Source organism: Candidatus Enterococcus ikei, assembly GCF_017316105.1.
GTDB classification, from domain to species: Bacteria; Bacillota; Bacilli; order Lactobacillales; family Enterococcaceae; genus Enterococcus_L; species Enterococcus_L ikei.
The window spans coordinates 57,672-109,807 of the sequence record NZ_JAFLWD010000032.1 but is presented as its reverse complement, the minus strand read 5'-3'; the positions used below and the strand labels follow the sequence as shown (position 1 = coordinate 109,807).

At 35.9% G+C, this 52,136-nt stretch carries 49 protein-coding genes and 2 other annotated features (1 of these 51 only partly in view); of the genes, 38 read left to right on the top strand and 11 right to left on the bottom strand.

Annotated features, from left to right (window positions below):
• From JZO69_RS12490 to JZO69_RS12480, 3 genes are all read right to left on the bottom strand, one after another.
• A partial coding sequence (locus tag JZO69_RS12490; protein WP_207113198.1) for a M6 family metalloprotease domain-containing protein occupies positions 1-2,192 on the bottom strand: 2,192 nt, incomplete at its 3' end.
• 330 nt (positions 2,193-2,522) lie between these two features.
• Entirely contained in the window at positions 2,523-3,407 is an 885-nt protein-coding gene (locus JZO69_RS12485) for a YitT family protein (RefSeq protein ID WP_207113197.1), read from the bottom strand.
• Positions 3,408-3,600: 193 nt separating this feature from the next.
• Positions 3,601-4,095, bottom strand: coding sequence for a cysteine hydrolase family protein (locus JZO69_RS12480; protein WP_207113196.1), 495 nt, complete (start codon positions 4,093-4,095; stop codon positions 3,601-3,603).
• Positions 4,096-4,308: 213 nt separating this feature from the next.
• Here JZO69_RS12480 and gshAB point away from each other — a divergent pair, with 213 nt between their 5' ends.
• The 11 genes from gshAB to lepB (JZO69_RS12425) all read left to right on the top strand — a co-directional run bounded on the left by gshAB (position 4,309) and on the right by lepB (JZO69_RS12425) (position 18,236).
• The gene (gene gshAB / locus JZO69_RS12475; protein WP_207113195.1) at positions 4,309-6,579 is read left to right on the top strand and encodes a bifunctional glutamate--cysteine ligase GshA/glutathione synthetase GshB; all 2,271 of its coding nucleotides are present in this window, start codon (positions 4,309-4,311) and stop codon (positions 6,577-6,579) included.
• Positions 6,580-7,172: 593 nt separating this feature from the next.
• Positions 7,173-8,285 (top strand): tyrosine-type recombinase/integrase, encoded by a 1,113-nt coding sequence (locus JZO69_RS12470; RefSeq protein WP_207113194.1) that lies wholly within the window; start codon positions 7,173-7,175, stop codon positions 8,283-8,285.
• 305 nt (positions 8,286-8,590) lie between these two features.
• Positions 8,591-9,301: a winged helix-turn-helix domain-containing protein gene (locus JZO69_RS12465; RefSeq protein ID WP_207113193.1), complete on the top strand. Its 711-nt coding sequence runs from the start codon at positions 8,591-8,593 to the stop codon at positions 9,299-9,301.
• An 84-nt stretch (positions 9,302-9,385) separates the two neighbouring features.
• Entirely contained in the window at positions 9,386-10,663 is a 1,278-nt protein-coding gene (locus JZO69_RS12460; protein WP_207113192.1) for a pectate lyase-like adhesive domain-containing protein, read from the top strand.
• Positions 10,664-10,853: 190 nt separating this feature from the next.
• Positions 10,854-13,613 carry a WxL domain-containing protein gene (locus JZO69_RS12455; protein ID WP_207113191.1) on the top strand — a complete coding sequence of 920 codons (2,760 nt, stop codon included), beginning with the start codon at positions 10,854-10,856 and terminating at the stop codon, positions 13,611-13,613.
• Positions 13,614-13,627: 14 nt separating this feature from the next.
• Positions 13,628-13,954 (top strand): EF2685/EF0750 family sortase-dependent surface protein, encoded by a 327-nt coding sequence (locus tag JZO69_RS12450; protein ID WP_207113190.1) that lies wholly within the window; start codon positions 13,628-13,630, stop codon positions 13,952-13,954.
• Positions 13,951-14,739 carry a WxL domain-containing protein gene (locus JZO69_RS12445; protein WP_207113189.1) on the top strand — a complete coding sequence of 263 codons (789 nt, stop codon included), beginning with the start codon at positions 13,951-13,953 and terminating at the stop codon, positions 14,737-14,739. The genes JZO69_RS12450 and JZO69_RS12445 overlap by 4 nt, the downstream gene beginning before the upstream one ends.
• Positions 14,740-14,772: 33 nt before the next feature.
• Positions 14,773-15,591, top strand: coding sequence for a WxL domain-containing protein (locus JZO69_RS12440; protein ID WP_207113188.1), 819 nt, complete (start codon positions 14,773-14,775; stop codon positions 15,589-15,591).
• A gap of 119 nt (positions 15,592-15,710) precedes the next feature.
• Positions 15,711-16,778 carry a WxLIP family cell surface protein gene (locus JZO69_RS12435; protein WP_207113187.1) on the top strand — a complete coding sequence of 356 codons (1,068 nt, stop codon included), beginning with the start codon at positions 15,711-15,713 and terminating at the stop codon, positions 16,776-16,778.
• A gap of 12 nt (positions 16,779-16,790) precedes the next feature.
• Positions 16,791-17,453, top strand: coding sequence for a hypothetical protein (locus JZO69_RS12430; protein ID WP_207113186.1), 663 nt, complete (start codon positions 16,791-16,793; stop codon positions 17,451-17,453).
• 18 nt (positions 17,454-17,471) lie between these two features.
• The gene (lepB, locus tag JZO69_RS12425; protein ID WP_347401594.1) at positions 17,472-18,236 is read left to right on the top strand and encodes a signal peptidase I; all 765 of its coding nucleotides are present in this window, start codon (positions 17,472-17,474) and stop codon (positions 18,234-18,236) included.
• Positions 18,237-18,347: 111 nt separating this feature from the next.
• On the opposite strand, the gene JZO69_RS12420 is transcribed toward lepB (JZO69_RS12425), so the two are convergent.
• Entirely contained in the window at positions 18,348-18,797 is a 450-nt protein-coding gene (locus JZO69_RS12420; RefSeq protein WP_207113185.1) for a YueI family protein, read from the bottom strand.
• Between the two features lie 311 nt (positions 18,798-19,108).
• Here JZO69_RS12420 and fitA point away from each other — a divergent pair, with 311 nt between their 5' ends.
• The 4 genes from fitA to fitD all read left to right on the top strand — a co-directional run bounded on the left by fitA (position 19,109) and on the right by fitD (position 22,845).
• Positions 19,109-20,056 (top strand): iron chelate ABC transporter permease FitA, encoded by a 948-nt coding sequence (fitA, locus tag JZO69_RS12415; protein ID WP_207113184.1) that lies wholly within the window; start codon positions 19,109-19,111, stop codon positions 20,054-20,056.
• On the top strand, positions 20,053-21,021 hold the full coding sequence (fitB, locus tag JZO69_RS12410; RefSeq protein ID WP_207113183.1) for an iron chelate uptake ABC transporter family permease subunit FitB: 969 nt from the start codon (positions 20,053-20,055) through the stop codon (positions 21,019-21,021). The genes fitA and fitB overlap by 4 nt, the downstream gene beginning before the upstream one ends.
• A complete protein-coding gene (gene fitC, locus JZO69_RS12405; protein WP_207113182.1) occupies positions 21,018-21,776 on the top strand; it encodes an iron chelate ABC transporter ATP-binding protein FitD in 759 nt (252 codons plus the stop codon). Before fitB ends, fitC begins: the two co-directional genes overlap by 4 nt.
• A gap of 103 nt (positions 21,777-21,879) precedes the next feature.
• The gene (gene fitD / locus JZO69_RS12400; RefSeq protein ID WP_207113181.1) at positions 21,880-22,845 is read left to right on the top strand and encodes an iron chelate ABC transporter substrate-binding protein FitD; all 966 of its coding nucleotides are present in this window, start codon (positions 21,880-21,882) and stop codon (positions 22,843-22,845) included.
• An 83-nt stretch (positions 22,846-22,928) separates the two neighbouring features.
• Here the strand turns inward: fitD and JZO69_RS12395 are convergent, their stop codons facing one another.
• The gene (locus JZO69_RS12395; RefSeq protein ID WP_207113180.1) at positions 22,929-24,179 is read right to left on the bottom strand and encodes a MucBP domain-containing protein; all 1,251 of its coding nucleotides are present in this window, start codon (positions 24,177-24,179) and stop codon (positions 22,929-22,931) included.
• A gap of 297 nt (positions 24,180-24,476) precedes the next feature.
• Positions 24,477-24,713 (top strand) — a binding site (T-box leader).
• A gap of 175 nt (positions 24,714-24,888) precedes the next feature.
• On the opposite strand from JZO69_RS12395, the gene JZO69_RS12390 reads away from it, so the two are divergent.
• The 12 genes from JZO69_RS12390 (at position 24,889) to JZO69_RS12335 (ending at position 36,726) form a co-directional block, all read left to right on the top strand.
• Complete coding sequence (locus JZO69_RS12390; protein ID WP_207113179.1) at positions 24,889-26,535, top strand: peptide ABC transporter substrate-binding protein; 1,647 nt, start codon at positions 24,889-24,891, stop codon at positions 26,533-26,535.
• A 43-nt stretch (positions 26,536-26,578) separates the two neighbouring features.
• Positions 26,579-27,814 carry a peptidase T gene (gene pepT, locus JZO69_RS12385; RefSeq protein ID WP_207113178.1) on the top strand — a complete coding sequence of 412 codons (1,236 nt, stop codon included), beginning with the start codon at positions 26,579-26,581 and terminating at the stop codon, positions 27,812-27,814.
• Between the two features lie 70 nt (positions 27,815-27,884).
• Positions 27,885-28,111, top strand: a binding site (T-box leader).
• A 298-nt stretch (positions 28,112-28,409) separates the two neighbouring features.
• Positions 28,410-28,796 carry a hypothetical protein gene (locus JZO69_RS12380; RefSeq protein WP_207113177.1) on the top strand — a complete coding sequence of 129 codons (387 nt, stop codon included), beginning with the start codon at positions 28,410-28,412 and terminating at the stop codon, positions 28,794-28,796.
• Between the two features lie 15 nt (positions 28,797-28,811).
• Positions 28,812-30,176, top strand: coding sequence for an anthranilate synthase component I (trpE, locus tag JZO69_RS12375; protein ID WP_207113176.1), 1,365 nt, complete (start codon positions 28,812-28,814; stop codon positions 30,174-30,176).
• Entirely contained in the window at positions 30,173-30,748 is a 576-nt protein-coding gene (locus tag JZO69_RS12370; RefSeq protein WP_207113175.1) for an anthranilate synthase component II, read from the top strand. The genes trpE and JZO69_RS12370 overlap by 4 nt, the downstream gene beginning before the upstream one ends.
• Position 30,749: 1 nt before the next feature.
• A complete protein-coding gene (trpD, locus tag JZO69_RS12365) occupies positions 30,750-31,763 on the top strand; it encodes an anthranilate phosphoribosyltransferase (RefSeq protein WP_207113174.1) in 1,014 nt (337 codons plus the stop codon).
• Positions 31,764-32,522: an indole-3-glycerol phosphate synthase TrpC gene (trpC, locus tag JZO69_RS12360; protein ID WP_207113173.1), complete on the top strand. Its 759-nt coding sequence runs from the start codon at positions 31,764-31,766 to the stop codon at positions 32,520-32,522.
• Positions 32,519-33,109, top strand: a complete 591-nt coding sequence (locus JZO69_RS12355; protein ID WP_207113172.1) for a phosphoribosylanthranilate isomerase — start codon at positions 32,519-32,521, stop codon at positions 33,107-33,109. The genes trpC and JZO69_RS12355 overlap by 4 nt, the downstream gene beginning before the upstream one ends.
• A 366-nt stretch (positions 33,110-33,475) precedes the next feature.
• On the top strand, positions 33,476-34,669 hold the full coding sequence (trpB, locus tag JZO69_RS12350) for a tryptophan synthase subunit beta (RefSeq protein WP_242586805.1): 1,194 nt from the start codon (positions 33,476-33,478) through the stop codon (positions 34,667-34,669).
• A complete protein-coding gene (gene trpA / locus JZO69_RS12345) occupies positions 34,666-35,433 on the top strand; it encodes a tryptophan synthase subunit alpha (protein ID WP_207113171.1) in 768 nt (255 codons plus the stop codon). Before trpB ends, trpA begins: the two co-directional genes overlap by 4 nt.
• A 67-nt stretch (positions 35,434-35,500) precedes the next feature.
• The gene (locus tag JZO69_RS12340) at positions 35,501-36,082 is read left to right on the top strand and encodes a GNAT family N-acetyltransferase (RefSeq protein ID WP_207113170.1); all 582 of its coding nucleotides are present in this window, start codon (positions 35,501-35,503) and stop codon (positions 36,080-36,082) included.
• Between the two features lie 20 nt (positions 36,083-36,102).
• Positions 36,103-36,726, top strand: a complete 624-nt coding sequence (locus JZO69_RS12335) for a DUF1054 domain-containing protein (RefSeq protein WP_207113169.1) — start codon at positions 36,103-36,105, stop codon at positions 36,724-36,726.
• A gap of 150 nt (positions 36,727-36,876) precedes the next feature.
• On the opposite strand, the gene JZO69_RS12330 is transcribed toward JZO69_RS12335, so the two are convergent.
• From JZO69_RS12330 to lepB (JZO69_RS12315), 4 genes are all read right to left on the bottom strand, one after another.
• A complete protein-coding gene (locus JZO69_RS12330) occupies positions 36,877-37,479 on the bottom strand; it encodes a hypothetical protein (protein ID WP_207113168.1) in 603 nt (200 codons plus the stop codon).
• 89 nt (positions 37,480-37,568) lie between these two features.
• Positions 37,569-38,162 (bottom strand): hypothetical protein, encoded by a 594-nt coding sequence (locus JZO69_RS12325; protein WP_207113167.1) that lies wholly within the window; start codon positions 38,160-38,162, stop codon positions 37,569-37,571.
• A gap of 92 nt (positions 38,163-38,254) precedes the next feature.
• The gene (locus tag JZO69_RS12320) at positions 38,255-39,205 is read right to left on the bottom strand and encodes an ETX/MTX2 family pore-forming toxin (RefSeq protein WP_207113166.1); all 951 of its coding nucleotides are present in this window, start codon (positions 39,203-39,205) and stop codon (positions 38,255-38,257) included.
• Between the two features lie 622 nt (positions 39,206-39,827).
• Positions 39,828-40,373, bottom strand: coding sequence for a signal peptidase I (lepB, locus tag JZO69_RS12315; RefSeq protein WP_207113165.1), 546 nt, complete (start codon positions 40,371-40,373; stop codon positions 39,828-39,830).
• A gap of 192 nt (positions 40,374-40,565) precedes the next feature.
• Here lepB (JZO69_RS12315) and JZO69_RS12310 point away from each other — a divergent pair, with 192 nt between their 5' ends.
• Both JZO69_RS12310 and JZO69_RS12305 read left to right on the top strand, forming a co-directional pair.
• Positions 40,566-41,651 carry an ABC transporter permease gene (locus JZO69_RS12310; RefSeq protein WP_207113164.1) on the top strand — a complete coding sequence of 362 codons (1,086 nt, stop codon included), beginning with the start codon at positions 40,566-40,568 and terminating at the stop codon, positions 41,649-41,651.
• Positions 41,652-41,667: 16 nt separating this feature from the next.
• Positions 41,668-42,342, top strand: coding sequence for an ABC transporter ATP-binding protein (locus tag JZO69_RS12305; RefSeq protein WP_207113163.1), 675 nt, complete (start codon positions 41,668-41,670; stop codon positions 42,340-42,342).
• A gap of 74 nt (positions 42,343-42,416) precedes the next feature.
• On the opposite strand, the gene rpsD is transcribed toward JZO69_RS12305, so the two are convergent.
• Positions 42,417-43,028 carry a 30S ribosomal protein S4 gene (rpsD, locus tag JZO69_RS12300; RefSeq protein ID WP_025870165.1) on the bottom strand — a complete coding sequence of 204 codons (612 nt, stop codon included), beginning with the start codon at positions 43,026-43,028 and terminating at the stop codon, positions 42,417-42,419.
• A gap of 384 nt (positions 43,029-43,412) precedes the next feature.
• Between rpsD and JZO69_RS12295 the strand changes: the two genes are divergently transcribed.
• The 4 genes from JZO69_RS12295 to JZO69_RS12280 all read left to right on the top strand — a co-directional run bounded on the left by JZO69_RS12295 (position 43,413) and on the right by JZO69_RS12280 (position 46,207).
• On the top strand, positions 43,413-44,210 hold the full coding sequence (locus JZO69_RS12295) for a formate/nitrite transporter family protein (RefSeq protein WP_207113162.1): 798 nt from the start codon (positions 43,413-43,415) through the stop codon (positions 44,208-44,210).
• 97 nt (positions 44,211-44,307) lie between these two features.
• Positions 44,308-44,955 carry a DNA alkylation repair protein gene (locus JZO69_RS12290; protein WP_207113161.1) on the top strand — a complete coding sequence of 216 codons (648 nt, stop codon included), beginning with the start codon at positions 44,308-44,310 and terminating at the stop codon, positions 44,953-44,955.
• Between the two features lie 22 nt (positions 44,956-44,977).
• Positions 44,978-45,754 (top strand): Cof-type HAD-IIB family hydrolase, encoded by a 777-nt coding sequence (locus tag JZO69_RS12285; RefSeq protein WP_207113160.1) that lies wholly within the window; start codon positions 44,978-44,980, stop codon positions 45,752-45,754.
• 204 nt (positions 45,755-45,958) lie between these two features.
• Positions 45,959-46,207 carry a helix-turn-helix transcriptional regulator gene (locus tag JZO69_RS12280; protein WP_207113159.1) on the top strand — a complete coding sequence of 83 codons (249 nt, stop codon included), beginning with the start codon at positions 45,959-45,961 and terminating at the stop codon, positions 46,205-46,207.
• Positions 46,208-46,333: 126 nt separating this feature from the next.
• Here the strand turns inward: JZO69_RS12280 and def are convergent, their stop codons facing one another.
• A complete protein-coding gene (gene def / locus JZO69_RS12275) occupies positions 46,334-46,897 on the bottom strand; it encodes a peptide deformylase (RefSeq protein WP_207113158.1) in 564 nt (187 codons plus the stop codon).
• 283 nt (positions 46,898-47,180) lie between these two features.
• Between def and rpsO the strand changes: the two genes are divergently transcribed.
• The 5 genes from rpsO to JZO69_RS12250 form a co-directional block, all read left to right on the top strand.
• Positions 47,181-47,450, top strand: a complete 270-nt coding sequence (gene rpsO, locus JZO69_RS12270) for a 30S ribosomal protein S15 (RefSeq protein WP_010770485.1) — start codon at positions 47,181-47,183, stop codon at positions 47,448-47,450.
• Positions 47,451-47,637: 187 nt separating this feature from the next.
• Positions 47,638-49,752: a polyribonucleotide nucleotidyltransferase gene (gene pnp / locus JZO69_RS12265; protein WP_207113157.1), complete on the top strand. Its 2,115-nt coding sequence runs from the start codon at positions 47,638-47,640 to the stop codon at positions 49,750-49,752.
• A gap of 186 nt (positions 49,753-49,938) precedes the next feature.
• Positions 49,939-50,799 carry a rod shape-determining protein MreC gene (gene mreC / locus JZO69_RS12260; protein ID WP_207113156.1) on the top strand — a complete coding sequence of 287 codons (861 nt, stop codon included), beginning with the start codon at positions 49,939-49,941 and terminating at the stop codon, positions 50,797-50,799.
• A 7-nt stretch (positions 50,800-50,806) separates the two neighbouring features.
• A complete protein-coding gene (gene mreD / locus JZO69_RS12255) occupies positions 50,807-51,316 on the top strand; it encodes a rod shape-determining protein MreD (RefSeq protein ID WP_207113155.1) in 510 nt (169 codons plus the stop codon).
• Positions 51,317-51,559: 243 nt separating this feature from the next.
• Positions 51,560-52,136, top strand: partial view of a coiled-coil domain-containing protein gene (locus JZO69_RS12250; protein WP_347401593.1) — the 5' portion only. 758 nt of this gene lie beyond the right edge of the window; 577 of the gene's 1,335 nt are visible here — the first part of the coding sequence; it begins with the start codon at positions 51,560-51,562; its stop codon lies beyond the right edge, outside the window.

The following is a 52,136-nucleotide window of genomic DNA, read 5'->3' as shown; positions in this document are numbered from 1 at the left end:
TTACTAGTGTCCCAAGTATTCAAATCTAAAGAAGCAATCTTGGTAGCAGAAAACATGTACGACATGTTCGTTACCGCACTGGTGTTTAGTTTTTCAATCCCTTCGATTTCCTCTAGTTGACGTAAGTTGGCAAATAAATACCCACTGTCCTTATTCAGAGAAACAGTATCTTCAAATTTGATTTTTTTGATTTTCTTTTCTTTTAATCGATCTCTTTGAATTAATTTTTCGATATTGTGTGTTGAATGAGTTGCAGGGAAATCCCCTTTTTTGAAAGTAAGTGTCTGAGTTGGTTCATCCCAAGTCCAAGGCGTTGTTCCATAAGTTCCTCTAGCGCTAGTTACTTCAACGGTACTACTTGCTGTTTGCTTGCCGTCTTCAGTTTCAGCAGTAATTGTTGCAGTTCCGCTTGCTTGGGCTGTGACTAGTCCTTTTTGATCTACAGTGGCAATCTTTTCATCTGAACTGCGCCAAGTAACTGTTTTGTTGGTAGCGTTATCTGGGGTAATGGTTGCTGTAAGTTGTTCAATTTTCCCTACATCTAGCGAAAGCTTTGCTGGGTTCAGTGTAATATCAATAACAGAGATTTTAGGATTACTAAAGGTTACAGACATGCTATCTTTAGATTCATCATTCACTATAATATCAAATTTAGGATTTTTTCCATCTGGTAATGTACTTGCTGGAACTGTTTTTCTCCCTAATTCAATTGTTTGTTCTTTATTGTGCATGCCGATTCCTTTGTAATAGAAACCATCTAAGCCTCTAAGCATATTACTATCTAATTTAGAGTAGCCAACAACGCCTTGATCTGCTTCTCGGAGCGTAACAATTTGTTTGCCAGCGCCTTCGTTTTTAGGGATATGTTCATTGACATAATAAATTCCGACACCGCCAGAATGGATATAGGGTGCTAATGCTGCATCAAAGCCTTTCATTTGGCGATTTTCAATTAAATAATATTGCTTAGGGTCTTCTGTTTCAACTTTAGCAACATTAAAATTACTTTGTTGAATCTCGTTAATGGTCAGTGTTTGTTCGTTTGTTATAATAGTAGGTTCTATTAGTCCCAATTTTACTTTTGAGTAAGCATCAAAGTGGACTGGATAGGAACCTGGTGTTTTGCCATTCATGGTAGTATGACTATTGGCCATTATGCTATAACTGCCTAAGCCATTTCCTTGGGTGTTGGAAGGATTATATAAATCAGGTAAACCTAAATCATGTCCGAGTTCATGAACGACAGTTCCGATAGTTGATTGAGCATCTGGGTCAGTTAAATACCATTTTCTCTTATCAGTCACTGCTGTATAAGTCCCTACTTTGACGCCATCGACTGAAATCCCTCCGCCCCATCTATGAGGATGTATAGTTGGAGATACACCAGTACTTGCATTTGTTGCACTAGCAGAATAACCGCTAAAGACTGCAAGGACATGTAGTTCATCTGGTGAAAGATACCCATCTTTATTCGTATCATATTGTTTCAGATTTAGTGTTTGATTTTCTTGATTGAGCGCTTCATTAATCATTTGACGAGGCAAAGTAAATTTATCACTTGCGAAGCCTGTATTTGGATGATTTTTGTCTAGTTTAACTTTCACAACGCCATCTACAGTATTTTCTTGCGTATTTTTTACAGGAGTAAATTGAATTAATCCCTTAGTAGCTTCTTGATAAAAATCATTAGCGGAATCTTTACCTGAAGCAAAAATTGTGTTATGCCAATCATTTTTAGTGAATGCCATGGGTGTATCGTTAAATTCTATCATTACAACTAATAAGTTTCTTTTTTGTTGCACATTACGAGATTTCGTTTTTGGTTCTACTACATTTACTTCAGGAATATCTACTTTTATTTTTGATATATCTTTTTCATAAGCGGCATTATCAGGTTTTGCATCAATGCTAAATTTACTGTCTGTAGCAACCAAATGGTTCGTGTTGGCTTCTATAGTAGCGTAATACCAGTAGTTATTTTCACCAAATACTACTAGCTCTTTCGTATTCTCAACAATGGCATATGAAAGCCATTCGTCCCCTTGAACCTCGGCTTTGAATAGCTGTTGTGTTGGTTGCCTTAAATCTACAATACCTCTAGGTTCTACTGGATCTGCCCAAACATTTCCCTGGGAAATAGATAGCATTGTACCAATCAAAGCCATAGAAAACAACCCTTTTACTTTTTTCATAAAAACTCCTCCTTTTATAGGTGATACATTTAAAATATAACATGTATTTATATATATAAATATATCTAAAATTAAGAAATATATAGTGTTTTTTGAGATATGGTTGATTTAATCGCAAAGGTTACTATAAATCATAAGGAGTACAGTAGGGAAAAAGATAATTGGGATATAAGCTAACGCTAAAAAAAAATCCTATTCGAGTAAAAAACACGAATAGAATTTTTTTCAGAACTAGATACTTCGTTCCGTATGGTTTTAAAATATAATATATAAAATAAATTGATGTTAAAAATATAAGGAGCTTATCGGTAACGTTATTTCAATTATTAACTACAAATTATTCGCTTCAATCCCATAATCTTCAGCAATTTTTTTCAAGCTAAAGCCTTTACCAAAAACTTCACTTGCATTCATTGAAACGATAAATGCTTCTTCATCAATTGCTAAGACATTCTCTTTGATCTTAGCAAAATCTTTTTCGCTGATGACGGTCATCATCAACATGCTTGGATTTTTTTGATAACCGCCTTCGATTGGGATCATCGTTAATCCTTTATCCATGTCAACTAAGATTTTTTCTTTGATTTCTGCAAATTTCGGTGAAATAATCAACACATTTTTCGAACGAACAAAGCCGACTTGAACCAAATCCACCACACGTCCAATAAGATATAAACAAATCAATGAGAACAGTACGGTGTCAGTGTTGAACACGAACAGAGCTGATAAAATTACTAATCCATCTACAAATAAAATTGAGACACCTAACGAAACTTTAAAGTACTTATTCACAACTTGTGAAATAATCGCTGTACCGCCAGTTGAGGCATTTCCTCTAAATTCTAGACCTAAACCAATACCTGTTAGGATACCGCCGAAGATCGTCGCTAGAAAAATATTATGAGTTAGTACAGGCAAATGAGTAGTGATCCCGACAAAAAATGGATAAATCAAGCTTCCATAAATTGTTTTGATCCCAACTTCTTTCCCTAAGAGTAAAAAACAAAGGACTAATAAAGGCAAATTGATTGCATATAAAACTAAGGCTGGATTGGTCCCAAATAAATAATTGATCACCACGCTGATTCCATTAGCGCCGCCGGCCACAATTTTGTTTGGCAGTAAAATCGAATTGATCGAAACTGCTAAAATAAAAGAACCAATCGTTACATATAACGTGTCTTGAATTTGTTTTTTCGTAAATTTAATTTTCATAGCTTCCTCCATTTAAAAAGATATCTGGATTTATATGATTGAGTGTTAAATAAGTGCATATGATAAAATCCTCAATATATATCCTTTAGTTATACTATCATGAATGATGGAAAAATATCATGAGATAATTTTAATTTTTTAGTCGATGATTATGGTAAAATTAGAAAGAGTAAAAAAACTGCATCTATTTTAATCAGATAAAAGTCAGGAAACGTTGATCCCATAAAGTTTCATGGTGTTGAATAATGGTTTGTGCATCTAATAGATCATTGTTCAGTGTGGTAGTCAATCCTCTTTTCATCGAACAGGTATAACCTAATCCATGAGCCATACGGATCGTTGTATCAACACAATATTCCGTTTGAGCGCCGCAAAACTCAAGCTCTGTGATTGCATGTTCATCTAATACTTCTTTTAGCTGTGTTTGATAAAAGGAGTTAGCATGGGTTTTACTAACGTAAAAGTCTTCTGGTCGGGCATCAAGTTGGTCAAATAACTGCCAGTTATAATTATTGACGACTAAATCAGAGTCTTCATGCTGAATAAATAGGATAGGTAAATGATTTTTTCGATAATCTGCAATGCGTTGGTTTACTCCAGCTAAAATATCTGTTAAATGAAATAATCCTGTCCCACCATTTTCTAGACCATTTTGGAGGTCAATTACTATCAAGGCTTTACTGTTCATTTTTTACTCCTTATTTTTAACTATTTTTCATTAGTATACAACGAAGTTCGATGAGTTAAAAGCAGATGCTGTAGTAGATAAAACGTGTTTTTTTGAACAATTAAGAGAATATCGTTCATTTTTGACGAAATTTAAGCGAAAATATTCTTTTTACTTCTTTTTTTCTATATAATGGTTAGTAATGGAATAATAACGGTGAAGAAAGGCGACAGTATGAAATTTAGAGAGTTGTTACAGAAAAAAAGTGTACACCCATATGTCATGGCTGCACGTTTTGGATTAGAAAAAGAAAGTCAACGTACGACATTTGATGGTCAACTAGCATTGACCGATCATCCAGAAGCTTTTGGGAATCGTTCGTATCATCCATATATTCAAACAGATTTCAGCGAAACACAAATGGAATTGATCACACCTGTGGCGAATTCAATCAATGAAATGTTGCGCTATCTTGCAGCAATCCACGATGTAGCGATACGTACAATGAATAAAAATGAGATGCTTTGGCCGCTAAGTATGCCTCCAAAACTACCTCTAAAGGATGAAGACATCAAAATAGCCAAACTGGATCAGTTTGAAGGAATACTTTATCGTCGTTATTTGGCGAGAGAATATGGCAAACGTAAGCAGATGGTCAGTGGGATCCATTTTAATTTTGAATATGCAATCGAATTGGTTCAAGAGCTATTTTCAGAACAAACAGAATACGAAACAATTGAAGAATTCAAAAACATTCTATATATGAAAGTATCACGGAATTATTTACGTTACCGTTGGCTGATCACATATCTATTCGGTGCATCTCCAGTCGCTGAGTCTGGTTACTTTACTGAGCGAGAAGAACATCCGAATGTACCAGTCAGAAGTTTGCGTAACAGTTCATTCGGTTATAAAAATAATGAAGATGTTAAAGTGTCCTATGAATCTTTACAGCATTACATCAACGATATTCATCGAATGGTTGAAAATGGCATCTTATCAGAAGAAAAAGAGTTTTATTCAGCTGTTAGACTTCGTGGTGGGCAGCAAATGGCTGATTTACCTAAAACGGGCGTTCGTTATATTGAACTGAGAAATTTAGATTTAAATCCTTTTGCTCCTTTAGGTGTAGATGAAGAATCACTTGAGTTCATTCATTTATTTATGTTGTATTTATTGTGGACAGATGAAAAAGAAGCACCGAATGACTGGGTTGCTACTGGAGACTTTTTAAATGAACAAGTTGCTTTAGGACACCCTTTTGCTCAAGTAAAACTTTTAGCAGAAGGTGATCGGATATTTGCTGAAATGGATGAAATGATTGAATCTTTAGGTCTGTTTAGATTTAAAAAATCAGTAGAAATCCATCGAGCACAGCTAAGAACACCAGATTTAACGATTGCTGGAAAAATGTGGACAATCATTGAAAGCAATTCTAATCAAGAATTAGGAATTGTTTTTGGTAAAGAATATCAAGGAATGGCGTTTGAACATCCCTATCAACTAGCAGGTTTTAGAAATATGGAGTTATCCACGCAACTATTCTTATTTGATATCATACAAAAAGGTGTAGAAGTTGAAATACTGGATGAGCAAGAACAATTTTTAAAACTCAAACATAACGACCATGTTGAATATGTCAAAAATGCTAATATGACTAGCAAAGATAGCTATGTTGTTCCTTTAATCATGGAAAATAAGACAGTCACTAAAAAAGTCTTGGCAGAAGCTGGATTTACGGTGCCTGCGGGCGATGAATTTGATACAATTGAGCGGGCGGAGCAAGCCTATGTTAAATATGCAGAAAAAGCCTTTGTGATTAAGCCAAAGACAACAAATTACGGCTTGGGGATTACGATTTTCAAAGAAGGAGCTTCGCTGACTGATTATACAGAAGCGTTGAACTTGGCATTTAAAGAAGATTCAGCTGTTTTAATAGAAGAGTTCTTGCCAGGAACAGAGTACCGTTTCTTTGTTTTAGATGACCAAGTGCGGGCGATCATGTTACGTGTGCCAGCTAATGTTGTTGGTGATGGGATTCGCTCTGTGGAAGCATTGGTAGCAGAAAAAAATCTAGATCCATTGAGAGGAACGCATCATCGCTCACCATTAGAGTTGATCCAGTTAGGCGATGTGGAACGTTTGATGTTGAAAGAACAAAATTTATTAATAACATCAGTTCCAGACAAAGATCAAATCGTTTATTTACGAGAAAATTCAAATGTCAGCACGGGTGGAGATTCCATTGATGTTACAGACAATTTTGATGAAAGCTATAAGCAAATTGCAGTTGAAGCAGTTCAAGCATTAGGCGCAAAAATCTGTGGAATCGACTTGATTGTTCCAGATAAATCGATAAAAGGAACTAAGAATAGTAAGACTTACGGAATTATAGAAGCAAACTTTAATCCTGCGATGCATATGCATGCTTATCCACATTCTGGTAAGGGACGCCACTTGACGATGGATGTGTTAAAAATGCTTTATCCAGAAGTTTTTGAATAATAAAATATATAAGAGTTTGAGCACATTTTATCTCAAACTCTAGAGTAAAGGATCATCCGATTGTTATACAATCGGATGATCCTTTTTAGTTAGAATAATAGGAAATAAGTAGCATAAAGATATAAAAAAGAGTTATATTTTTTATTTATTTGCAGAAAATATCTTTTTTAGTAACTAAAATCATTCTTTTTGGTATATAATAGATGAGGAATGTACAAATAGAGTATAAGATAGATGGGATTGTTGATAAAAAAGGACAGAGAATCGAACTATTTTAACATAGAAGCATGGTCTTTATTAGTTATTTAATTTAAAACGAAGGTATCTTGAAACTACTTCTTTTGAGATGAAATACTTTACTTATATCAGTCTAAAGCATTTATTTTGATTCGTCTAGCCGTTTTTGTTTCATTTTTTTCTTGTATTACAACAAAAATTGAGAAAAATGTGAAAAAAATATCATTATCTCTTTTATTCTAATTAATCTGTAACGAAAAAACATAGGAATTATATGATATTAGCAAAAAAAAGGATATTATTAGCCGTCAAGGTAGCCGTCATTATTTTATATAAAACTGGAGGGGATTTAGTCAATGAGAAAAGGGGAAAATATTTACAAAAGAAAGGACGGTCGCTGGGAAGGACGTTATATCAAGGGTCGAACAATCGACCAGCGAATTATTTATGGATATATATACGGAAAACAATATTCAGAAGTTAAAGAAAAGTTGTCGGTAAAAAAAGCGCAGTATATTGCATCAGATAAAAGAATCGCTTCTTTTTCAGGAACACTAGAGCAATGGTTTGATTATTGGCTGGATATTCTAATGAAAAGCAAAATCAAAGCATCCTCGTATTCCAACTATAAAGGGAAGATAGATAAATATATTTTACCTTATCTAGGAAATAAAAAGTTAAGCGAGTTGAAATCAGAAGATATTGAATCATTTATTCACTATTTGAATACAATGAATTTGGCTGGAAGTACGATTCGTAGTATTATTGCTATTTTAAAAAGTTCACTAAAAAAAGCAGAATTTGATGAAAAAATAGCTAGTGATCCTTGTACTAAAATTGTATTGCCCACTACAGAAAAACCAGAGATTTCCGCTTTAACATCACAAGCTCAAAAACGTTTAGAATACGTTGCTCTACAGCAAAAAGAGTGTTCGGGAGAAATTATCGCATTGTATACGGGAATGAGAATAGGTGAAATCAGCGGTCTAAAATGGTCTGACATCGATATGGAAAAAGATATTATTCACGTTCGACGTACAATCTCTAGAATTCCATCTCCTACTATCAACGGGAAAACGGAAATAATGATTGATACACCTAAAACTAAAAGTTCCTTAAGAATAATCCCTCTTGCTGTAAATTTAAAAGAGTATTTAATGAGGTGGAAGAAAGATACAACGAGTCAGTATGTCGTAAATTGCAGAGGCAGTTTTACGGAACCAAGAATCATCAACTACAGATTCAAAAAAAATGTTGCACAAGCACAAATAGATGATATTCACTTCCATACATTAAGACATACGTTTGCTACCCGATGTGTTGAAGAAGGCATTGATATTGCTACTTTGAGTAAGATATTGGGTCACTCATCAATAAAAATGACCTTGGATACATATACAGATTCACTATGGGAAAATAGAAAAGCTGCAATAAATATTATTGATAAAAGATTGAGCATCCACTCTTAAACGAGTGGATTTTTTTTTATTCAAGTTCATTATTTAAAGTAAATTCTTGATAAATTACTATATTTTTATTTGTTTTAAACCGTCAGCAAATGGTCAACTTCTTTAAAATTTACTGATAGATAAAGAAAAAAATAGACTTATCTTGAAAGAAGTAGTTTTAAGATAATTTTATTCTGTACATAGAAGAATGAATTAAGACACTGTCGAGTGTGTATTCATATACCCTATTATTATACCTGTCTTCTATAAAAAATAAAAAGAATGTGAATCATGAATTTCAGTTGGTGGAAAGGAGAAAATAGGTTATGTATAAAATAGGTTATGTTTCGTTATCTGTTGCAACAGATAAAGATTACATGAGCATACTGAAAGATACATATGAAAATGTTCATAACATTGAGCAAGAACATGTAATGGGAAAAATCAAAAATGACTTAGATGTTGTCATCATTCAAGATGACGATAATCAATATATAGGTAATGTCTGTGAAATGATCATCCACTTGAAAAAAAGTTTTAGCACATTAGTTTGGATTGTTTCTGAACATTTAACGAAAGCCAATCGTTGCGTCTATCCTAGGCTAGGTGCCGACGGAATAGCTGGAAGTGAATGTGAACCAGCAGAATTAGTTCAATTGATTTCCAATGCGCTGAAACGTCATAGAAATATGTCAGATTTTTCTAGCGTACAATCAACACAGATTTCAAAGAAACATCATCTAAAGGAAGAGGCAAACTTAAAGCTCGTTCCAAGTAATTTTAGTGTGACAATAGATAACAAAGAGATTGACCTGACGAAATTGGAGTATCTAACTATGGAATATCTATATCAAAATATCGGACGAGCGGTCAGCTATGAAAAAATTTATCAAAACGTTTGGAAAGATAACGTAGGGGAACGAAAATACCGAGTATCAAACTTGATTTTTCATTTGCGTAAAAAGATTGAGAAGGATGAAAAATCTCCTAAATATATCAAAACGGTGCGTTCTAAGGGGTATATGCTAGTTGTTTAGTGGTATAAATCAATAATCAAAAATAGTTATTGAACAGTTTATATAGCTGTTTAATATAGAAAACTTTTTAGGAGGACGATAGAGATGAAAAACATTTCATTAAAATCAACAGTAACAAAAGCAGTAGTTTTAGGAGCGTTGATCGCACCATCAGTTTTACCATTAGCAGCACATGCTAATGAAGATTCATCAGTTGTTGCTACAAGTAATGAGAAACAGGTAAGTACATTTGAGGAATTAAAAGCAGCCTTAGCAGACGCTTCAGTATCCGCAATTGAAGTGACAGGAGATATTACTTTCCCGAAAGCTATCATTGGTGTTCCGATTAGAGATGTGAAAGTGTACTCAACAACGGAAGCGAAAATCAATCTTGGTAAATTTTATGTACATGGTAAAGTTTCAAGTAAAGAAAGAGCAACTTTCACTTTAGAAGGTGTTGCAGTTGAGGGGAATCGCAAATTAGGTACTTTCTTTAAAGGAAGTAACGGTTGGGACTTTGTATCAAAAAACAATACATTTAATGGGGAAACATTAGTTCAATTGGACAACGGAACGTTAACTTTTGAAGGAACAAACACAATTGATGCAGAAGATGAAATCGGTTGGGTAGCTCATGTTGTCTTTAAAGAAGAATCTAAATTAGATGGTATTGCTGCTAATAGTATACATGACCGCAGTGCATTTAAATTCAAAGGAACCTATGCAAACGGCTGGCAAGGAACTGCAATAGTTGAAACTGGGGCAGTTGTTAGTTTAAATGTGAAAAACAAAGCACGCTCTGCTTTTAACGGTAAAATTAATCAAATCGACTTACAATCAGGATCAATAGTATCGATTAGTACAGAAGGTACAGGGTTAGCTTTTGACAAATCATTACAACATAAACAAGCACCCGTCTTAAACATAGGTGAAAATGCAATGTTTGAAGTTCACTCTAAAGGCTCAGCAAAAGGAATCAAACCAGCGTTAGATTTTGCACAGCCTGGGACTCAAATGAATGTTGCTAAAGGTGCGAATGTTGCAATCACTGGCGAAGCTTCTCGTGGAGCAATCTCAGCAAATGCAGCGTCATTTAACGTAGATTGTGCAGCGTACTTTGAATTAGGAAATACTACAATCGGTGCACCTATTTTCAGTACAAAGAAAAATGAAGGAACTGCAACATTTGCCTTCCAAAACCAATTATATGCTGAAGGATACAGCGACTATAATACATTGTTCAATGATTGGGGAGTTAAATCTGCAACAGTCAATATAAATAATGGCGCAACTACTTCTGTAGAATCTGAAAATGATGATTTTAATGCGAATTTTAATGTACAAAATTTTGGCAAAATTATTTTGACTAGTAGCTCTAATTAGTCTATTTTATACAACGAGGTTGGGATAGAAGTGTTTAACTCCGAGAAATAATAAGGAGTAGCTTCTGCTCTCACTAGTTATTCGGATTTCAAGTGAGTGGGATGTGATTCAAAGAGTGATGTCCCACTCAACGTTGTAAAATGTAGAGCAATGATTTTGTAAAACAATAATCAAAGAAAGGAGGAGACAAATGTTAAAGAACAGGAAGTGGCTAATGGTTTTCACAACTATTCTGACACTCGTATTGATTTTTTTCCAAAGTACGTATATTCGAGCTTTTTTTGATGATAGTTACAAAATTAAAGCAGAGGAAACAAAAGAAAAAAAAATAGATACAGCACAAAAGACTAGCGATTTTAGTTTACCGTATTTGGTTGATGATCCTAGTGATCGAGGAAATCCATTAATGAGTTATTCCAAAACAATTACTTTGGGGCAAGAATCAATTCCACCTTTAGAAGGGAAATATAGTTTTATTCCTCGTTGGACAGACTCGATTCCTGGCAGACCTGATACCGGAACGAAAATGGTTAATGTTAATAATAGCTTTACTGAATTAGCTTCTCATAATGCCTTTCAAGGTCCTGTATATCGTTACACGCCAGAAGATGCCAAAGCAGGTAAAGTAGCGCAATTAATTTATACTAACGTAGGTATTTTCAAAGGTAAATGGATTGATATGCGGGTCACTGTTAATAAAGTCGATGAAGGAGCAGGTTTTAATACTCGTTTTGAAAGAGCACCAGGTTTATTGATTGGTGCGAACAAGCACAATTTTAACCAAGTACGTCTAACTTTAGGGTTAGGTACAAAAGAAGCTGACTATCCAAGTGCGGATCTGCAATATGACTATTTAGATCATGAGACTCAAGCTAAAGTTGAGGTTACTGGTTATAATGTTTTTTCGGATGTTGATTTCTATGAAAGTATTCTATTGAATGAAAAGCAAATGAACTTACAAAAATTGATAGTTCAACAGACTAATATTTTAAATTATAAAATCACTAATCAGTTACTTCATATTTTTCCGGCAAGACCTGGGGTAGGAGAGCCAGATGCAACTGATCCTAATTATGATCGAGAAACGTCAAAACGATCATGGGCTGCTTATACTTTTGGTCCAACAAGCAGTTATAATTTGATTTTTCGAATGTCTAACAGTGCTTCTTTAGTGGACAATGAGGCGTTAATTCCATTTAAGACAGATAATCCTAATAAATTAGGTTATGACAGCACGGATAAAGTAGATTTTTCAATATATCAATATACACCGAATAATGGTAAAAACTATCGTTATAAATCATTTATTTGGCTTGATCCTATTCATAATGCAGTGAAAATTGCCGATAAATCGGATATCACACTAAAGCTAGGTCAAACTCAGCAAGAATTACCTCAAAGTTATTATAACGTAACAATTGATCGTGATAAAACTGTACCAAGCGTATCGGCTGATCCAGAAATTGGTATTGAAGCCGAACCAGCAGGTGTTAGAGATGTGATTCGAGTTGAATTTACTGAACAATTTATGCAAGATCAAGCAATGTATGGTGAAATGTTGCAAATGGATATTAAGGGAACCTTGAATAAAGATAACTTAACAGCAGTTCGGGAAGTATATTCAGAAGCTGAACAAGCTTTTATTATACCGAATAGATCAGAATTACATTATACAGATACGATACTGACAGATAACGAAAATAAAAAAAATGTTGTTTCCAGCAACACAGCAAAATCTAGGGTGAAATCAACCGAAGCAGTACAGCCTTTTGTTTCTAAGAAAGTTACTAATAAAACAGCTGTCAATAGTAATCGGCCTACTGGTACACAAGCAAAAATCGGTGATATTTTGGAGTACGAAATGGAGATTGAAAACCGTTCATTCGTACCAACAAATGTTTGGAAAAATGTTGATATTTCAGACACAGTTGTTTCGTCGTTAGATGTTGATGCAAGTACGATTTCAGTTATCCAAGATAATAAAACCGTAGCGCATGTATATGATGCTGACAGTCAGAAAATAAGTTTACCCAAGAAAAATATTCTAGCAGATGATAAAGCTAATTTCAAAATTAAATTTTCAGCTAAAATCAATCTTTCTGGTGCAGCAACCCAAATTGATAACTGGGTTTTCGCCAAAGGATTTGATTCTGCTAATAAAGCAGTAAACGGTGAAGCGAATGCTCTATTAAAAGAATTTGTTGAAAATCTTGTTCCGCCAACAATCACTTTGAATGAAAAAACGGGTGTATCTACTGGTGAAGCAAAAAAATTAACTGGTACATTCAAAGATAGCGATTCAGACACAGTTTCAATCTATTACAAAATAGATGACAAAGACCCTGTTCAAATAATAGCTGACTATCCTAATGCACCTAAAAATACTTCTATTCCCTACGAGTTTATGATACCAGCAGCTGAACTACCTCAAGGAGCGCATAAAATTGAAGTTTATGCAGTGGATAAAGAGGGACTTATCTCAAATAAGGAAACGCTGGAATTGACAGATGGAATATTACAATTACTTTCAGCTCCTAAAATAATTGTATTTGGAACTAATATTGCTGTGAAAGCTTCTGATCAGCGAATCGATGAACCGGAATCTATGGATAAAGATTTAATCATTAGTGATCAGCGTGGCTCAAAAAAAGACTGGGTATTAAAAGCTAAGTTAACGGAAGAGCTACATAATGCAGCCGACACGTCTATTGTTATTGAGGATGCAATTCGTTATGTCTATAAAAATAAGGAATTTTCTTTAAATAGCAATGCTCAAAATATCTACCAACCAGATAAACAAGTTAGTTTATATAATGTCAATGCTACTTGGACTAAAAAAGGTGACGGCTTAAAATTAGAAACGAAATCAGGTGCAATTAAAAAAACTGGTGATTATGAAGCGAAAATCTTGTGGCAATTAGTTGAGGCTCCATCTAGTAGCAAACCTTAGAAAGGAAAAGGAATATGAAAAAATTTAATAATAGTTGTCTCGCATTATTCTTACTTCTTTCTATAACTTTTACTTTAGGTTCAACAGTAGCTTTGGCTGAAGGTGGAGAAGCAGGTACTATTGCAGAAATTGAGTTTTATACAGATGATTCAAAGGAAATGCCAGTAGATGAAAGTAAAGCACCAGAGCCTGAAAAAACAAAAAAACCTATTGGAAGGTTTCCTAATACAGGGGAAATTATTCGAAAATCATTAATGATGAGTGGTTTGATGTTGGCATTTATAGGTTTATGGATTCTTTGGATGAAGAAAACAAAACGGAAGGATGATTTGGAGTTATGAAAATCAAATTGTTTTTGACTTTGAGTATTCTGATGTTTAGCATAATTGTTCCTCAAAAATCTCAGGCTGAAAACCAGACAGCCAATCAAAAGGGTTCAGTTCAATTTGAAGCATCACTGATTCCACCTCAAGTGATTGATCCAGAGTTTCCAGAAAAGCCAGTTGATCCAGGTGAATTTACACCACAAGGTGAATATTTACGTTTAGATTTTGCGCCACAATTGAATTTTGGTAGAAATAAGCTTTCATCCCAAGATCAATTTTATTCAGTCAATGCACAGCTTTTTCATGGTGAACAAGAGGCTCGTGGTAATTTTGTACAAGTTTCGGATAGTCGAACAACAAGTGCTGGTTGGAAGTTACAAGTAAGACAGGAAACGGCATTTACTGAATCAAAAGAAACAGGGTTGATTGGTGCGTATCTGTCACTGGATAAAGCTTGGGCTAATTCATCTATGGATCAAAAATATGCACCAATATTAGGTAGCGAAGTAGTCAGAATTGACAAGGTTGGAACAACATATAATTTAGCTAATGCTGAAAAAGGAACTGGGCAAGGGACTTGGACTATAGCGTTTGGAGCATCCGAAGAAAATGAAAATGCGATTGATCCCACGCTGAAACCTGCAGTAGATGAACACGGCTCACCTATACTTGATCCGAATTTTGAAAATAAACAAGTGTATAAAAATAAAGCAGTCACACTTTTTGTGCCTGGGTCTGTCGAAAAAAAACAGACAAAATACCAAACGGTGATAACTTGGATTTTATCTGAGTTGCCATAAATAGAAACACACACAAATAGGAGGAAATTCAATATGAAAAAAAGAACATTGTGCACAGCTGCGTTATTAGCAGTACTAGGGACATCAGCATTGTTACCAGCAGGAGCTTATGCAGATGATGCAACAAATGTAACAAGTAAGGGCAAAATCGAGTATGTGGAAGATAAGGGGAAAAATGATGATAAACATCCGGAAAAACCAGATGTTATTGTTAAACCGCCATATGTGCCTAATGAGGCAGAAGGTGCCTTAAAAATTGATGGTGTTTCAGATTTAGACTTCAAACAACAAAATGCGGTTTTAACTGATGCAGACTATTTTGCAGAACAAACACAAGTTTCATATACTAAAGATGATAAAACAGTGATTGAAAAAGTTGGTAATTACTTGCAATTAACTAATAAACGCATTGATAATCCTACAAAATGGACATTATCTGCAAAAATGGCTCAACAATTTAAAGGTGTTACGTCTGAAAATGTATTAGAAAATTCTACGATCACTTTCACTAATCCATTCATTGAATCTGAAACGAATAAAACAGTTAGCCCATGGCCAGAACTTACAGCTGTAGCTAACGGATTTGTTTTAGGAGAAGATGGTGCATCAGTTGATATTTTAGAATCTAAAGATGTAAAAGGCGGTTTTGGTACTTATACAGTTGCCTTTGGTAATACAAAAGATTATTTTGACAGAACACAAAATGGAACAAGTGAAGATTCAACAGGTGTAGCAAATCAAGACGGTAAAATTGAAAACGGATCTGTTTCTTTGATGGTTCCCGGTAGAACTGTGAAAACAAAAGAAGCATATGAAGCAAAAATTCTTTGGACATTGACCGAAAAACCATAATTTTACTTTTAACGAATTTAAAATTCAATTAAATGAAACAGGGGATGCACCGATTATTATCACCATGCAATAATTGGTGCATTCTTTACTTTTTAGAACAATCAAGGAAGGACGCACGAATGAATAAAAATAAAATAGGTGTAATTTTACTTTTCATGTTCTTATTAGTAGTAAGAGCTGAGCAAGTATTTGCAGATATAGATAAATCAGAAGCGGGCGCAGTAGGCTTTCTTTATAAAACAAATCACCCTGAGAATCAGCAAGGAGAAAGCGGTTATTTTGACTTGCGGATGCAACCAGGGCAAAAACAAACAGTCTCAATTACATTGATTAATCCAGGGGAAAAGGAAGTTAAAGTTAGTGTTGTATTAAGCGGGGTACGAACCAATTCTAATGGAGTTCTTGAGTACGGTCCTACAAAATTGGAAAAAGATTCTTCAATGAAATTTGATTTCGTGGATGTTGTAAAAGCACCTAAAGAAGTGGTAATTCCAGCGAAATCAGAACAAGCACTGAATTTAGATATAGAAATGCCGGATACTACATTTGATGGATACATAGCTGGAGGGATTCAACTTCAGAAAATTAATGATGAAGAAAGTGAAAAGAAAAAAGATAAAGGGACCAAGGTCATAAATGAATATGCGTACAATATTGCCATGTTATTAAGTGAAACAAATCAGAAATTAGAACCTGCATTGCATTTTGTAAAAGCATATGCCAGTCAGCTAAATGGTCGTAACATTGTTACTGTTGATATTGGCAATGAAAAATCGGATTATCTTGATGGACTAACTATTGAAGCACAAATCATGACAGATAAATCAGATGAAGTACTTTATGAGTCAAAAAAACCAGGAATGGAAATTGGCCCAAATAATGTATTGAATTATCAAGTAAGCATGAGCGGTGAAGCAATGAAACCTGGTAACTATAGAGCTCATGTGCTTGCCACCGCTAAAGGCAAGAAATGGGAATGGACAGAAAATTTTAAAATCACAAAAGAAGAAGCTGAGAAATTTAACCGAGAAGATATTGGATTGGACCAAAACCGTGGTTTAGATTGGAAGTTAGTTGCTGGGATCGTAGGTGGCGTATTACTATTAATTATCACTATTTTTGGTTTGATACATTTTACTACTAGAAAGAAACAAAAGAAGAGAAAAAAAAGACCGCAGAAAAAATAAAGGGGGATTAAAATGACTATTTTAGATTGGCTGGCAATTATTAGTCTGTCAGTAGCGATTCTCTCCTTACTCTTTTTTCTGTTCAATCTTATTAGAAATATCTATTTTGGAAAAAAACTAAAGAAATACAACCACTACCGAGTAAAAAATAAGAAAAAAAAGAAGCAACTGATTAGAATAAAAAAAGAGTTAGCTAGAAAACGTAAAAGCACACTACTTTTTTCTATATTCTTTTTTCTGATTATATTGCTCGGAGGCGGTTTGTCTGCGTACACTGTTTATTATCAATCAAGTAATTTAGGAATGGATGATAAAAAAGCTTTAGTAAATGGCTATTTCCATCTACGAGATGTTGAAGGACAATTAAGTAAATTACAAGCTGAAAATGATGAGGCAGCAATCAATAATTTGAGAAACTTAGCACCACGTCTTTCAGCATTTGCTTTAAACAAGGCTGACTATCGTATCAGTGAAAATGGGCAAAACTTGCTGAATCGTTATTATACGTCTATGAAGGAATATGGAATAAATGTTTCTTCGCGGTTGTCCACAATTGAGAATGATCCACAAGTCATGGACGAGTTAATATCAGATATGGAAAAAGTGAAAAAGAATGAGAAAAAAGTATTTGATACCTTTAAAGTCAACGAAAACGCCTTAGCAGAGAAGCGCTAGGTAGACCGTTTAAAGGAAGTGAGAATACTGGAACAAAAGGGTAAGAGAGAGAGAATAGCTAAAGATAGACTGGATAAGAAAAAAAGAGCACAAACATCTTCTACTAAAAAAACAACTTCCAAAGTAATAGCTAAAAAGGGAAAATACCGGAATTACAACAAGGCGGTTGTGAAAAGTAAAGTAAAAAAATATAGAAAGAAACAAAAAATACAAAGTAGTAAAAAAAGGCGAAAACAACAATTCAAAAAAATCGGGTTAGAAATTGTAGGTGCAGCATTAATTGCTAGCCTAGTGATTTGGCTATTTTCTTTTTTTATTTTTGCCATCGTAAAAGTTGAGGGATATGCGATGTTACCCAATTTAGATGAAAATGAGCAAGTTTTTGTTAATAAATTAAAAAAACCAAAACGTTTTCAACTAATTTATATTCGAACACCAGACGGTAAGAGCAACACAATTCGACGTATTATTGGCTTACCTAATGAAACACTTCGATATAAAGAAGATCAGCTATGGATCAATAATGAAATGAAACCGGAATCGTTTATAGAAAAAGAAAAAGCTACGTTGAATACAGAAAAACCAACATACACAGAAGATTTTGACTTGCGAGAGCTAATTGGAGTAGATCGTATACCAAAAGAAAAGTACGTAGTTTTAGGGGATAATCGACCTTACGCTACCGATAGTCGAACGTATGGGGTGGTCGACGAAAAAGAAATAGTGGGTGTTGTGACAACCAGATTATGGCCGGTGCATAGAATTGGAGATTTGGGTATTTAGATAACTAAGCCCGTGCTAATAGAAACTAAACTTAGAGGATAAAAATAAAGCCATCGCTCAAGATGACTTTATTTTTATCCTCTAAATGTTCTATTTGTTCAAGGTTTTAATTCAATGAAACAATTTATGCCAAAAACTTTTTTTAGGTTGATCTGTTTGAACAGTTGAAGCTGTTTGGTTCGGATACTTCTCTTCAACATCAATAACTTCTTCATTTACCGCCTCTTTAGCAGCTAAAACTAACCCTAAAGCGTCTGGTTTGTTCTCAACAAAATCATTGACCACTGTGAATTTTACTTTTCGTTCGTTGATCAATTTAATATAAGCCGACTGTAAAGTAATTTCCATCGCTCCGTTTAACAAGACTGTAGCATCAGGATGCAGTGTCATCTCTTTCAAGAAATTTGCTTTATCCCCAGCATTTTTCATCTGCGTAATCGTCATCGTTAAATAGCATCGTTCACGAAATGTTCCCATGTATTTACGTTGTTCTTCTGGTTTGAGCTGTGGGGTGCCATACATTGCATTATCTAAATGTTTTTGTAAGTCATCTTGAGCCATTAATTATCTAACCTACTTCCGTTTTATAGTCTTATCTTGAATTATAGCATATAACGAAATACAAAACTCTTGGAAAAGCTGATTTTTAAGGGATTAGGAGTGAATAAATGACAAAAAAGTATTGCTTTTCTTTCAAGTTTCGCATAGACTAATAAGTAAGAATGAAAATCATTCTCAATTAGAAGTTGAATAAGTTTACTTAACTTTTGAGTGAGTCAGTCGTTTAATTGTTGAAAAAGTTAGCTTGTAAACTAGCTGAATCATAGCATTGAATGACTTCATTCCAGCAAGTAGAAAAATGGAGCGAGTATATGAAAAAAATAGGCCTATTTGTTCTCTTACTCCTTTTGATTGTATCATCGATTTTTGTCGGGGTGAAAGATATATCCCTGGCACAATTATTTCAATGGGATTCACAGCAACAATTAGTATTGTTAACAACGAGGATTCCTCGAACAATTAGTTTAGTGATTGCTGGAAGTACGATTAGTATTTCTGGATTGATCATGCAGCATTTAACGCAAAATAAATTCGTTTCGCCAAGTACGGCAGGTACGATGGACAGCGCTCGGTTAGGGATTTTAGTTGTGATGATCCTATTTCCTAGTGCACCGTTACTATTTCGGTCATTTGTCGCATTTTTATTTGCTTTTGGTGGAACATTGATTTTTATTTATCTCACACGGTTTTTACCAGCTAAAAATCAAGTGATGATTCCGCTGATCGGTGTGATGTTTGGTAATATTATTGGTTCAGTAGCAACCTTTTTTGCCTATCAATTCCAATTAGTTCAAAATATGTCTTCTTGGCTGCAGGGGAATTTTTCTACAGTGATGAAAGGCAATTATGAACTGCTTTATCTAACGATTCCGTTACTGATCATAACGTATCTGTTTGCCTACCAATTTACAGTAGTTGGTATGGGGGAAGATATGGCGACAAATCTGGGCTTGAATTATCAGCGTATCCAGTTGTTTGGTTTAGGGATCGTAGCGTTATCAAGTGCGGTGGTGTTGATCATGGTTGGAAATATTCCGTTCTTGGGCGTGATTGTTCCTAATATCGTATCAATGCGTTATGGGGATCATATGAAAAATACACTAGCAATCACAGCAGTTGGAGGAAGTATCTTTTTACTGGCGTGTGATGTTTTAGCGCGAGTTGTGATTGCACCTTATGAAGTCCCCGTCAGTGTTGTCGTCGGCGTATTGGGTAGTTTCATCTTTATCACATTATTGATGAGGAGGAAAACAGCATGAAAAAATTCTTCCAATCCTCAGCAGTAAAAATTATTTTATTATTGATTGCAGTGATTAGTGTTTGTGCCTTGTATTTATCTTATAAAACCTACGGGAACTGGGATTTCGCTTTAGAGCTTAGAGGGAAAAAACTACTGGCATTTGTATTTGTCGGGATCGCTGCAACATTTTCAACGATTAGTTTTCAAACAATGACTCAAAATCATTTTCTTACCCCAAATATTTTAGGGCTAGATTCATTGTATGTCTTTATTCAAACGTTGCTGTTCTTTTTTTTAGGCGGTCAGCAACTTTTAGGAAATGAGACCATTCCGACATTTCTTTTTAATGTATTATTGATGGTTGCGGCTAGTATTGTTTTGTCGCGGTTCTTATTGAAAAAAGGCAGTAATGATCTGTTTTTATTGTTAATGGTCGGTATTATTTTAGGAACGTTTTTCAATAGTATCAGTACTTTTTTACAAGTAGTGATGGACCCGAATGAGTATGATCTGCTTCAAGGGAAATTATTTGCAAGCTTTGGTAATGTGAATAGTCAGCATCTATTGATTGCGGGTATTTTGATTACCTTTTTAGCAGGTTTCTTGTGGGTGAAAAGTCATGCTTTAGATGTGCTACATTTAGGCAATGAGCAAGCGACTAGTTTAGGGATCAACGTGCCTAGATTTCAGTTTGTGTTATTAACTGTTATCAGCGCCTTGATTGGATTATCGACAGCTTTAGTAGGACCTGTGACGTTTCTTGGATTTATTGTAGCGAATATGAGTTATCAGTTGATGGGCACTTATAGGCATCGTGAGTTATTTTTAGGTGGAAGCTTGTTGTCGATTGTCTTGTTGGTTTTAGGACAGTTCCTTGTGGAGCAGGTTTTTCAGCTGAATACGACGTTAAGTATTGTGATCGAATTTAGCGGCGGATTATATTTCGTTGGTAAAATTATTAGTGAAAGGAAGCAGCGCGGATGATCGAAATCAAAAATGTATCAAAAAGATATGGTGAAAAGATTGTTGTTTCAGAAGTTCAATTGCCAATTACAGAGCAAAAGTTGACCGCTTTTATCGGTCCAAATGGGGCAGGGAAAAGTACGCTGCTTTCAATGATGAGTCGCTTGATTCCTAAAGATACTGGTGAGATTTATTTAGATCATAACGAAGTAAAAACATGGAAACAAAGTGAATTATCAAAAAAACTATCGATTCTAAAGCAAACAAATGGCATCAATTTAAAAATCACAGTCAGAGAGTTAGTGAATTTTGGTCGTTTCCCTTATAGTAAAGGGCGTTTGAAAAAAGAAGATCATGAAAAAGTCGAAGAAGCAATGAAGAATCTTGGTTTGTTGGATTTGGCAGATGAATTGATCGATACTTTGTCAGGCGGACAATTGCAGCGAGTATATATTGCTATGGTTTTAGCTCAGGATACAGATTATATTTTGCTGGATGAGCCATTGAATAACTTAGATATGAATTTTGCAGTTCAAATGATGCAGACATTGCGACGCTTAGTAGATGAATTTGGTAAAACAGTAGTGATCGTATTACATGATATCAATTTTGCTGCTAGCTATGCTGATGAAATCGTAGCAATGAAAGATGGCCGATTATTTACTCATGGAAGTACAGACGACATTATCCAATCAGAAGTGTTGAATAAGCTTTATGATATGAACATCCGAATTTGTGAAATAGAAGGAAAAAGATTTTGTATGTATTTTAACTAGAAAAGCTGAGAGCGTTGTTCAGCTCTTGAGCAAATTAGCAAAATAAACATTTAAACCCATGGTAGAAAAATTTAAAAACCTTAATTAAACTGGAGGAAACAAAATGAAAAAGAAATTTTTAGCAGTTGCAACCGTATCAATGATCGCATTACTAACTTTAGGTGCGTGTGGAAACAACGGAAAAAAAGCTACAGATGGTTCTGCATCTAAAGAGTCAACTTCAGATGCAGCAACAACAATTACAGTAAAAGATTCAAACGGTTCAATTGAAGTACCGAAAAACCCTAAAAAAGTCGTTGTGTTTGATAATGGCTCATTAGATACAATCGATGCATTAGGTGTTGGTGATACAGTAGTTGGTGCGCCAACAAAGAATTTACCAAAATACTTGTCTGACTACAAAAAAGTAGAATCTGCTGGCGGAATCAAAGAGCCTGATTTAGAAAAAATCAACCAACTAAAACCAGATATGATCATTATTTCAGGACGTCAAAAAGATTTCCAAGACAAATTAAGCAAAATCGCTCCAACAATTTATTTATCAGTAGATGCCAAAGATACATGGAATTCTACGAAGAAAAATATCGAAACTTTAGCAGAAATTTTTGATAAAAAAGATGAAGCTAAGACTAAAATTGCTGATTTAGAAAAAGAAATTTCAGATGTAAAAGAAAAAGCTGAAGCAAGTGATGAAAAAGCCTTAGTTGTTTTAGTGAATGAAGGACAACTTTCAGCTTACGGCAAAGGTTCTCGTTTTGGTATCGTTCATGATACATTCGGTTTCAAACAAGCAGATGATGCCATTGAAGCCTCAACTCATGGTCAAAGCGTTTCATATGAATATGTCTTAGAAAAAAATCCAGATATCTTGTTTGTTGTTGACCGTACGAAAGCAATCGGTGGCGATGATACAAATGATAATGTAGAAAATAACGAATTAGTAAAACAAACGAATGCTGGTAAAAACGGTAAAGTAATCTCATTACAACCAGACGTTTGGTACTTAAGTGGTGGTGGATTAGAGTCAACGCACTTGATGATTGAAGATGTACAAAAAGCATTGAAATAATCTTCGAACATACATCGAAGAAAAAAGCGGTACATAGGGCAAAAATTGCCCTATGCACCGCTTTTTAATGTAATATGAGTAGATTATAAGCTAAATTCATTTTCTCTTTTTTTCTTAGTGAAATAAACAGCTGCAACTATTACTAAACCAATAGAAGTCATTGTAGCGTTAATTTCTGTTTCACCTGTTTCAGGTAGATTTTTATTTACTTTTTTAGAAAGATCTGTTTTCACAGGAGTTTGTAAAAGATTTGGAATCGTTGCTTTTTGAATGTTTGCTGTTGGAGCTTCTGGAGTACCAGGGACAGTAATTATTTTTCTATAGGTAGCAACAAAATGTTGATCTTCTAAGCCAAATGTCCCATCAAGAGTTGAAGACGCATTTGAATAAGTTGCTTGAGAAAGACCTAAATATTCATAGCCTGCTAATTCAGGAGCCGTAATAGTAAATGTATCCTTAAATTTACCAGCTTGGGAAACGACGTCGCCTAATGGTACGCCATTTTCATCAGCACAAACGACGCTAACCGTTGTTTGAATACGATCATAGCTATAAATAACACGTTGATCAGTTTCTATGAATGAACCAGTATGGTTCTCCGGTGTGTTTACTAACGTGTAACCTGGGATATTTTTTGGTGTAGTTGTATAGATATCACCAATAAATCCACCTAAAATAGTTACAGCATCAGTTAATTCGTTTCCTAAATCGTCAAGATGAACAACATAGACATTTCCACCAGTAATACCATCAAGTTGTTTAACAATAACAGAAATACTGTGAATGCCTGAGGCAGAGTTAGGGAATGTTAGCTGTAAACCAAGTTGCCCTGTAGCATCTGCAATGGGGATTGCCATTCCATCTGAAGTGGAAACAAATTCATACTGTCCTGCTGCTAAAGGTAACTGAACATTTTGAGTTGTGCCTACTTCGCCAGTAATAGAAAGACTTTGGGTTGAGCCTGTTGTCTGATCTATAAGGCTAATATTAACAGTTACATTAGTAACAGCTTTTTCTTCTTTAGCTTCTTCTTTTTCGTTTACTTCCTTTTCAGCTTCAGGTTTAGATACTTCTTTTTCAGAGTCTTTTTCTGGTTTGCTTTCAGGTTTAGTTTCTTCTGCTGGTGTTTCAGGTTTTGCTTCTGTTTCTGTTTCGGGTTGTTTTTCAGCTTCAACTTCTTTTTCAGCTTCAGGTTGTTCATTTTCTGGAACTACTTCTTGTTGTTCTGAAGGAACTGACGGTGCTTCTTCAGCGAATACATATTGTGCATTCAACAACGTGGGTGCTAGTAAAGTAACCAATGCTAAACTAGCAAATCTTTTGTTTTTTTTCATTTTCTCTTCTCCTCCTAAGATAGCACCAAATTATTTTGGTACCAATTAAAGTATATCATTAACAAGAAGGGCCGTTTTATCAAAAAAAGGGTTTATTTTATAAGAAATAGAGAACAAAGTCGTAGATTATAAATCCGATGATAGATAATATTTACATGCAAAGGTGAAAATGTAGAATGATTTCAATTTGTTATGGGAGACGTTACTAGCTTGCTAGTTAAATTAAATGATAAAAAACATTGTTGACTCTCACTATTTTTGTATGCTACAATCCATATAATACATTATCTATTAAAATTAAATGTGAAGACGAGGAAAGTATTTTTCAGATAACTCAAAGAGAGTCTCGCTTGGTGGGAAGAGACAGTGAATATGGAAAAGAAAATGGCCTTTGAACAAATTGCTCGAACACGTTAAGATCAATTCAGGTGCGCCTGTTATAGCGCCTCAGTATGTTTGTACTGAAAGAGTGGACTTAATTATTTAAGTCAATTGAAGGTGGTACCGCGAAAGTTTAAAACTCTCGTCCTTTTATAGGACGAGAGTTTTTTGTTGTGAATCACTACGATTGGCTTCGTCAGAGTAGATGATGAACAATACAAGGCGACTAAAGGGAGAGAAGTTACATCTATATTCAGCTTTTCTAAAATCTACACAAACATGGTAGGAGTAGCTTAATGTATTACAGATACTGAAAGGGGAAACAAAAATGAAGAAAAAATTATTAATCGTAAGTGCAGTATTAACGGGATTATTGCTAACAGCCTGCGGAGGCAATGACAAAAAAGAAACGACTAAAAGCGAAGACGGGGCAATCGCAACAAGTCAAAAAATCGAAATCAGTTCACCAGCACCACTTTCAACATTAGACACAACACAGACAATGGATAAAAACACCTTTACAATCGTTCAGCATCTGTTTGAAGGCTTGTATCGCTTTGATGACGATAGTACGCCAATTCCAGGACTAGCAGAAAAAGTTGAGATTAGTGAAGATGGTTTAAGTTATAAATTTACATTAAAAGATGGTATCAAATGGAGTAATGGTGAACCGATCACTGCACAAGATTTTCTGTATTCATGGAAAAAATTAGTAACACCTGCAACAATTGGTCCAAATGCATACTTGTTAGACAATGTAAAAAATAGTAAAGCAATTCGCAACGGTGAAAAATCAGTAGATGAAATAGGACTTTCTGGGCCAAGCGACAAAGAGTTTGAAGTGACGTTAGAGCAAGCGCAGCCCTCATTTTTAACAGTTGCTTCAATTGGCTGGTTAGCGCCACAAAATCAAGCGTATGTTGAAAAACAAGGCAAAGACTACGCAACAGACAGCGAGCATTTACTTTATAGTGGTCCGTTTATCTTAACAGATTGGGATGCATCATCAGATACATGGACGTTAAAGAAAAATCCTGAGTATTACGATGCAGATAGAGTGAAATTAGAAGAAGTTAAAGTCAGTACCATTAAAGAAGAAAACACAGGAATCAATTTATATCAATCAAACGAATTGGATTTAGTCCGAATCAGTGGTCAATATGTGCAACAATATAGCGATGAAGCAGGATACGTAACGCATTCTGATGTAGCCAATTACTATTTAGATTTCAATAAAAAAACAGGTACAGCTCCTGATAATCATCATTTACGAAAAGCAATCGCACAAGCAATCGACAAAGATGCATTAACGAAAAGTGTGCTAAACGATGGTTCGAAACCATTGAACGGTTTGATTCCAAGTGGGCTCTATAAAAATCCCGAAACTTCTGAGGATTTCAGAAAATTCAGTGGTGATCATTCAGTATACGATGTGAAAAAGGCCCAAGCTGAATGGGAAAAGGCTAAAGCGGATCTAGGTGATAAAATCAAGCTATCCCTTTTAGTTTCTGATGACGATAATGGGAAGAAAATCTCTGAATATGTGCAGAGTCAATTGCAAGAAAACTTAAAAGGCCTAGAAATTACTATCAATGCGCAACCAAAAAACAATGTCTTACAAACACGTAAAGATAAAGATTATGAACTTTCATTGTCAGGTTGGATTGCTGGTAGTAGTGATTTGGATTCTTATTTTAACTTATACGCTGGAGAATCGGCATATAACTATGGTTCATACAAAAATGCTGACTATGATAAATTGATTACAGACGCACGCACAGTTAATGCAAATACACCAAATAAACAGTTTGATGACTATAAAAAAGCCGAAGATATTTTATTGGATCAAGATGCTGGCCAAGTGCCTCTTTATCAAAGTGCGTCTAACTACTTGATCAATCCAAAAATCAAAGGAATCAGTTATCACTTGTATGGTGATTATTTCAATCTAAGAACGGCTTATTTAGAAGAATAGAAAACGCTTTGTAGGTGGCATATTTGAACTGAGGAGGTACACAATGTCTCAATTATTAGAACGATTTATCCGTTATGTCAAAGTCAATACACGCTCTGATGCAGCTAGTCAGACAGTTCCAACAACACAAGGACAAGTGGATTTTGCACGAATCATAGAAGAAGAATTAGCTGAAATCGGACTTTCTGATATTTACTACAATGAAAAAAATGGTTTTTTAACGGCTGTTTTACCTGCAACAACTGAGGAAAATGTTCCGACGATTGGATTTATAGCTCATTTAGATACAGCCGATTATAACGCTGAGAACATTCAGCCCAACATTTTTCCAAATTACGATGGTCAAGATGTTGTACTTAATGAAAATCTGGGAATTATCATGGCCACTGAAGAATTTCCCAATCTGAAAGAGTATATCGGTCAAACCTTGATCACAACAGATGGAACGACTTTATTAGGTGCGGATGACAAAGCGGGAATTGTAGAAATTTTAGATGCAGTTGAATATTTGTTGGCACATCCTGAAATTCCTCATGGCAAAGTGTTGCTTGCTTTTGGACCAGATGAAGAAATCGGGCGCGGAGCAGATCGGTTTGATGCAGCGAATTTTCCAGCGGATTTTGCCTACACAATAGACAGTGGAAGAGTCGGCTGCTTTGAATACGAAACGTTTAATGCGGCACAAGCTGTGATCACGATCGAAGGGACAAGTGTCCATCCGGGAACTGCTTATGGAACAATGGTTAATGCAATCAAATTGGGTGAGAGAATAGATGCTCAATTACCTCAAGCGGAAGTTCCAGAAAAAACACGTGGACATGAAGGGTTTTATTTACTGACAAAGTTTCTTGGAAGTTTAAACTATGCTGAGTTGACATATATCATTCGGGATCATGACAAGAACCTTTTCCAACAAAGAAAACAACAGCTTGCGGATATCGTCGGTGAATTAAATAAATCATTCGACAAAGAACGGATCGGGATTGACTTTCTAGAGCAGTATTACAACATGAAAGAGGTCATCGAAAAAGATATGACATCTGTAGAACTTGCTGTTAAAGCAATGGAAAATCTAGGGATCAAACCGGATATCCAACCTTTCCGAGGTGGCACTGATGGATCGAAAATCTCATTTATGGGGATTCCAACGCCTAATTTGTTTACAGGTGGAGAAAATTTCCATGGACAATATGAGTTTATTACATTAGAGTCAATGGAATTAGCTGCAAAAACAATCGTAGAAATCATTAAAGAAAATACGAGTAAATCAAGAGTTTAAGAGAAAAAGTCTATTTTTATATAAAAAATAGTTGACAATATTAGAATTTTCTAATATGATTGTCCTCAATAGCAAAGCTTTGAGAAAGAGGAGTAACAACACTGGAACTTTTCAGAGAGCTGATGGGACTGCGAATCAGCAAGGGATGGGTTGTGAATGGACTTTCGAGCGAAATGTTGAATCTCAGTAGGCATTTTCGGGAACTCCCGTTATAGAGTAAGGTCGTTGATAGACGACTGATAAGAGGAAAGAATTCTTTCAAACTTGAGGTGGCACCGTGAATTTTTCGCCCTCAAACCACAGATTTTGTGTGGTTTGAGGGCTTATTTTATTGTAAAGCGTGAAAAAAGTGGTTTACAATAAAAGGTGTGTTAAGGAGAGAGAAGTAACCTTACTAGAAATCACCAAGCACTGTAATCCCAACGGATCAATAGTGAACAGCGATTCCAAGGTTACGATAAAGAATTTTTTTCATTGAGGTGGTACCGTGGATACTATTATTCGCCCTCACAAAACAGATCGAGGTCTGTTTTGTGAGGGCTTTTTGCTGTGAATCACTACGACTGGCTATGCCAGAGTAGATGATGAACAGTACTTGTCGAGCAAAGCGAGAGAAGTCACCGAACTAGGAATCACTACGACTGGCTATGCCAGAGTAGATGATGAACAGTACTTGTCGAGCAAAGCGAGAGAAGTCACCGAACTAGGAATCACTCCGATTGGCTTCGCCAGAGTAGATGAAGAACAGTACTTGGCGAGCAAAGCGAGAGAAGTAACCGAACTAGGAATCACTCCGATAGGCTTCACCAGAGTAGATGATGAACAGTGCTTGGCGAACAAAGTGAGAGAAGTAACCAAACTAGGAATCACTCCGATAGGCTTCGCCAGAGTAGATGATGAACAGTACTTGGCAAACAAAGCGAGAGAACTTTCATTCCTAGAGAATCACATATTCTATCAAACTCTTAAACAAAAAAATTAGAAAAGAGGAACTAACATGCAATTAATCAAAGAAATCCAAGCAGATTATCTAACAGCGATATCCGCATTTTTAAGAATTCAAGGAACAAACAAATGCCTTTTAGAAAGCATTCCTAGAGATAAAAGCAAAGGACGTTATTCAATCATTGCATGGGATGCTATTTCTGAAATCACTTGTTTTGGAAAACAATTAACGATAGATGGGCAAACAAATACGGTAAAAGATCCATTAAAAGAAATCGAAAAACAGGTATTGAAGAGAGAAGAACTCGTAAAAGAACTTCCTTTCCAAGGTGGTGCAATAGGTTATGTCGGTTATGATGTGATTGCCTGCTATGAAGATTTAGGCAAGCTGCCATTTGATGAATTAAATGTTCCTGATATCCACTTTTATCTATTCGATTCTTATTTGATTTTCGATCATGTCGGTGAAAAAATCATTTTGGTTGAGGCGGACACTTACTCAAAACGAAGTGAAGAAGTATTAAACGAAGCAATCAAGCAGAAAATAAATGAATTACAAACACCAAACGAAGAAGAACAAAAGGAGATCCAGTTAAAAAAATTGGATTATCAAAGCAACTTTACCAAAGAAAGCTTTGAACAAGTAGTTACAAAAGTGAAAGACTATATCAAGCAGGGAGACATGTTCCAAATGGTGCCTTCACAACGCTTAACAGCTGATTTTGAAGAAGAACCTTTCGATTATTACCGTAGATTAAGGGTCACTAATCCATCAACTTATCTGTATTTTCTAGATTTTGGTGAAACATACGTGATTGGATCATCTCCAGAAAGTCTAGTCAGTGTCAAAAATCAAATCGTAACAACAAATCCAATTGCAGGAACACGCAAAAGAGGGCGAACGGTGGAACAAGATTTTATTTTAGAACAAGAGCTACTCACAGATGAAAAAGAACGTGCAGAGCATTTAATGTTGATTGATTTAGGGCGAAATGACGTAGGTAAAGTGAGTGAAATTGGTTCTGTCGAAGTCCCCGTTTATATGATAGTGGAGAAATATCGCTTCGTTATGCATCTGGTGTCAGTTGTTACAGGACGATTGAAAAAAGGATTGACCGCAATGGATGCTTTAAAAGCTACCTTACCAGCAGGAACAGTCAGCGGTGCGCCAAAAATCAGAGCGATGCAACGCATTTACGAAATCGAATCAGTCAAACGAAATATCTATGCTGGAGCAGTTGGCTATTTGTCAAAAGATGATCAAGCAGACTTTGCTATCGCTATTCGGACAATGGTCATTCATAAAAATAAGGCCTATGTTCAAGCTGGTGCGGGGATCGTTTATGATTCTGATCCTATGAAAGAATATGAAGAAACATTACAAAAAGCTAAGGCACTTTTGGAGGTGGGGAAATGATTTTATTGATCGATAATTATGATTCATTTACGCACAACCTTGCGCAACTAATTGGGATGAATCAGGAAGTCGTGATCGTTAGAAATGATGATCAAAAGATTTTTCAATTAGCAGAACAAGCGGCTGCAATCGTTATTTCACCAGGGCCTGGAACACCAGCAGAAACGGGTTATGTAAAAGAAGTGATCCAACAATTTTACGAAAATAAACCTCTATTGGGCATTTGTTTAGGACATCAAACGATTGGTGAAGTATTTGGCGCTCAAGTGATTTTAGCTAAAGAAATACGTCATGGCAAGCAATCGATCATTACAACGAGTAAAGAGAGCGGTCTTTTTAAAGAGATGAGTGAAAACAGTTCTGTTATGCGTTATCACTCACTGGTGATCGCACAAGAGACATTAGCAAAAGAATTTAGAGTTACAGCAATAGCTATTGATGACCAAGAAATCATGGCGATTGAACATCGAACATACCCGATTTTTGGTCTTCAATTTCATCCAGAATCAATAGGAACGCCAGAAGGTGCAAAAATGATTCAACAGTTTATTCAACTAACGGAGGAACAATGATATGAAACAATTATTTGAAAAAGTATTTGGGAGTGAACATCTAACCCGTATAGAAGCGCAACAAATAGCAGAAAAAATCTTTGAAGGTGAATTGACCGATAGCCAGATTGCAGCTTTTTTAACAGCATTGAAGTGTAAAGGCGAAACGGCTGAAGAAATGACAGGAATTGCTGAAACGATCCAACGCAAGGCAGTAATGATTGATTGTCAAAAAGAAGATGTTATGGACAATTGTGGAACAGGTGGTGACCAGTCCGGTAGTTTTAACATTAGCACTACAGCTGCATTTGTTTTAGCGGCAGGCGGCGTAACGGTTGCTAAGCATGGCAATCGAAGTATTTCCAGTAAGTCAGGCAGTGCAGATATTTTTGAATGCTTGGGTGTAGATTTGAGTTTATCACCAGAAAAATTAAGTACTGTGCTTAATGAAGTTGGTTTAGCCTTTCTTTTTGCACCTCAGATGCATCCAAATATGAAATATGTTATGAAGGTTCGGAAAGAATTAGGGACGCCAACGATTTTAAATTTGATTGGACCATTAACCAATCCTGTATTGTTGGATTCCCAACTAATGGGAACTTATCGGCGAGATTTGCTGAAAGAAACGGCGAAAACATTAGGCGAATTAGGACGAAAGCGAGCGGTAGTAGTCAATGGTTCAGGTGGTTTGGACGAAGCAACTTTGGCTGGAACGACATATTTTGCTTTGTTAGAAAAAAAACGGATTACTATGCACACGATCGAACCAGAAGAAGTTGGCTTTGCCCGTTTACCTCTAGAAGCTATTCGAGGTGGCAATGCTGAACAAAATACAGAGATATTGTTGTCGATTTTGAAAAATCAAGCAAGTCCCTTTTTAGATACAGTTTTATTAAATGCAGGGCTAGGATTTTTCAGTAATGGGAAAGTTGCAACAGTTCAAGATGGAATTGTATTAGCGAAAGATTGTGTGGCGAGCGGTGCAGCTTTTGATAAATTACAACAGCTGATCCAAGTACAAAAGGAGGTTGCTTAAATGGATTTCTTAGAAAAAATTATCAATGAAAAAAAACAAGAAGTGAACCTAATGCCACTAGAAACAGTTCAGCCACTAAGAGAAACATACTCATTTTATCAGCAAGTCAAAGATCATCCTGAAAAAATGCATATCATCGGAGAAGTAAAACGAGCGTCTCCGTCTAAAGGTGCAATCAATTTATCCGTCAATGTGATCGAACAAGCGAAAGCGTATGAACAAGCAGGCGTTACAGCAATTTCTGTATTGACAGATGAAGTTTTCTTTAAAGGTTCTATCGAAGATTTAAGGCAAGTAACATCAGAAGTGAACATTCCTGTGCTATGTAAAGATTTTATCATTGATGAAAAACAATTGATTCGAGCAAGAAATGCTGGAGCAACGATTATTTTACTGATCGTATCGGCTTTGTCTAAACAAAAATTGGAAGAACTATATAAAAAAGCAACGGCATTGGGTCTGGAAGTTTTAGTAGAAGTTCATGATAAAGAGGAACTGCGGGTTGCTGAAGCGTTATCGGCACAATTGATTGGTGTAAATAATCGGAATTTAAAAACCTTTGATGTTTCAATCGGAGTGAGTCAAATATTGGGTGAAAAACAAAAAACAGATGCTATCTACATCAGTGAATCCGGTTTTTCAACGAGTGAACAAGTCGTTCTTGTGAAAGAAAACTATCAAGCAGTTTTAGTCGGAGAAGGATTAATGCGAGAAAGTGATCCGAAAGCCAAAGTCAAAGCATTGCAGGTCTTGCGATGAAAGTGAAAATTTGCGGATTGAAAACCAAAGAGCAGGTAGACGTAGCAGTAGCACATGGTGCAGATTATCTTGGTTTTGTCTTTGCAGAAAGTAAACGTCAGATCATCCCTGAAAAAGCCAAAGAAATCACGAAAAATGTACCAAAAGAAGTAAAAAAAGTGGGTGTCTTTGTTTCACCAATTCAGTCAGAAGTAGAGGCAATCATCCAACAAGTTGGACTAGATATGGTGCAGATCCATGGCAATTTGACAACAGAAAATTACACTGTTCCGCTAATTCGAGCAATTCCAGTTAACGGAGTGGAACAAGAAAAATATATTAAAGAAACAACAGCAGAATTTCTACTCTTCGATGCACCACCCAAACAATTTGTCGGAGGCAATGGTGAAGTCTTCGATTGGCAGCAATTAGATACAAGCTCTATCAAAAATAAAAAAATCATTATTGCTGGTGGTCTAACCCCAGAAAATGTCCAACAAGCCAAACAAATATTCAACCCATATGCTGTTGATGTATCCAGCGGAGTTGAAACAAATGGAGTAAAAGATCCAAAAAAGATTGTTGCTTTTCTAAAGAAAGCGACCTAGTTATGGGCTAGGTTTTTGAGAAAAAGATAAAACCTGAATGTGGCAAAAAGCGCCACCCTCATGTTTTCCTATTTTTCGTCGATGTTAAGCGGCTCATTCAGCTTTAATATTATCTAGCTTCACGGGCTAGGTTCTCGAGAAAAAGATAAAAATGGAGAGTGACAAAAAGCGTCACAGTCAATTTTTCCTATTTTCTTGTCGAACCTAAACGAGCCCATTCAGCTTTAATGTTATCTAGCTTCACGGGCTAGGTTCTCGAGAAAAAGATAAAAATGGAAAGTGACAAAAAGCGTCACAGTCAATTTTTCCTATTTTCTTGTCGAACCTAAACGAGCCCGTTCAGCTTTAATTACAAGGAGGAAAATTATGTATAATCAACCAAACCAAGGATTTTACGGAGATTTTGGTGGACAATTCGTCCCGGAAACATTGATGTATGCCGTTAAAGAATTAGAGGAAGTTTATGAAGCATCAAAAATGGATGAAGCATTTCAAAAGGAGTTGAATTATTACTTAAAGCAATATGTTGGACGGGAAAATCCGTTGTATTTTGCAGAACGTTTAACAGATTTTGCTGGTGGTGCTAAAATTTATCTGAAAAGAGAAGATTTAAATCACACTAGTGCCCACAAAATCAATAATACAATTGGACAAATTTTGTTAGCGAAAAAAATGGGCAAGAAAAAAGTTGTCGCAGAAACAGGAGCAGGACAACATGGTGTAGCTACAGCTACAGTGGCGGCTTTATTCGGAATGGAATGCACGATATTTATGGGGGCAGTCGATGTGGCTCGTCAATCGTTGAATGTTTTTCGAATGGAATTGTTAGGAGCAAAAGTTGAAAGTGTGACTTCTGGAAGTAAAACATTAAAAGATGCAGTCAATGAAGCGCTGCGCTTTTGGGTAGCCAATGTTGAAGATACTCATTACGTAATGGGATCAGTTTTAGGGCCGCACCCATTTCCTGAAATCGTGCGAGATTATCAAAGTATTATTGGAATTGAGGCTAGACGTCAATTTTTAGAAGTAGAAAATAAATTGCCTGATGCAATCGTTGCTTGTGTGGGCGGAGGCAGTAATGCAATGGGGATTTTTTATCCATTTATCAATGATGATGTCGCTTTGATCGGCGTTGAGGCAGCAGGATTAGGATTGGATACGGAGTCACATGCTGCATCGATCAATAAAGGGAAAACGGGTGTCCTTCATGGTGCAATGATGAAGTTGCTTCAAGATGATGACGGACAAATTTTAGAAGCTTTTTCTATTTCGGCTGGTTTAGATTACCCTGGTCTGGGTCCTGAACATTGTCATTTAAATGAGACACAGCGAGCTAGTTATGAATCAGTGACTGATCAAGAAGCACTCGCTGCCTTCAAGATTTTATGTCAAACAGAAGGGATCATTCCAGCATTGGAAAGTGCACACGCGGTGAGCCATGCTATAAAGATAGCGAAAGCGTTTGGACCAGATAAGCAAATTATCGTTTGTCTTTCAGGTCGGGGGGATAAAGATGTCCAGCAAATTAAAGAGTTATTTGAAGAGGAGGCAAATCAATGAAATCATTAACAAGACAGTTGAAGGCAAAACAGCAAGCGAATGAAACGATTTTTGTCCCCTATATCATGGCAGGGGCGCAAGGGCTAGACCAACTAGAAAATGAAATTCAACTATTAACGGATGCAGGCGCAAGTGCAATCGAATTAGGCATTCCATTTTCAGATCCAGTTGCAGACGGTCCTGTGATCCAAGCTGCAGGATTAAGAGCATTGAAAAATAAAGTAACCTTACGAAACATAATCCAACAGCTGAAACGAATCAAAACGCCAACGCCGTTAGTGATCATGACATACTTCAATCCGATTTTTAATTATGGTATAGAAGCATTCGTGCAAGATTTAGCTGAAACAAATGTTTTAGGTTTGATTATTCCGGATTTACCTTATGAACATCAAGAACTCGTTGCTTCATTATTGATAGATAGTGAGCTATCGTTGATTCCCTTAGTGGCATTAACTACACCGAAAGAACGAATCCCAGAATTGATCAAAGCAGGTGATGGATTTATTTATGCCGTAGCTGTGAATGGTGTAACCGGAGTAGATCGGAATTATCAAGAAACATTAGATGACCATTTAGCTTGTATTCAACAAGTTAGTGATAAACCAGTTTTAGCAGGATTTGGTGTATCTACTAAAGAGCATATCGATCGTTTTAGAAAAAGTTGTGCTGGAGTAATTGTAGGTAGTAAGATCGTTCAACTGCTTAGTGAAGGGAAGCAAATCGAAGTCAAAGCCTTTATTGAAGAAGCAGTACGAAATTAGTTTTTCATTTTTCCTCTTGCCACTGGGCCGTTATTTCTGTAAAGTAGTATGAAAAGTAGGTGACGTTATGGAACTTATCATTAATCGGAATTTGGTTTTTGCGGAGAATCAACACTTAGAAACGGAGCGTTTAAAACTACGCCCTGTAACGTTAAATGATGTAGAAGATATGTACGAGTATGCATCTGACGAAACAACATGCAGGTATGTATTTCCAATCCATCAAACTGTTAAAGATACCAAAGAAAATATTGCCAACTATTTCCTATTTGCGCCTCTTGGAAAATACGGAATCGAGTTGAAAGCCACAGGGAAGTTGATTGGAACGGTTGATTTACGTGTAGAAAACCAACACAATATAGCAGAAATCGGTTATGCGTTAAATAAGGATTTTTGGGGAGTTGGTTATGTACCTGAAGCGGCTACTGAACTACTTCGACTAGGATTTGAAGAGCTGCAGTTGATGCGGATTTTTGCAATACATGATATTGATAACCCACAATCAGGACGTGTAATGGAAAAAATCGGCATGAAAATAGAAGGAAAAGTTCCAAATGCACGAATGTGGAAAGGAAAAGTCGTGACAGATATCATGCGTGGTATTACTTTAGAAGAATGGCAGCAACTGCGCGACGAAATAATAGAATAGCTCAGAGGAGAAATGATAACATGTTAATGTTTACTGAAAAAGATTTTGATGTTTTTACAATAGAAGGTTTAGACCCAAGAATGGCAGCTATTCGTTCAACGATCCAGCCAAAATTTCAAGAGTTAGATGATTATTTTGCTGAAAGATTAGGTGAAACACTAGAAAAAGATTTTTTTGTTCATATTGCTCAACATCGCCGTAGAACAGTTTATCCTCCAGAAAATACTTGGTCAGCATTAAGCCAGAAAAAACGCGGTTATAAAATGGAAGCACATTTTCAACTAGGTATTTGGCCAGATTATCTTTTTATGTGGCTATCACTAATCGACAATCCTAAAAATGAAAAGGAAATCGCACAAGCCTTTTTAGAAAATCCATCATTATTTCAGCAATTAGATGATGATTTTTATTTATCGATCGATCATACACAACCCGAAATTGAACGATTGAATGAAGCGGATTTGGAAAAACATCTTACTCGTTTTCGTGATGTAAAAAAAGGTGAATTCCAAATTGGCCGAATCATTAAAAAGACAGATGATTTGTTGAACGACCCAGAAAAAGCGCGTGAGTACATGTTGAAAACATATGAAGAGTTATTACCGTTGTATCAGTTGGCGATTGAGCTGCAAGAGGCAGAGTAAGTTAAGCTAGTTGGATTAATAAGAGTGAGGCAATGGTCATATAAAAATGACGATTGCCTCACTCTATTCTATTTTAGAAACTAGAATTCACTTGTAAAACTATGTTATTTTTAATACTGTAGTTTTTGCTGGTGGACTATAGATTTCTAATTATTTTGCTTCAATCACTTTAAAAGGCGTATTTCTGTTGGCTATATTGGACATGTCTGGACCACCATCGGCAGCTACATGAACATCTCCATACATCCAAGAAGAACTGTCAATAAAATACTGACTAAATACTTTTGTATGATCCCAATTATATGTTATTCCGATGCCTAAGGAGTGTGTATTTGAATCACTATACAGTTCATGTTGGACCCATGTTTTATTGTTCAAATAAATACCCTTATTAGAAAGTGAGCCATTACTGGGCGTCCAGTAATGCCAACCAGGCCAATTAGCATTAAGCATTTTAATTCCTACTAAATCGCCTAGCCTAATCACGCCGTCTCTCATATCCTTAGCTTCAAAGACGATTTTTGTACCATTTACATATTTATCTTTATGAAAAAAGACATAATCATAACTTGCATAGGGCCAAAAGCTTACACCACCATAGTTTTCATTAGCATCTTTTAAATAGTAGGGGGTATTATATTTTACCTGTTCCCCAGTTATTGTCATTGGATGACTGTCAGCAGCTAATGAAATACTTGGCATACATAGCAGGGCGATAGAACTTACTACAAAGCTTATTAAATACTTTTTCATTTGCATTTTCTCCTTACCTCTTTTGTTTTATTGCTTATTTATCAGGGAATCGCAACTAATAAACTATTATTTAGTTGGGGTGCTGACAATTAATTTGCTTTGATTAGGACGAAAGGGGTTGACCTTTCTTGTATATTGTTTTTTCCGTTTTGGTTTACCTTTATCTTCATCCAAGGTGTGCTCCCGGTATTTATATAATACTCAGACCAATATATTCCAACTTTAGCGTTTGAATCCCACATTAGCCCAATCCCTGTTGTTCGTGAGTAAGAATCACTATATAATTTATGCTCGTAAGAAGCTTTATTAGATAGATAAACGTTAGCATCTCCCGTACACTTCCAGTAATTCCAACCAGGCCAATTAGCATTTGCTGATTTAACTGTTACAAGATCATCAATGTTAATATCGCCGTCTCTCATATCTTGTGCCTCAAAAATAATGGGTGTTCCTAATGATGTTTTATCGTTAGTGAAAAGTACATAATCATAGCTTGCATGTACTTGGAAAGTAGCACCGCCATAATTTTCGTTACGATCTTTTAAATAATAAGGCGTATTAAACTTTACACGTTCCCCAGTAATTGTGAGTGGTGGAGAATCTGCGGCTAAAGAAACCGAAGGAAAGATGAGTCCTATAAGCCCTGTAAGTCCGACTAGGATTCCCAGTATATATTTTTTCATTAATTATTCACTCCATTTCCAAATGATATAGTCGAAAAGCACGTTAAAAATATTTCTGTGTGAATAAACTGTCTTAAAATTCCAATGCTCTCTTATGAGTTTGAAACTTTTGCAAATTCTGCTTTTTCAGATTTAATGAATACCGGATCACCATCTGTTACATCATATGTTTCTACCTCCATATGACTTCCGTACTGAGCTGTGAAATCTGCAAGCCCTAGTCTAGCATTTGCTGCATCGCCTAGTTCAGGTTTGTATTGCCAATATTTTAAGAAGTATTGGGAAGGGAGATCGTTTATATTTTTTTGATAATCAGATATGGTCTTCCCTACGGATTGAGCGTATAGTTTATCCCCTTGTAATTCTTTTGCATAGAATACCTCTCCAGTTACAGTGCTGGCTAAATTCAACTGACCGGTGGCTTTTCCTACAAAAAGTTTAGCTTGAATGAGGTACTTTCTTTTAGGCGGTACTGAGACTTTTTGTGACTTCATTGTATAAACATCTGCTGATTTTTCTATTTGAGAACGGCTTGTAGAAAAATCATATTTAGCAGAAAGTTTGATACCTCCCTCCGCAACGATAGGAATTCCTATTTTACCAGAAGCTTCGAAGCCGAAACCTGCTGTATGAGTTGTTGTCGTAGTGACAGAAGTTTCAAAAGTTTTTTGAAATTCCTGTGACTGATAATCTTGTTTCTCATCACTATTGTTAGTAAAAGTCGCTTCTCCAGCATGTAAAGACTCTAGTTCGCTACGGTTCAAAATGTTGGCGCTTACTTTGGGGGTGGAAACATCTATACCAGGTAATTTGTAATCAAACAATGGGATTGCCCCCGAAGGCAACGTACCATTTTTGCCATAAAATAAACCTAATTGCCAACCAAATTTTCCAAGATGTTCTTTTAATGTCTGGTTGAATTCAGGTGAACTATGAACAGTATCATCACTTAATTGCTCTGCATGAGCAATTGATAAACTAGAAGTACACATTGAGCTAAATACGAAAAAAGTAGCCGCAAACAAAATACGTTTCAGTTTCATGCTTTTTCCTCCTCTAAAAGTTGAAATAATGTTTGACCTAAAAATAGAGCCTTAATATAATTGATGATATTTTTCTTGTTAACACCTCCTGATAAGATATATATTTAAAAAGCTCTGTCTAGAATAAGCTAATTTATCTTTTTGATATTTTGTTTTTAAGAGGTTGGGGAAGAAGTGATTGCTTCTGCTCCCACCGTTTATCCAGATTCCATGTGAGTTCAATATGGCTCTGTCCACTCACAGTCGTTATATTTATGTCAGGTAAAGTATTATCGAAGTATGAAAGTAGAAATTGTTAGCGCTATTTCCAAGTCATTTTACACTGGTTTGATAGTGGCTGCTATACTATTTGTGGAATACATGTATGAGAAAATATTGCATTTTTTAATATGGTTATAATCAAACGGGGATAAAACGCTTTATTTCCGGGCGAAAAACGAGCATGAGGCAAAAAGTAAAATCTACTTTTTGCCTCATGCTCTAAATACGAATAAGCAGAAGTAGTACCATGATCTTATTTATCAGAGGTATACACTTCTGTCCCGGCTTCGTTCTGGATTTAATCATTTAAGCTTGAAGGTATTTTTAGTACAATAGTCAATTTTTATAGACTAAAAATAAACTATTGTACACCGATCTTATTCAGTGGATAATATCGAAAATAAACCACTCCCACAATATCCTCTTCATCTACAAAACCAAAATAACGGCTGTCATCTGCTTTTCGACGATTGTCCCCTAACACAAAATATTTCCCCTCAGGCACAACAGTGGCAGGACCTGCCGCACTATTTTCTAAAGTAAAATCAGAAGTCAAAGGCATTCCATCTGTCAAAGCCGTTTTAAATTCATCTAGATAAGGTTCGTCATATTTTTTGTCATTGATATACAATTGATCATTTTCCATCCTAATCGTATCCCCAGGCAATCCAACAACACGCTTTACGATTCTTTTTCCATTTCGTGGGCTAGGAAAAGTCGCTATGTCAAAGCGTTTTGGACTGACTAAAGAAGTTTGCCACAAACGATCCGATTCATGATAAGTTGGCTCCATCGAACTGCCAACAACTTCTATGGGTGTCAAAACAAACTTCCTCAAGAAAACTACAAATAGCAAAATCATTGCAAACTGTATTACCGTATAAAGCGTACCATGTTTCTTTTTCATAAATAAACTCCTTCTTACTTATTATTTCTTACTAGTATACCAGAATAAATCGAGCAAATAAGAAGAAAATTAGACAATTTTGTGGATCATTTAACATTTAAGAGAATTTCTAAAGCAGATATTTTGTTGCCAATTCTAAATTTTGCTATACTTTTTACAGAACTTATCGATCGATAAGGAGGAGGGGAAACGATGTTTTTAGCTTGGAATGAAATCACCCGTTCAAAATTACGTTATGCGTTAATCATAAGTGTGATGTTTTTAATTTCATATTTGGTCTTTTTTTTAACAGGATTGGCGTATGGTTTGGCGGAAGATAATCGAACAGCTGTGGATAAATGGCAAGCAGACGGTATTGTATTGTCGGATGAATCGAACACGAATATCAATATGTCGATGATCCCAATCAAATCAATGGACGAAGTCGAGGCAAAAGAAAAAGCTTCGTTAGGACAGACTGCAGCAGTGATTCAATTAGATAAAAAGAATGCAGAAAAAATCAATGCGAGTTTTTTTGGTATTAACAAAGATGAGTTCTTAATGCCGAATATTATTGAAGGAAAATCATTTACAAATGAAAATGAGACAGTTGTAGATAACAGTTTAAAAAAAGAAAATGATCTCAAAATTGGAGATACAATAAAATTAGCGGGTAGTGATAAAAAGCTTAAAGTCGTAGGCTTTACAGATGATGCTAAATTTAATGTTGCGCCTGTTTTATATGTATCGACAGCGGCATTTCAAGAAATTCGCTTTGAAAAATCAGACACCTCAGAAAATGCTCGAGTAAATGCTATTGTCTTCCGGGCAAAAGAGGGATCATTAAAAAATGTTCACTTAAAAGAGGATGATTTGACTAGTTACAGTATCAAAAAATTCATTAACGAATTGCCGGGATACAATGCTCAAGTACTGACATTCGGTTTTATGATTGGATTTTTGATTGTGATTGCGGCAATCGTTATCGGTATTTTTATCTATGTTTTGACTATGCAAAAGGCAACTATTTTCGGCATTATGAAAGCACAAGGAATCTCTGGTTTTTATATCGCTATCTCTGTGATTATTCAAACCTTTGTTTTAGCGATTTTTGGCATAGCTTTAGGTTTGCTTGGCACAGTAGGTACGTCATTGGTATTGCCGACGGCCGTTCCGTTTCAAACAAATTGGTTGTTTTTCATAGGGATTGGCGGAATCATGTTAGTTATTGCAGTGTTGGGCGCATTATTCTCAGTTCGAACAATTATTAAAATCGATCCGTTGAAAGCAATTGGCTAGAAAGGAGCTATTTACAATGAAAGCAATTGAATTTTTAGCTGTGGATAAACAGTTTTTAGATGGAGATACGACGATTGAAGCATTGAAATCCACGGACTTTTCTGTGGAAAAGGGGCAGTTTGTTGCAGTGATCGGCCCAAGTGGCTCGGGAAAAAGTACATTTCTAACACTTGCTGGAGGCTTGCAAACCCCAACCAATGGAGAAGTTAAAATAAATAATGAAGCATTTAGCAAAGAAAATGAAAAAAAGCGTTCTAAGATTCGTTTCTCCGAAATTGGTTTTATTTTACAAGCATCAAATCTAGTGCCATTTCTAACGGTGGAAAATCAATTACGGTTGGTGGATAAAGTAAAAAAAGAAAAGACCGATATGAAGAAAATCGAGAAGCTATTAACAGAGCTAGGAATTGAGAAACTAAAGAAGAAATATCCGGACGAAATTTCTGGTGGAGAACGCCAACGAGTTGCGATTGCTCGAGCGTTGTATAACGATCCTTCAATCATCTTAGCCGATGAACCGACGGCAAGTTTAGATTCGGATCGAGCGTTTGAAGTTGTAAAGATATTAGCGAGAGAAACGAAAGAAAAAAACAAAGCGACGATTATGGTGACTCATGATCAACGCTTGATTGAACATTGCGATGAAGTATTTGTGATGAGAGATGGAGTGTTGGAAAAACAAAGAACATAAAAAGAGACCTTGTACAGCGTAGCTGTACAAGGTCTTTTCCAAAAGATCCATAATGCAGTAAAAGCAAGAGAATCTTAAAGTTTTTGGTTGTAGTATTCAACGACAAGAGCTTCGTCGATATCAGGATATAACTCATCACGTTCTGGTAAACGAGTGAAGCTACCTTCTAATTTTTCAGTGTCAAAGCTTACGAATGCTGGACGTCCAACAGTTGCTTCAACAGCTTCTTTGATTGTTACTACGTTTTGAGATTTTTCACGAACAGAAATCACTTGACCAACTTCAACGTGGTATGAAGGGATATCTACGCGTTTGCCATCTACAGTCACGTGACCGTGGTTAACTAATTGACGTGCTTGACGACGAGTAGTTGCAAGACCTAAACGGTAAACGACGTTATCTAAACGTTGTTCTAGTAAGATCATGAAGTTAACACCGTGTTTACCTTCTTTGATCTTGCTTGCTTTAATAAACAAGTTAACGAATTGACGTTCGTTCATACCGTACATATGACGTAATTTTTGTTTTTCAGTTAATTGCATACCGTATTCAGAAACTTTACCACGGCTGTTTGGTCCGTGTTGTCCTGGTTTGTATGGGCGACGTGCTAGTTCTTTACCAGTTCCTGATAGAGAGATACCTAGACGACGAGAGATTTTCCATGATGGTCCTGTATAACGTGACATTAAAAATTCCTCCAATAAAATAAGTTTTTTGGAGTAAAATAATCTTCTGAAAAATTCATATTCGTTCAGTTCATTCTTCAACCTTCGCCCTTTGCAGCCGTGGGTTACGCAGTTGAACCTGAAAGCCGAAGCAATCAAGGCAATGAAATGTTGACGAGCCTATTATTTTTCTGCTGCATTATTTTACACGAGGTTCAGTATACCGCAGAATGGGGGATAACTCAAGTGTTTTTAAGCAAATAAGCAGGTTATTTCTTTTACTAAATGAAAAAAAGTGATACTTTGTCTGAAAAAGAACTAGACAAAAGACACATTGGTCTTTAAAATGATAAAGGATGTTTTTGAAAATACAAATATGAAAACAAATTGAAAAGGAGAAACACAATGAAACCTGTATCGCCATTATTTGAGCAGATCGACAAATCAATTAGTAAGAAAATGAACTTATTCCAAAGTAGTTTTATGCGTTACGCTTTTCGTGCAATGCTTGCTTGTATGTTTTTAACACTAGGAACGGCAGTTGCCTTTGCAATTGCAATCAAAGGTGAAGGAATGGTACATGGCTTAGGCAAAATTCTATATGCCTTTATGTTCAGCTGGTCACTTGTTATGATTCTTTATATGAATGCGGAACTTGGAACATCGAATATGCTTTATATGACAGTTGGGGTTTACCGTAAAAAGATCAACTTCTCTTTTGCAGCAAAAATTTTATTTGCATGTATTTTCTTTAATTTAGTCGGTGGTGTTCTTTTTGGTTACTTGATTTCGTTGACAGTTCCTTTTCAGGATTTACCTGCTGATAGCTTTTTCTTTACATCGATTGCTGGTAAATTAGATAAAACAACGACACAAATTTTAGTTGAAGGAATGTTTGCTAATATTGTAGTAAATACAGCTGTGTTAGTAAGTATGCGTATGAAGGATGATGCTGGTAAAGTTGCGGCAATCATTTTCATTATCTTTATCTTCGCTTTCTTAGGTTACGAACACGTTATCGCAAATTTCCCTGCATTTAGTTTAGCGTATTTCGCTTCTCATGGAACAATGGCGGCAATGACAGTCGGCAGCGTGGCACACAATTTATTCTTTGCACTGATCGGTAACTTTATCGGTGGTGGCTTAGTGATGGGCTTGGGCTATGCGTGGTTGAATAATGCAGATACAAGTTATTTAGATTAAACAATTTAGAGGCTGAGGCGGGTTTCCCGTTTCAGCTTTTTTGCTGTCTGCAGCTGATTGAAGTAAGATATAGGAAAGAAGAAAAAGGAGTAATAAAATGGATAAAGTAATTTTTCCTAAAAATGAAGAAAAAGCTGAACAAATGGCAGCTTACATGAAAAATTTGTTTCCGTTTGCAGGTGTTACGGCACCAGAACGTGCTGTGCTAGAAAAAGAACTTTTAAAAGTAAGTAAAAAACTATCATTTATAGAGCTGTTTGATTTAATACATCTCTACTACGCTAAACCTGAGCGTGAATACCAGTATTTGGCAATTGATTTAGCAACAGTCAATGTCAAACGCTTCTCTTTTGAAGAAATGTTACGCTTTAAACCTTTTGTGATCGAAAAAGCTTGGTGGGATAGCGTAGATGCTTGGCGTAAGTTTTTTGGTCTTTGGGGCTACGATCATCTAGAACAAATGCCTCAGTTATTTGAAGCGTTTTTTGGAGAAGAAGACTTCTGGCATAGACGGATTGCAATCAATCTGCAACTGTTATATAAAGAAAAAACAAACCTTGTGTTATTGAAAAAAGCCATTATTTATGATAAAACTACAGATGAGTTCTTTATTCAAAAAGCGATTGGCTGGTCCTTGCGTCAATATAGTAAAACAGATCCAGATTGGGTTCAAACCTTGATCAAGACGACCGAATTAAGCCCATTAGCAGTTAGAGAAGGCAGTAAGTATTTGCCAAAACCATAGAAAGTGAGCGAGTTATTACGCCATGGAAAGAAAACTTTTTGCATTTGATATTGATGGAACATTGTTGGGAACGGATCGACAACCGTTAGAAAGTACACGAGAAGCATTGAAGATGTTGAGAAAACAAGGACATCTAGTAACGATTGCAACAGGGCGCAGCCGTTTTATGGCGCAAGATATTATTTTAGACTTAGATTTTTCAAATTATGTACTTTGTAATGGTGCGGCAGCATTTTTGGATCATGAACAATATTACCAAAATCTATTGGATCAGGACGAATTGCATCGTTTTGCTTCTGAAGTAGAGAAAAGAGAGATTGGTTTAGCTTATGTAGGGCTAGATGATGTGAAGAAAAATAACCATCACCGCCAAGATCAAATGATTGAAGCAATGGGTTCTATTGATTTTGAAGCACCAGAATATGATTTGAATTTTCAAAAAGAAAATGATGTCTATCAAGCATTGGCTTTTTATGATGAATCCTCAGAAGGTTTATTTGAAAGTGAATTCTCTAAATTTCGTTTCATTCGTTGGCATTCTGAAAGTGTAGATATAGTGCCTAAAAACGGGTCTAAAGCGGCTACTTTGCTTAATTTAGCAGACCGTGTTGGAATTTCTCGCAAAAATATTATCACATTTGGTGATGGTGAAAATGATCGTGAAATGCTGAGAGAAGCTGGCATTGGTGTAGCGATGGGCAATGCACTACCGCACATTCAACAAGAAGCAAAGCTAGTGACAGACACGAATGATAATGATGGTATTTGGAAAGCATTGAAGGAACTAAAGGCTATTTAAGGATAAGTAAGGTTTATGACTGCGGAGTATATCCGCAGTTTTTTTTGTTTCGCAAACAAAAATTGCTATATATTTCGTACTCATTCTGATAAAATAAATAAGACATTATGGCGAATATGATGTTATTTTGTTAGAGGTGGAACTTGGTTATGAATCGCATAATAAGTAAGTTTTCATTATTCTAATCAGGAAAGGAGAGAAAGAATGGGAAAAAGTAAAGTTGTTGATGTACATATACATGTTTATCGAGCGGTTTTGAGAATGTCTCAAAGAGAATTAGCTGAAAAAGTAGGAGTTGCTAGACAAACGATTATTAAAATTGAAAGAAATAAGCAAAATCCTTCTTTATTGTTGATTCACGATATTGCTGAAGTGCTGGGTGTTACCATAGAACAATTATATACTTTCGGGGAAGAAGAAAACGAAACTGAAAAAACGGTTGAACTGGAATAAGGAATAAAGAGAGAAAAAAATAGTTCTTATTACGTTATTTTCAAAAAAGAGCATTGCAGGCATAGAAATATTCTAGCCTGCAATGCTCTTTCTAATAGGAGGTAACATTTTCTTATAGTCAAGCAGTTATTCGATTACTAAAACGCCATCCTTCAAAGCAAATGGATTTCCTTGGTTGATATGATCGTAAAACATAACACCATTTAAATGATCGATTTCATGTTGAACAACGATCGCTTCATAGTTCTTCAAGCGGATTTTTTGTTTGTTACCCGCAATATCCACATAAGAAAGTGTGATTTTGTTATGGCGCACTACATATCCAGGCACTTCACGGTCAACAGATAAACAACCTTCCCCTTCGCCAAGACAAGCATCTTGAACAGAATGGCTCAAGATTTTAGGATTATACATGACTGCGCTTAAGGTCGGTTCTGGATTTTCCAAATCACCGCTTGGTACATGAACTGCAATGATTCGTTTAGAAATATCTAATTGTGGAGCGGCTAAACCAACGCCTCCACGCAAAGCCAATTCCTCTGCTTTGACAGGATCTTGACTATTTTTCAAGAATTCCATCATGTCTTCGCCTAATTTAATATCTTTATCAGAAAGAGGCACAGGGACTTCTTTTGCCACTTCTCTAAGTGTTGGGTTTCCTTCACGGATAATATCCTCCATGGTAATCATGGGATAATTCCTCCTTTAATTATTCAAAAGTCTAGACTTGTCTTAGTTAGCCGCTAGATCTTTTCATTAATGTATGTATTCGCCTATATAGTTTATCATAAAACCATTAATAATGGGGATAAATTGTTCAAAAAACACCGACGAGAGCCAGCTTAGTCTTGCATTTTTTACAATTTTCCTGTAAAGTGTACCTGTATGAAATCATACCGTCTTTTACTTGGTTGTGCGAATCACCAACGCATTACTCAGTAGAAAGATGACTATTAAAGAAGAGGTGAAAAACATGGCAATGTCAAAAGAAAAGAAAAACGAAATCATTAGCGAATACGCTCGTCATGAAGGAGATACTGGTTCACCAGAAGTACAGATTGCTGTATTAACTGCTGATATCAATCACTTGAATGAACACGCTCGCGTTCACAAAAAAGATCACCATTCTTACCGTGGACTAATGAAAAAAATTGGTCACCGTCGTAACTTGTTAGCTTACCTACGTAAGACTGACATCCAACGTTACCGCGTATTGATCGAACGCTTAGGATTACGTCGTTAATCAAAGAAAGAAAAGTGAGGTTCCCAGTGAATCTCACTTTTTAGTAATGTAAAGAAATACCAAATTTTAGAAGTCTTTGGAAGGGTCTTTTCACTCTACTAACCAAATGAAAGGATTTAAAACATTAAATCTTTTCATTTGTTTAGTAGTCGATTCCCTTTTCCAAAGCGCAAAGGAGAACAGATATATGTCAGAAAAACAAGTGTTTAAAACAACTTGGGGCGGACGTCCTTTACAAGTTGAAGTTGGCCAATTAGCCAAACAAGCAAATGGTGCAGTCTTAGTTCGTTATGGAGAGACTGTCGTATTAAGTGCGGCTGTTGCTTCAAAAGATGCGAGAGATTTTGATTTCTTTCCATTAACAGTTAACTACGAAGAAAAAATGTACGCTGTAGGTAAAATTCCAGGCGGATTTATCAAACGTGAAGGTCGTCCAAGTGAACGTGCAACATTAACTGCTCGTCTAATTGACCGTCCAATTCGTCCGATGTTTGCTGAAGGCTTCCGTAATGAAGTTCAAATTACGAATACAGTTATGAGTGTTGAACAAGATTGTACACCAGAAATGGCTGCAATGTTTGGTTCATCTTTAGCTCTAGCAATTTCAGATATTCCATTCGACGGTCCAATCGCAGGTGTTGATGTTGGTCGTGTAGATGGTGAATATGTATTGAACCCAACCGTTGAACAATCTGAAAAGACAGATATCGAATTAACGGTTGCTGGAACGAAAAAAGCGATCAACATGGTTGAAAGTGGTGCTAAAGAAGTATCAGAAGAAGACATGCTTGGTGCATTGCTATTCGGTTTTGATGCAATCAAAGAATTAGTGGCTTTCCAAGAAGAAATCGTTGCCGCTGTCGGTAAAGAAAAAATGGAAATCAAATTATTACAAGTGGATGCTGATTTGAAAAAAGAAATCTTCGATGCATACTATGCTTCAATGAAAGAAGCTGTTATGACAGAAGAAAAATTAGCGCGTGAAGTGAATATCGAAGCTATTAAAGACCAACTAAAAGAAGCGTATGCTGAAAAATTTGCTGGTCATGAAGATGCAGACCAAGTAGCAAAAGAAGTTAAACAAATCGCAGAAGATCTAGAAAAAGACGTGGTTCGTGAATTGATCACGATCGATAAAATCCGTCCTGACGGTCGTAAATTAGACGAAATCCGTCCATTGGCATCAGAAGTTGGTATTTTACCGCGTGTTCATGGTTCAGGATTATTCACTCGTGGACAAACACAAGCGTTGTCTGTTGTGACATTAGCACCGCTTGGCGAACACCAAATCATTGATGGTCTAGGTGTAGAAGACAGCAAACGTTTTATCCACCATTATAACTTCCCGCAATTCTCTGTTGGTTCAACAGGTCGTGCAGGATCACCTGGTCGTCGTGAAATCGGTCATGGTGCTTTAGGTGAACGTGCAATGGCGCAAATTATTCCTGATGAAGCAGATTTCCCATACATGATCCGTGTCGTATCAGAAGTGTTAGAATCAAATGGTTCTTCTTCTCAAGCAAGTATCTGTGCTGGAATCTTAGCCTTGATGGATGCTGGTGTGCCAATCAAAGCACCAGTTGCCGGAATCGCTATGGGACTTGTTAGCGATGGTGAAAACTATACAATTTTAACAGATATCCAAGGTTTAGAAGATCATTTAGGCGACATGGACTTTAAAGTTGCAGGTACAAAAGATGGGATCACAGCTTTACAAATGGATATCAAAATCCAAGGAATCACTGAACAAATCTTGACAGAAGCACTAACTCAAGCGAAAAAAGCGCGTATGGAAATTCTTGCTGAATTAACATCAACATTAGCTGAACCTCGCCCAGAGTTAAGCAAATACGCACCGAAAATCGAAATGATCCAAATAGCTCCAGCTAAAATCAAAGATGTTATTGGTAAAGGTGGAGAAACAATTAACGGAATCATTGATGAAACTGGCGTGAAGATCGATATCGATCAAGAAGGTAATGTAAGTATTGCCTCTGCTGATGCAGATATGATCAAAAAAGCTATCAAGATTATTGAAGAGTTGACAAAAGAAGTGGAAGTTGGACAAGTTTACCTTGGTAAAGTCGTTCGTATCGAAAAATTCGGTGCATTCGTTAACTTGATCAAAGGAAAAGACGGACTAGTTCATATTTCTCAATTAGCGAATGAACGTGTAAATAACGTTGAAGATGTTGTAAAACTTGGCGATGAAGTCCTTGTAAAAGTTACTGAAATCGACAAACAAGGTCGTGTCAATGTTTCACGCAAAGCGCTACTAACTGAAGAAAATAAAGAAAAATAAGCAATCAGATTTTGCTTTTAATAGTCATTTTTTTAAAGCAGAGTAAGGCATTGAGCCTACTCTGTTTTTTTGTGAAAATGACTTTATTTAATAAAAATAGGTAAAGACGTACCACAGCTCTTTTGTTTGCCTTGAATTAGTGGTAAAATTATTGCTATCAGTCTAAAGATTATTCGGGGTGTCGATGTGAAAAAATTTAATCCAAATAAAAATATAATTATCACGCTGATCTTAGTGATCATAGTGGTTACGATCATTAGTTTGACCGCCGCTCATAGAGCAAATGACGGAAAAACCAATCTTGGTCAATCAGCAGTCAACGACAGCGTAGGGTTTGTCGACAAAATTATTGCGTTTCCAGGTAAAGCCATCAGCAATGGAGTATCGTCAATCAGCACACTTTTTAACACCTACGATGAAAATGTCCGCTTAAAAGAAAGAATCGACGGATACGGTGAACTATCTATCCAAAATAACAACTTAAAGAAAGAAAATGAAGCACTAAAAAAAGAATTATCATTGAACGAAACTTTAGGAAATTACGAAAAGGTGACAGCAACTGTTGTTACTCGTTCTCCTGATATGTGGCAAGATTTATTGATCGTCGATCGAGGCTCAAATGACGGTATCGAACCTAATATGGCAGTTTTGGCTCAAAAGGGTTTGATTGGTCGAGTGATCGAAGTGAATGCAACTACATCAAAAGTAGAACTATTAACCTCTAAAAATCAAAATTCTAATCATTTTCCAGTTCAGATCAATTCTGAAAAAGGAGATTCCTATGGACTATTAAAAAATTACGATGACAAAGAAAATACGTTGATTGTCAGCCAATTAGTAGGAGATATGGATATCAAAGAAGGCGATGTTGTTCAAACATCTGGATTAGGGCAAAATTCACCAGCGAATCTGCCGGTTGGAGTTGTTCAAAAAGTGAAACCAGACAGTTACGGATTAGACCGAGAAGTGTATGTTAAGCCGTATGCTGAAATGTATAATATACCCGTCGTGACTATTATCAAGAGACTAGCTGGAGCGGGGGAGTAAGATGCAAATGATGCGGAAAGAAAATGTTAAATATTATGCGCCGGTAATCTTCTTTTTATTGATGTTGATTGATGGTCAACTGACCCAAGCTGCAGGTAATTTAACAGATAATGTCTATTTTGCGAATGCTCACTTTTTATTGCTGGCCTTTTTAATGGCAGTGCCTAATCTATCTAAACGCTATTTATTGATCACAGCTTTAGTTTTGGGTCTGATTGCTGATAGTTACTATATAGGAATTATCGGAATATATACCGTTGCATTAGCGGCGACAGTCATGATGATGTATCGATTTCAGCGAGTGGTCCACACGAACCTATTGACTGCATTTTTTGGAATGATTATTTTTGTGACTACTTATGAACTGATTGCCGTTGGCTTGCAAATTATATTCCACCTATCAAATGTGGCGCCATTATTATTTATCACGAAAGTTTTAGGTCCAACATTACTTTTTAACATGCTAATATTTGTTATTTTTGCTTATCCATTGAAGAGATTATTCGCTAACGAATAGTCTCTTTTTACATGAATAACAAGATATGAGATGGTACAATTAGTATTATTTAAAAGGATGTTTTATTGAGCTTTGAATAATTATTCTTGTTATTTAATTATGCTGTATGAAACATTTTTGTAATGTCCTGTTTATCTGTATGTCATACTGCTATGTTACAATTACCTCGTTGTCAAATTAAACTAAGACTAAAAATACTCAGAAATTATAAAATACATAAAGTAAATGCCGGAGGAAAAAAGCGTGAAAAAAAGTATATTATCAGCATTGATGGTTTGTTCAGTTACCCTCACATCAGTTGCGTTACCTAGTGCTGCAATTGCAGATGACTATGATACAAAGATCGAGCAGCAAAACGAAATCATTAATGGACTGAAAACAAAAGAGACAGAAGCGGCAACTAAGCTAGCAGCGATTGAATCAGATATGTTGACTACGGCAACAAAAATCGATGAATTGACTGAGCAAAAAAAGACTCTTAAAGATGAAATCACAACATTATACGGTGAGATTTCTGATTTGAATGTTCGTATTCAAAAACGAGAAGTTCAAATGCGTAACCAAGCCCGCGATGTTCAGGTTAGCGGATCAAGCTCTAGTTATTTAGATGTTGTCCTTAACTCAGAATCAATCTCAGACGCAATCAACAGAGTGCAAGGAATTACAACGCTTGTTAAGGCGAATAATGATTTATTAGAACAACAAACTTCTGATAAAAAAGAGGTAGAGAAAAAGACCAAAACAGTAGAAACACAAATTTCTGTTTTAGAAACCTCTTCAAAAGAATTAAATGAAAAACAAGCTTCTTTAGATACGTTGA

What these genes read in the sequence shown, in the direction of transcription:
- JZO69_RS12485 (WP_207113197.1), bottom strand. Translation starts at nt 3,407, where the DNA reads ATGAAAATTAAATTTACGAAAAAACAAATTCAAGACACGTTATATGTA.
- JZO69_RS12480 (WP_207113196.1), bottom strand. Translation starts at nt 4,095, where the DNA reads ATGAACAGTAAAGCCTTGATAGTAATTGACCTCCAAAATGGTCTAGAA.
- gshAB (WP_207113195.1), top strand. Translation starts at nt 4,309, where the DNA reads ATGAAATTTAGAGAGTTGTTACAGAAAAAAAGTGTACACCCATATGTC.
- JZO69_RS12470 (WP_207113194.1), top strand. Translation starts at nt 7,173, where the DNA reads ATGAGAAAAGGGGAAAATATTTACAAAAGAAAGGACGGTCGCTGGGAA.
- JZO69_RS12465 (WP_207113193.1), top strand. Translation starts at nt 8,591, where the DNA reads ATGTATAAAATAGGTTATGTTTCGTTATCTGTTGCAACAGATAAAGAT.
- JZO69_RS12460 (WP_207113192.1), top strand. Translation starts at nt 9,386, where the DNA reads ATGAAAAACATTTCATTAAAATCAACAGTAACAAAAGCAGTAGTTTTA.
- JZO69_RS12455 (WP_207113191.1), top strand. Translation starts at nt 10,854, where the DNA reads ATGTTAAAGAACAGGAAGTGGCTAATGGTTTTCACAACTATTCTGACA.
- JZO69_RS12450 (WP_207113190.1), top strand. Translation starts at nt 13,628, where the DNA reads ATGAAAAAATTTAATAATAGTTGTCTCGCATTATTCTTACTTCTTTCT.
- JZO69_RS12445 (WP_207113189.1), top strand. Translation starts at nt 13,951, where the DNA reads ATGAAAATCAAATTGTTTTTGACTTTGAGTATTCTGATGTTTAGCATA.
- JZO69_RS12440 (WP_207113188.1), top strand. Translation starts at nt 14,773, where the DNA reads ATGAAAAAAAGAACATTGTGCACAGCTGCGTTATTAGCAGTACTAGGG.
- JZO69_RS12435 (WP_207113187.1), top strand. Translation starts at nt 15,711, where the DNA reads ATGAATAAAAATAAAATAGGTGTAATTTTACTTTTCATGTTCTTATTA.
- JZO69_RS12430 (WP_207113186.1), top strand. Translation starts at nt 16,791, where the DNA reads ATGACTATTTTAGATTGGCTGGCAATTATTAGTCTGTCAGTAGCGATT.
- JZO69_RS12420 (WP_207113185.1), bottom strand. Translation starts at nt 18,797, where the DNA reads ATGGCTCAAGATGACTTACAAAAACATTTAGATAATGCAATGTATGGC.
- fitA (WP_207113184.1), top strand. Translation starts at nt 19,109, where the DNA reads ATGAAAAAAATAGGCCTATTTGTTCTCTTACTCCTTTTGATTGTATCA.
- fitB (WP_207113183.1), top strand. Translation starts at nt 20,053, where the DNA reads ATGAAAAAATTCTTCCAATCCTCAGCAGTAAAAATTATTTTATTATTG.
- fitC (WP_207113182.1), top strand. Translation starts at nt 21,018, where the DNA reads ATGATCGAAATCAAAAATGTATCAAAAAGATATGGTGAAAAGATTGTT.
- fitD (WP_207113181.1), top strand. Translation starts at nt 21,880, where the DNA reads ATGAAAAAGAAATTTTTAGCAGTTGCAACCGTATCAATGATCGCATTA.
- JZO69_RS12395 (WP_207113180.1), bottom strand. Translation starts at nt 24,179, where the DNA reads ATGAAAAAAAACAAAAGATTTGCTAGTTTAGCATTGGTTACTTTACTA.
- JZO69_RS12390 (WP_207113179.1), top strand. Translation starts at nt 24,889, where the DNA reads ATGAAGAAAAAATTATTAATCGTAAGTGCAGTATTAACGGGATTATTG.
- pepT (WP_207113178.1), top strand. Translation starts at nt 26,579, where the DNA reads ATGTCTCAATTATTAGAACGATTTATCCGTTATGTCAAAGTCAATACA.
- trpE (WP_207113176.1), top strand. Translation starts at nt 28,812, where the DNA reads ATGCAATTAATCAAAGAAATCCAAGCAGATTATCTAACAGCGATATCC.
- JZO69_RS12370 (WP_207113175.1), top strand. Translation starts at nt 30,173, where the DNA reads ATGATTTTATTGATCGATAATTATGATTCATTTACGCACAACCTTGCG.
- trpD (WP_207113174.1), top strand. Translation starts at nt 30,750, where the DNA reads ATGAAACAATTATTTGAAAAAGTATTTGGGAGTGAACATCTAACCCGT.
- trpC (WP_207113173.1), top strand. Translation starts at nt 31,764, where the DNA reads ATGGATTTCTTAGAAAAAATTATCAATGAAAAAAAACAAGAAGTGAAC.
- JZO69_RS12355 (WP_207113172.1), top strand. Translation starts at nt 32,519, where the DNA reads ATGAAAGTGAAAATTTGCGGATTGAAAACCAAAGAGCAGGTAGACGTA.
- trpB (WP_242586805.1), top strand. Translation starts at nt 33,476, where the DNA reads ATGTATAATCAACCAAACCAAGGATTTTACGGAGATTTTGGTGGACAA.
- trpA (WP_207113171.1), top strand. Translation starts at nt 34,666, where the DNA reads ATGAAATCATTAACAAGACAGTTGAAGGCAAAACAGCAAGCGAATGAA.
- JZO69_RS12340 (WP_207113170.1), top strand. Translation starts at nt 35,501, where the DNA reads ATGGAACTTATCATTAATCGGAATTTGGTTTTTGCGGAGAATCAACAC.
- JZO69_RS12335 (WP_207113169.1), top strand. Translation starts at nt 36,103, where the DNA reads ATGTTAATGTTTACTGAAAAAGATTTTGATGTTTTTACAATAGAAGGT.
- JZO69_RS12330 (WP_207113168.1), bottom strand. Translation starts at nt 37,479, where the DNA reads ATGAAAAAGTATTTAATAAGCTTTGTAGTAAGTTCTATCGCCCTGCTA.
- JZO69_RS12325 (WP_207113167.1), bottom strand. Translation starts at nt 38,162, where the DNA reads ATGAAAAAATATATACTGGGAATCCTAGTCGGACTTACAGGGCTTATA.
- JZO69_RS12320 (WP_207113166.1), bottom strand. Translation starts at nt 39,205, where the DNA reads ATGAAACTGAAACGTATTTTGTTTGCGGCTACTTTTTTCGTATTTAGC.
- lepB (WP_207113165.1), bottom strand. Translation starts at nt 40,373, where the DNA reads ATGAAAAAGAAACATGGTACGCTTTATACGGTAATACAGTTTGCAATG.
- JZO69_RS12310 (WP_207113164.1), top strand. Translation starts at nt 40,566, where the DNA reads ATGTTTTTAGCTTGGAATGAAATCACCCGTTCAAAATTACGTTATGCG.
- JZO69_RS12305 (WP_207113163.1), top strand. Translation starts at nt 41,668, where the DNA reads ATGAAAGCAATTGAATTTTTAGCTGTGGATAAACAGTTTTTAGATGGA.
- rpsD (WP_025870165.1), bottom strand. Translation starts at nt 43,028, where the DNA reads ATGTCACGTTATACAGGACCATCATGGAAAATCTCTCGTCGTCTAGGT.
- JZO69_RS12295 (WP_207113162.1), top strand. Translation starts at nt 43,413, where the DNA reads ATGAAACCTGTATCGCCATTATTTGAGCAGATCGACAAATCAATTAGT.
- JZO69_RS12290 (WP_207113161.1), top strand. Translation starts at nt 44,308, where the DNA reads ATGGATAAAGTAATTTTTCCTAAAAATGAAGAAAAAGCTGAACAAATG.
- JZO69_RS12285 (WP_207113160.1), top strand. Translation starts at nt 44,978, where the DNA reads ATGGAAAGAAAACTTTTTGCATTTGATATTGATGGAACATTGTTGGGA.
- JZO69_RS12280 (WP_207113159.1), top strand. Translation starts at nt 45,959, where the DNA reads ATGGGAAAAAGTAAAGTTGTTGATGTACATATACATGTTTATCGAGCG.
- def (WP_207113158.1), bottom strand. Translation starts at nt 46,897, where the DNA reads ATGATTACCATGGAGGATATTATCCGTGAAGGAAACCCAACACTTAGA.
- rpsO (WP_010770485.1), top strand. Translation starts at nt 47,181, where the DNA reads ATGGCAATGTCAAAAGAAAAGAAAAACGAAATCATTAGCGAATACGCT.
- pnp (WP_207113157.1), top strand. Translation starts at nt 47,638, where the DNA reads ATGTCAGAAAAACAAGTGTTTAAAACAACTTGGGGCGGACGTCCTTTA.
- mreD (WP_207113155.1), top strand. Translation starts at nt 50,807, where the DNA reads ATGATGCGGAAAGAAAATGTTAAATATTATGCGCCGGTAATCTTCTTT.